We start from the raw sequence: 56,632 nt of genomic DNA on the forward strand, positions 1-56,632 counted from the left end.
TGGGCGCGGTGGCCAGCAAGGTGCTGGACTGGGCGGGCGAGCGGATCGACTTCGTCGACGGCGGGCTGACCTGGTACGGGATGGGCTACAAAACCCATCAGGGTGAACTTGACGACGGCCGCTTCGACACAGCGCGTGACGTCCTGTTCGGTACCGGCTCGGCGCTGTTCGTCCGCGCCGAGACCTTCCGCCGGCTGGGTGGGTTCGACGAGCGGTTCTTCATGTTCTACGAGGACGTCGACCTCGGCTGGCGGCTGAACCTGCGCGGCTGGCGGGTCCGCTACGAGCCCGCGTCGGTCGCCTACCACCGGCACCACCGCTCGATGGCCACTGTGGACTCCTCGCGTGAGACGTTCCTGTTGGAACGCAACGCTTTGGCCGCGCTGTACAAGAACGTCTCGGAAAAGACACTGGGCAAGGTGCTGCCCGCGGCACTGGCCCTGGCCGTCCGCCGCGGCACCGCCCGCGGCGAGCTGGACGCGACCCAGCTGGAGATCACCAAACGGCCCGAGGGCCAGGACCTGTCCGACCCGATCGCGTTCCCGCGCGTCACGGCGGCCGCGGTGTTCGCCATCGACCAGTTCGTCGAGATGCTGCCGTCCCTGCGGGAGTCGCGGGCGGTCGAGCAGGCGGCGCGGGTCCGTTCGGACGGCGACCTGCTGCCGTTGATGCGCGACGCCCTCGAACCGGCCTCGCCCGAGATGCCCTACCTGCGGGCCCACCAGACGTTGATCGAGACGCTCGGCCTCGACGAGCTGTATGCGTTGCGCCGCAACATCTTGGTCATCACATCGGACGCGGTGACCGAGCGGATGGCCGGGCCGGCGATCCGCGCCTGGAACATGGCCGACGTGTTGTCCGGCGAACACGACGTCCGGCTGGTCACGCTGAACCCGCACTCCGAGCCGCCGCCGTCCACGTTCGAGGCCCGCTACACCCACGAGACCAAGGTCGGGCCGGACGTCGAGTGGGCCGACATCGTGATCATGCAGGGGCATGTGCTCGAGCAGGTGCCGGCGCTCAAGACCGGTAGCAAGATCGTGGTGTGCGACATCTACGACCCGATGCACCTGGAGCAGCTCGAGCAGGGCCGCGACCTGACCGACGCGCGGCGCGCGCACGTGGTCGAGGTCGTCACCGAGGTGCTGAGCAACCAGTTGCTGCGCGGCGACTTCTTCCTGTGCGCCTCCGACCGGCAGCGGCACTTCTGGCTCGGCCACCTCGGCGCGATCGGCCGCCTCACGCCGACCCTGTACGACAGCGACCCGTCGGTGCGGTCGTTGCTGGCCATCGCCCCGTTCGGGCTGTCGGCGAAACCCCCACAGCGCACCGGTCCCGGGCCGCGCGAGTCGATCGACGGCATCGGCCCCGACGACAAGCTGATCATCTGGGCGGGCGGGATCTACAACTGGTTCGACCCGCTCACCCTGGTGCAGGCGGTCGATCGGTTGCGGCGCAGGCGGCCCGATGTGAAGCTGTTGTTCCTCGGCATGCGCCACCCGAACCCGGACGTCGGCGAGATGGACATGGCCGGCCGGACCAGGGCGCTCGCGCACCGGCTGGACCTCGTGGGCCGCAACGTGTTCTTCAACGAGACCTGGGTCCCCTACGAGCAGCGGCAGAACTGGCTACTGGATGCGGACTGCGGCGTGACCACGCACTATGAGCACGTGGAGACGACGTTCGCGTTCCGCACCAGGGTGCTGGACTACCTATGGGCGGGCCTGCCGATCGTGAGCACGGCCGGCGACTCGTTCGCCGACCTGGTCGAGCGCGAACGACTTGGCGAAGTCGTGCCCGCGGAGGATCCTGAAGCCTTGGCGGACGCGTTGGAGAATGTGCTGTACGACGCGGAGTTCAGCAAGGGCTGCCAGGACCGGATCGAGCTCGTCCGGGAGCGCTACACCTGGGACACGGTGCTGGCGCCGCTGGTGGAGTTCTGCCGGAACCCGAGACCGGCCGCGGACCGTCTCACCGGTACCGGCCCGCTGAGGTCGGCCCGGCCGCTGAGCGCGGTCGCGTCCGTACGCCGGGACATGGCGCTGGTGAAGGAGTATCTCAACGCCGGCGGACCCGCCGAACTGGCCCGCCGGGCCGGCGGGCGGCTCCGCAGGGTTTTGAGGCAAGGGAGGTAGACGTTGGCCAAGGGCAGGTTGCGGGTACTGCTGGACGGGACGCCGTTTCTGGGCGCCCGCACGGGAGTGGGCAGGTACACCGCTGCCCTGGCCGAGGAGCTCGCGTCCTTGCCCGAAGTCGACATGCGTGCCGTCGCGTTCACGTTGCGCGGCTGGCGCAAACTCCGCAAGGTCCTGCCGCACGGGGCGCGGGCGCGTGGAATGCCCGTCTCCGCCCGGTTGCTGCGCAAGTGCTGGCTGCGTGGGCCGTTCCCGCCCATCGAGCTGTTCGCCGGGTTCACCGATGTCGTGCACGGCACCAACTTCGTGCTGCCCGCGTCGCTGCGCGCGGCCGGTGTGCTGACCATCCACGATCTTGCTTTCCTTGACGCCCCTGAGGAACTGCCGCCGTCCGACCGTGAGCTGCCCGAACTGGTCAAGCGTTCGGCGCAGCGGGCCGCGATAGTGTGCACGCCCACCCAGGCCGTCGCGGACATGGTGTGCGAACGCCTTCATGTGCCCGCTGAGCGCGTGATGGTGACGCCGCTGGGTATCGACCCGGCTTGGTTCACCGCGCGCCCACCGGGTCCTCAGGTGCGCAAACGCCTTGGGCTGCCGGAGGAGTACCTGCTGTTCGTCGGTGCGGCCGGGCCACGCAAGCGTCTTGACTGGCTGCTGAAGGCGCACGAGGCCGCGCCGGACCTGCCGCCACTGGTTCTCGCCGGGCCAGGGCACACCGCGGTCTCCGGGCGGGTGCACCCGACCGGATATCTGTCCGATGTGGACCTTCGCAACGTCGTCGCCGGGGCTTCGGCGCTGGTCCTGCCCTCCCGCGACGAGGGCTTCGGGCTGCCCGTGCTCGAGGCGATGGCCTGTGACGTCCCGGTGATCTGCTCGGATGTGCCCGCGCTGCGCGAGGTGGCCGGCGGGCACGCCACCCTGGTCCCGTTCGGTGACCTGGAAGCCATGCGGCTGGCCCTCAGCGCCGCCCTCCAGGAACCCCCGACCCCAGCCATCCTCAGCGCCCGCCGCAGCCACGCCGGTGAGTACACGTGGCGGCGTTGCGCTGAGGCGACTGTGCAGGCCTACCGGCGCGCTATCGCGTGACCAGGTTGGCTTTGAAGGCCTCGGTCAACGCGGTTCGCCAGTCACGCAACGGTGTCAGCCCCGCGTCGACCCAGGCGGCCTGAGACAGCACGGAGTTGCGCGGCCGGGCGGCCGGGCGCGGGAACTCCTCGGTCGTACAAGGCCGCACGCGCCGCGGGTCCGCGCCGAGCTCCTCGAACACCGCGCGGGCGAAGCCGAACCAGGTGGTCTCGCCGCCGCCGGTGCAGTGCAGAACGCGTCCGGCCGGGCCGCGGCCGCTCACCACGAGCCCGGCGAGCTCCAGCAGACCTGTTGCCAGGTCGGCACTCCAGGTGGGCGAGCCGCGCTGGTCGTCCACAACGGACAGTTGGTCGCGCTCCCCCTCGAGCCGGCCGATGGTCTTGACGAAGTTGTTCCCGCTCTCGCCGTACACCCACTCGGTGCGGACCACCCAGGCCTCCGCACCGGACCGGAGCACCGCGTACTCCCCAGCGAGCTTTGTGGTGCCGTACACCGACTTTGGCGCGGGCACATCGTCCACTTCGTACGGACCGTCCTTCTCCCCGTCGAAGACGTAGTCCGTGGAGACATGGATGAGCGGCACCTGGCGGGACGAGCAGACCGCGGCCAGCACGCGAGGTCCGTCCCCGTTCACCGCGAAAGCCTTGTCCGGCGCGGACTCCGCCGCGTCGACGGCGGTGTAGGCGGCCGCGTTGATCACAACCGGCGGCAGGCCGCTCTCCTTTGCCGTGACCACCAGCCGATCCAGCGCGTCGACCACCGAACGGGCCTGCGTGACGTCGAGTTCCGACCGGTCCGGAGCGTGGACCACCGAGCCCTCCGGCGCGTGCCGGGCGAGGTCGTGCCCCAGCTGGCCGCCGCCACCCGGGACGAGCAGGGCGAGGCCGGTCATCGGTTCGTCGCCAAGGCGGCGCGCTGCTTCAACGGCTCCCACCACGCACGGTTCTCCCGGTACCACTCGACCGTGTTACGCAGCCCCTGATCGAACGCGACCCGCGGCGAGTAGCCGAGTTCCGAGTTGATCTTGGTGATGTCCACCGAATAGCGCCGGTCGTGGCCCTTGCGGTCCTCGACCGGTTGCACCATCGACTCGTCCGCGCCGGTCGCCTCCAGCAGCAGCGTGGTCAGCTCACGGTTGGTGAGCTCCGTGCCACCACCGATGTTGTAGATCTCGCCCGGGCGGCCGTTCGCGGCGACCAGTTGGATACCCGCACAGTGGTCGTCCACGTGCAGCCAGTCACGGATGTTCAGACCATCCCCGTACAGCGGGACCTTGTGGCCGTCGAGCAGGTTGGTGACGAACAGCGGGATGACCTTCTCCGGGAACTGGTACGGCCCGTAGTTGTTCGAACACCGGGTGATGCACACCGGCAGGCCGTAGGTCCGGAAGAACGACCGCGCGATCAGGTCGGACGAGGCCTTCGACGCCGAGTACGGCGAGTTCGGCAGCAGCGGGTGATCCTCCGGCCACGAACCGTCCTCGATCGAGCCGTACACCTCGTCGGTGGACACGTGCACGAACTTGCCGACCTCGGCGTCCAGCGCGGCCTGCAGCAGGTACTGGGTGCCCAGCACGTTGGTCAGCACGAAGTCCGCGGCACCGGTGATGGAACGGTCCACATGCGACTCGGCGGCGAAGTGCACGACCAGGTCGGTGCCCTTCATAAGGTCGCTGACCAGGGAGGGATCGCAGATGTCGCCCTGCACGAAGCGCAGCCGCTCGTCGTGCGCGACCGGCTCGAGGTTGGCCTCGTTGCCCGCGTAGGTCAGCTTGTCCAGCACGGTGACCTCGGCGTCCGCCAGTTCGGCGTACGCGCCGCCGATGACCTGCCGGACGAAGTGCGAGCCGATGAAACCCGCACCTCCGGTGACCAGTACCCGCATCCGTACGCCTCCCGCTGAGTGGTTGGTTCATCGCAGTCTTTCACGGGTCGCCTATGCGTTGACCCAACCCTTTGTCGCGCTCACGCGTATAACCGGTACAGCCGGACTTCAGTAATGTGGTGCGGACGGGGATTTCAACCACGGGAGGACGGGTTGAGCAGCGTACGGCTGGCCTGGTACCTGGCAAGGTGCCTGGTCGCGGTGGTGTCGGTGTTCGTGCTGAGCGCCACGGCGTACGCATGGGTCACGTACCGTAACGTCAACAGCGACGTGGTGACCACGGACGTGATCGCGCCGGAGGTCAAGAAGGCGGGCGTGAAGCCGCTCGACGGCGCCCAGGACATCCTCCTGGTGGGCATGGACAGCCGCACCGACGCCTACGGCAACCCGCTGCCCAAGGAGGTCATGAACATCCTGCACGGCGGCATCAACGACGGTGAGAAGAACACCGACACGATGATCCTCGTGCACATCCCCACCGACGGCAGGCGCGCGGTGGCGATCTCCTTCCCGCGCGACTCGCTGGTGGAGATCCAGAACGGGTTCGGCAAGCACAAGCTCAACTCCGCTTTCGTCTACCAGTACAACGACACGATGAAGCAGCAGGCCAAGGGCCTGTCGCAGCAGCAGCTGGAGGACAGGGCCAAGCAGGAGGGCCGCAAGAACCTGATCGCCACCATCGAGAAGCTGATCGGCGGGGCGGTCACCATCGACCGGTACGCCGAGGTGAACCTGCTCTCGTTCTACGAGATCACCAAGGCCATCGGCGGCGTCGAGGTGTGCCTGAACAAAGCGGTGGACGAGCCGAAGTCGGGCGCGAACTTCCCGGCGGGGACGCAGACCGTCGAGGGTGCGGCCGCGTTGTCGTTCGTGCGCCAGCGATACGAGCTGCCGAACGGCGATTTCGACCGCATTGTCCGGCAGCAGGTGTTCATCGGCGCGCTCGCGCACAAGGTGCTGTCCACCGGCGTGCTGACCGACCTGTCCAAGCTCAACGCGCTGACCGACGCGATCAAGAAGTCCGTGGTGCTCTCGACCGGCTGGGACGTCACGACGTTCGCCCAGCAGATGTCCGGGCTGTCCAGTGGCGCCATCGATTTCTACACGATCCCGACCCAGGGGCCGGCCAAGTTCGGCGGCGCGGACGTGATCAAGGTCGATCCCGAGCAGGTCAAGCAGTTCGTGGCCGGCCTGACCAAGGACGAACGCCCATCCAGTGGTTCGACCACGTCGCCGGCCCCGGCCACGACGTCCACCTCGCCCCCGCCGACCACGACTTCCCAGTCGCCCAACAAGATCACCGTGGACCTGCGGAACGCCTCGGCCGAGTCCGGGCTCGCCGCCGCCGTGCAGAACATCTTGCGCGGCAAGGGTTACCTTCCCGGCACGCTCGGTGACGCACCGGCCGCACCGGCGTCCACGGTGTTCTACAAGCCGGGCAGCGAGACCTCCGCGCAGCAGGTGGCGGCCGACCTCGGCGGCCAGTTCAAGCTCACCGCCGACTCGTCGTTGAAGGCGGGCCAGGTGCGGGCCGTGCTCGGCCGGGACTTCCCGGCCGCCATGGGCCGCAAGCTGTCCGGCGGGACGACGTCGTCGTCCGCTTCCTCTTCGGTCCCACCTTCGGGCGAAGTCTCCGCAAGCACCCCGGTGCAGCCGTCCTCCCCGCCGATCAACGCCAATGGCGTCACCTGCGTGAACTAGTAATGCGGAACCTGGATCAGCCGATCTGACGGCTGGCGGCTCCGGTTAGGCTCGTAGGCAGAGTTGGGGTGGGAGGAGTTCCGGTGGACGACGAGCCGGTCGCGCGTGGGCGCCGACGGCAGGGGCGGGTGGCGCGGACCGCGTGGATGACCGGTCGGGTCATCGTCGCGCTGCTGTCCGCGACCGCGCTGGCCGCTGTCGGGCTGACCCGCGACACCGTCGAGGAGGTCCGCGAGAAGACGCCCACCACCGATGTGCTTTCCGACGAGGTGCAGAAGACCGCCCCGCCTGCCGACGACGGCGCCAACGACATCCTGGTGGTCGGCAGCGACACCCGCACCGACGCGCAGGGCCGTCCGCTGCCCGCGTCGATTCTCAAGCAGCTGCGCACCGAAGCGGCCGACGGCGTCAACACCGACACGATCATCCTGTTGCGTATCCCCAAAGACGGCTCGAAGGGGTACGCCATCTCGATCCCCCGCGACACGTACGTGTCCATCCCGGGTTATCGCGACGACAAGATCAACGCGGCCTATGGCGCCACGAAGTACCTGAAGTCCCAGCAAATGGAGGCCGCGGGCGAGAAGGACCGCGAGCTGATCGAGCGGGAGTCGGACAAGGTCGGCCGGTCCAGCCTCGCGCAGGCGGTGCAGAACCTGACCGGTGTGCGGGTCGACCACTACGCCGAGGTGAACCTGTACGGGTTCTACCTGTTGACGGACGCGATCGGCGGCGTGACGGTGTGCCTGAACCACGCCACCAGCGACACCAACTCCGGCGCGAACTTCCGCAAGGGCGTGCAGAAGATCTCCGGCGGGGCCGCGCTTTCCTTTGTACGGCAACGAGATGGCCTGCCGCGCGGGGACCTCGACCGGATCGTGCGCCAGCAGGTGTTCCTGGGTTCGGCGATGCGCCAGGTGCTCACCGCGCAGACGCTGGCCGACGGGACGAAGCTCGCCAAGCTGACCGACGCGGTGTCCAAGTCCGTGATCGTCGACCCTGGCCTGGACATCCTCCAGCTGGCCAAGCACCTGAGCGAGCTGTCCTCGGGCGCGGTCGACTTCGTGACGATCCCGGTGGAGGCGGTGGGCGCGCGCAACGACCGCGGCCAGAGCATCATCACCGTGGACAACAACAAGGTGAAGTCCTATGTGGCCGGACTGCTCGGCAGGCAGCCGTCGAACTTCTCGGGCTCCGGCCCGTTGCGGCTGAACGGCGCCCAGCAGCAGCAACCGGCCACTGTAGACGGTGTGAGGTGTGTTGACTGATGTCGGTGACCGAGGCCCTGTTCCGTCCGTTGCTGGCCGGTGACCGGTCCCGTCCGCTGATCACGCACTACGACGACGCAGCGGGCACTCGTGTCGAGCTTTCGGTCGCCACTTTGGCGAACTGGGCCGCGAAGACCGCGAACTGGCTCACCGAGGAGTTCGACGTCGAGCCAGGCACGGATGTCGCCGTGTTGCTGCCCGCGCACTGGCAGACCGCCGGGATCCTGTTGGGCGCCTGGTGGTGCGGGGCTCATGTCACGACCGACACGACCTCGGCTGCTGTTGTTTTGACCACTGTGGACAATGCTTCGTCCGGCAACGCCGTGGTGTCGCTGGACCCGATGGGCATGGGGTTGCGGGGTGACCCGCCTGCCGGGACGCTGGACTACATCGCCGAGTCCCGCCTGTTCGGCGATGACTACTTGGTTCTTTCGGATGTTCCCGGCTCCACTCCGGCGTTGGCCGGGTTGACCGTGGATGACGTGGTGAAGTCCGCTCGCGCGCAGGCCCGTCCGGAGCGCGTGTTGTCCACTCTGGACTGGACGTTCCCGGAGGGCGTGGTCTCCGGACTGCTCGCCGTCCTGGCCGGGGGCGGCTCGCTCGTGCAGGTGTCCAATCCGGACGCCGCCAAGCTCCAGGCCCACCAGGACACCGAACGGGCGACCCAGGTCCTGCCCCAAGGAGGCTGACCATGCTCGGCAAGGCCATCGCGTTCGCCCCGTCCACCGACCTGGAGCGGTCCCGCACCTTCTACGAGGGCGTCCTGGGCCTGCACGTGGTCGAGATGACCCCGTTCGCCCTCGTCCTCGACGACATCCGCGTGACCAAAGTGGACACCCTCACACCCCAGCCGTTCACCATCCTGGGCTGGCCCGTCGACGACATCGACCAAGCCGTCGCCACACTCACCGCCCGCGGCGTGACCTTCCGCCGCTACGAAGGCATGGGCCAGACCGAATCCGGCATCTGGACCGCCCCCAGCGGCGCCCGCATCGCCTGGTTCCCCGACCCCGACGACAACACCCTCTCCCTCACCCAGTTCCAGCCCTCGTGAGTGGTTGTCCCGGTTCCAACCGGCTAGGTCAGTTGAGGGCGGGTGGGTTCAGGGCGACCCGGCGGAGGATGGCGCCGATGTCCGCGCCGGGGCAGTCCTCCAGGTAGGCGGCCACGACCTTGTTGAACCCGTAGAAGATGCCCAGCAGCAGGAAGTCCAGGCGTTCGGAGTACATGTCGGCCACGTCCGTGATCGCCTCGTACGTGGCGTCGAGGCTGTCGGCAGGCACCTCGGGCGGCGAGTCCAGGTCGAAGTCGGTGAAGGTCCGCCTGAGCAGCGAGTAGGCGGCGTACACCTCCGACATGTCGAGGTTGCCGTCCCGCCCGTTCGAGACGGCCTCGTGCCCCAAGGTCAGCATGCCGATCCCGGTCCGCCACATCTCGGCCTTGTCCACGGTCATGTCCCCAAGATCCCACCGAGACCACCGGGCCCTCCGGCGACACTCTGACCCGATCTGGCGACATGACAAAGGCCCCGGTGCGGTCCGCCGGGGCCCTGTCGTCGTTGTGTCAGCCCTTGAGCAGCGAGCGGGCCATGACCTGGCGCTGGATCTGGTTGGTGCCCTCGTAGATCTGGGTGATCTTGGCGTCGCGCATCATGCGCTCGACCGGGAAGTCACGGGTGTAACCAGCGCCGCCGAACAGCTGCACGGCGTCCGTGGTCACGGCCATGGCGACGTCCGAGGCGAAGCACTTTGCCGCAGCCGCAACGAAGCCAACGTCCGGCTCGCCGCGTTCGGCCTTGGCGGCGGCGACGTAGACCATGTGCCGGGCGGCTTCGACCTTCATCGCCATGTCGGCCAGCATGAACTGGACGCCCTGGAAGTCGGCGATGGCCTTGCCGAACTGCTTGCGCTCCTTGACGTAGTCGATCGCCGCGTCCAGCGCGCCCTGGGCGATGCCGACGGCCTGCGCGCCGATGGTCGGTCGGGTGTGGTCGAGGGTGCGCAGCGCGGTCTTCAGGCCGGTGCCCGGCTCGCCGATGATCCGGTCGGCCGGGATGGCGCAGTTCTCGAAGTAGATCTCGCGGGTCGGCGAGCCCTTGATGCCGTGCTTGCGCTCCTTCGGGCCGACCGAGAAGCCGGGGTCGTCGGCGTGCACGACGAACGCGGAGATGCCCTGGGACGGCTTGGCGGCGTCCGGGTTGGTCACGGCCATCACCGTGTACCAGGTGGACTCGCCCGCGTTGGTGATCCAGCACTTGGTGCCGTTGAGCACCCACTGGTCGCCCTCCAGGCGGGCGCGGGTGCGCATGGACGCCGTGTCCGACCCGGCCTCGCGCTCGGACAGCGCGTACGAGATGGACGCCTTGCCAGCCGCCAGCGTGGGCAGGACCTGCTTCTTGAGGTCCTCGGAGGCGGACAGGATGATCGGCATCGAGCCGAGCTTGTTCACCGCGGGGATCAGCGAGGACGACGCGCACACCCGCGCGACCTCCTCGATCACGATGCAGGTGGCCACCGCGTCGGCGCCCTCGCCGGAGTACTCCTCGGCGATGTGCGGCGCGAAGAAGCCGGACTTGATCAGCGCGTCCCTGGCCTCGACCGGGTAGCGCTCGTTCTCGTCACAGTCGGCGGCATACGGCGCGATCTCCTTCTCGGACATCGCGCGCACGGCCTCGCGCAGCGCGTCGTGCTCCTCCGGCAGCTGGTAGATGCCCGCGTTCACCCTGTTCCGCCTTCCGCGCGAAAACCTTGCGTATCGACCCGATGTTAGCGCGCGTTTACTATGGAGACCTTGTGTCCTGAGCCGCATTTCGATTTAGTGTCGAGCGATGAGCGCGACGTGGCCTCCCCAGCTTGGTAAGAAGCTCGACTACCCGGAGGTCGCGGCCGGCGCGATCCTCGCCGGGTCCGCGCGCCGCTACGGCGACCGCGTGGCGTTCCGGCACCACGACGAGGAGCTGACCTACGCGGATCTGTGGCAGCGGGCCTGCCAGTTCGCGAACGGCCTGATCAGCGAGGGGGTCCGGTCCGGCGACCGGGTCGCGCTGGTGATGCCGAACAACCTGGCGTTCCCGGTGGCCTACTACGGCCTGTTGCTGGCCGGGGCCACATTCGTGCCGGTGAACCCGCTGATGCCGCCCGAGGCGCTGAAGGCCCAGGTGGAGGACGCCGGGGCGGTGCGGGTGCTGACGGCGGCGGACGTCCAGCCGATCTGGGCCGGTCAGCCGGACACACCGCCGGTGGTGGAGATCGACATCTACAACGACCTGGCGCATCTCGCGTACACCGGCGGGACGACCGGGGTCTCCAAGGGCGTGCGGCTGCCGCACCGGAACGTCGTGGTCAACACGTTGCAGTTCGCCTGCTGGCAGACCGGCTCGGTGCCCGCGCTGGACGACGAGGGTGGCCTGATCCTCGACCAGGTGAGCGACCCGTCGGAGTTCCCCAGCCGGCTCGGGCAGGGGATCGCGATCAACCTCACCCCGTGGTTCCACGCCATGGGTACCATCGCCGGGTTGAACGTGCTGGTCATGGGCGGTGTCACGGCGACGCTGCACGACCGGTTCGACCCCGCCGCGTTCCTCGCCGACGCTGAGCGGCTCGGCATCACCTACCTGGGTGGCGCGCCCGCGTTGTTCGCGGGCCTGCTCGCGCACCCCGACATGCAGACCCGGGACCTGTCGACCGTGCTGTCGATCGGGTCGGGCGCGGCGCCCATGCCGCTGGAGATGAGCAAGGCGCTGCAGCGGCTGATGCCCAAGGCGGTGATCGGCGAGGGCTACGGCCTCACCGAGGTCACCATGGGCGCGTGCGCCGGACCGACCTGGGTGTCCGGCAAGCACAAGATCGGCTCGGTCGGGGTGCCGGTGTTCGACACCGAGATCAAGGTGGTCGAGCCAGGCAGCGAGGAGCCGCTGCCCGCCGGTGAACGCGGCGAGGTGTGCATCCGCGGCCCCCAGGTGATGGCCGGCTACCACAACCGCCCCGACGCCACCGCCGAGGTCCTGGTCGACGGCTGGCTGCACACCGGCGACATCGGCGTGATCGACGAGGACGGCTTCCTGTCCATAGTGGACCGGATCAAGGACATGCTGCTCTACAAGGGCTACAACGTCTACCCGCGCGAACTCGAGGAACTCCTCATCGCCCACCCAGACGTCGCCATGGCCGCCGTCGTAGGCCGCAAACAGACCGACGTCGGCGAACTCCCCGTCGCGTTCGTGATCCCCGCCAAACCGGACATCAACACAGACCAGCTGATGGCCGACATCAACGAAAAAGTGGCGCCCTACAAACGCCTCCGCGAAATCATCCTCACCGATCAGATCCCCGTCTCGGCGGCCGGGAAGATCCTCAAACGCGAACTCCGCGACCGCCTCTGACCCCAGGTGCCACCGACCGTGAAACGAACCGTCTTGGGTGGGTCGATAGTGTCGGCATGAGTCCGGTCAAAGTTGAGCTGCGCCTCCCCGGGTTGTCGATCGGAATCGATGACGTCCGCACGGTGTTCAAGCGCCGGGCCAAGGTGAGTGCTCCGTGCCTGATCATCAACCGGGCGAGCGGGTTGGCTCTCGACACCGCTTTCGGCAACGATCCCGGTGCCGCGCGACATCAAACCAGTGATGTGGGAAGTTCACCGCGAGCCGTGGCAGCGGTGGAGTTTGGAGGACAGCCCGGACGGCATCGGTTTTCTGATCAGGTCCGTGCACAGCCGCCGGTACCTGACGCTCAGCGAAGACGCGGAACGCAGATGGCAGCCGTGGTTCGACGAACGCAATGCCCAACTGTCCCAGCAATGGCTGCTCGCACCACCACATGGCCGTGGCAACACATCGCGCTGACCCCCAGCCCCTCCTCATGAGTGGTTGTACTGGTTCTAACCGGCGCAACCACTCACGAATCGGCGAGCTTTTTGAGGGCTGTGTCCTTGTCGAGGACCATGGTTTCGAGGGCGGCTTGGAATTCGGCCATTTTTGTCTGGAGGGCCGGGTTTGTGGCGGCGAGGATCCGGACGGCGAGGAGGCCGGCGTTGCGGGCGCCGCCGATGGACACGGTGGCGACGGGGACTCCGGCGGGCATCTGGACGATCGACAGCAGGGAGTCCATGCCGTCCAGGTACTTCAGCGGGACGGGGACGCCGATGACTGGAAGGACCGTTGCGGACGCGACCATTCCGGGGAGGTGGGCCGCGCCGCCCGCGCCCGCGATGATCACCTTGAGGCCGTTGGCCGCCGCGGACCGCGCGTAGTCCAGCATTCTTTGTGGCGTTCGGTGGGCCGAGTAGACGCCGACTTCGTAGCTGACGCCGAACTCCGTCAATGCCTCGGCCGCCGCCGACATCACGGGCCAGTCCGAGTCGCTGCCCATGATCACACCGACAGCCGCAGACCTGGTTGCAGGGTCAAGCGTCGGCACCGTCATTTACCGTCCTCCGTGGATGTCGTACCCGTCCGGCCACACGCCGGTGGAAAGCCAGTCGGCCGCGAGCCGTGCGCGGGCCCGGACAACAGACATGTCCGTGCCGAGCACCGTGACGTGCCCGATCTTGCGCCCGGGCCGTTCTTCCTTGCCGTAGTAATGCACATGCACGTCGCGGAACCGCGCGAACAGGTGGTGCAGCCGCTCGTCGGGGCCCATCGACGGGATGATCGACGCGCCGAGCACGTTCGCCATCACCACCGCGGGCGCGACCGGTTCCGTTGAGCCCAAAGGATAGTCGAGCACCGCGCGGAGGTGCTGCTCGAACTGCGAGGTCCGCGCGCCCTCGATGGTCCAGTGCCCGGAGTTGTGCGGCCGCATGGCGAGCTCGTTGACGACCAGACCCGATGGGGTCTCGAACAGTTCCACCGCAAGCAGTCCCACAACGCCCAAAGTGGACGCGACCCGCAACGCCAGATCCTGGGCCTCTTCCGCCAACGCGGGCGACAGGTTCGGTGCGGGCGCGAGCACCTCGACGCAGATCCCGTCCTGCTGAACGGTTTCCACCGCTGGCCAGGCCGCACCCTGCCCGAACGGTGACCGCGCGACTAGCGCTGCTAGCTCCCGTGTCATCGCTACGCGTTCCTCGACGAGCAACGGCGTTCCCGCGGCCAGCAGCTCCGGAACGAGGGACTCCGCGGCCGCCTCGGACGCGACCATCCACACGCCCCGCCCGTCGTACCCGCCGCGCGCCGCCTTGAGCACGCACGGCCAGCCGAACTTCGAGCCGAACCGCACTAGGTCGCCGACGGAGGTGACCGGCGCGAACTCCGGGATCGGCACCCCCATCTCCTGCAGCCGGGTGCGCATCACGAGCTTGTCCTGCGCGTGGATCAACGCCGACGGTCCAGGGTGGACAGTGAAGCCCTCTTCGACCAGCGTGCGCAGGTGCGCGGGCGGCACGTGCTCGTGGTCGAAGGTCATCACGTCACAGCTGGATGCGAAGGCACGCAACGCATCCAGGTCGGTGTGATGGCCGAGGCTGACGAACGGGGTGACGAGTGCGGCCGGCTCGGACGGCGAGATCGCCAGCACGCGCAACGACTGGCCGAGCGCGATGGCGGCCTGCTGGGTCATCCGGGACAGCTGGCCGCCGCCCACCATGCCGACGACGGGCAAGCCTGTGACTGGGTCCACGAGCAGGTCACCCTACCTGCGCCAACGAGCGGCGCGAGCGGGAGGACCGGACAAGCATGACGAGGCCCACAATCACCGGGAACAGCACGAACAGGTTCCCGGCCACCATCTGCGCGGGAGTCCAGGCGTATTCGCGGAACGAGCCGTGCGGGACCCACCGCAGCACCGGCACCGCGAACACCGCCACGGTGACCGGCAGCAGCCAGCGCGCGATCTTGTTCCCGCAGAGCGCCTCGGTGACCAGCACGGTGATCAACGGCACCGCCCACACCCAGTGGTGCACCCACGAGACCGGGCTGACCAGCAACGACAGGAACCCGATGATCAACAGACCATAGACCGGACGGTCGCGGTACCGGCGCACGAGCACGGCCGCGCCTGCCGCCAGCACCACCCCGATCAGGTATGCGACCGGCTGCGACCAGGGCGCCTGCTCGCTGAACCGGCGGACCATCCCGCCCAGTGACTGGTTCCACGACCAGTTCGTCGGCCCGATCCGGGACGAGTCGAACACGGTGTGCGTCCAGAACCGGTAGGCGGAGTGCGGCGTGAGCAGGAACATCAGCGCCTGGAGCCCGGCGAATGCGCCCACCGCCCGCAGCGCGTCCCGAGTCCGCCCGACCAGCAGGAAGTACGCGACGAAGATCAACGGTACGAGCTTGACCGCGGCTGCGACGCCGACGAGCACCCCGCCGAACCGCTTCACCACCAGCACATCCAGCACCACGAGCAGCATCAGCAGCAGGTTGACCTGTCCGTAGTCCATGTTCACCCGGACGGGTTCCAACAGCAGCATGGCACCGCCGAGAACCACCGCGCCCCACTCCGGCGTCAGCCACGAAGGCCGCCGGACCTTGGTCAGCACGATGTACACCACCGCGATCAGCGCCAACGCCGACAACGCGTTCAAGATGCCCCAAGCCACCTGCGACGGCACGACGACCAACGGCGTGAACAGCAGCGCGGCGAACGGCGTGTACGTGAACGGCAGCTGGGCATAGGCAGGCTCGAACGGCAGCGTGTCCGAGTCGTACAGCGGCAGGCCGTGCAGCAAGGTCGCCGCGCCAGCCTGGTAGACCGCCGTATCGCCGCCCGCGGGCGCGTTCTGGAAGTACGCGATCACGCCCTGGACGATGTAGGCCAACGCGATCAGCGCGAGCACGACCCGGCTCATGCGGCGACCTTCGCCCTGGTCAACGCCGGTCGCCAGGAATGCAGCGCCGCCCCGAGCAGCGTCACCGGGTAGATCAAGTACCCCCAACGGGTAGCGGGCATCAACAGCATCGCCACACCCAGGCCGACGCCGATGCGCAGCAGGATCTCAGCGGTCGTCTTCGGCGGCTTCACCAGCAGCCACCACAGGATCCCGATCGCCGCTACCGCCATCAGCACGAGCACGGCCACGTGCCCGACCGGCCCCGACTCCTCCAGCAGATGCCCGGGCAGCGGCGAACCGGCGGGCGAACGAACCTCAGCGAGGTTGGCCGGGAACCGGATCACGTTGTCCACAAAGGCTTTCCAGGAGACCGCCGCCGAAAGCCCGGTGAAGACCACACCACCGGCCAGAAAGGCGCCGACAAACCGCAGCAACCCCTTGGCGCCCTTGGCAAAACCGATAGCCACCGCCACTACAGCAGCGGCTGGCAAGGCAGTCAACTTCATGCTCGCCGCGAGAGCCAACACCAGTCCCGCCCACTCCGGATTCCGCCGGGTGGCCAGAACCGCCGACAGGATCAGCAAAGCGACCACGGGCATGTCGTTCCCGGCGACCGCTGTGGACAGCGTCGTGAAAGTGGTCAGCAGCACGAACTGCACCGGCCGGACGGTGAGTTGTGCTTGCGCTGTTTTCACTGTCAACGCTAGGACTGCCACCGTCACAACGAGAGCGACCACCCGGACGTCGGTGAGCATCGTCCGTCCAAAGAGGGCGTTCGGCAGGCCGAGGATGGCCATCGCGGGGCCGTACGGCGTGAAGTCGTCGACGTGCACCGGCCGCGTCAAAGCCGAAAGGTCCACATACGGGGAACCGGTGTGCAGCAACAGGTTCCCGGCCCGTTCGATCGCCCACACCTCCGGCTGAGCGGTCATCGAGCCGGCCGGCGAACCCCAGTCGCGGCCGGTCATCCGGATCGCCACGAGCACGATCATCGGCACCAAAGCGCCCAGCACCACCACGAGCCCGACCGGCACCCACCGCGAAGCCGGTCGCTTCAACAACAAGAACACCACCGTGTGCAGCGCCGCGAACCCATAGCCCACGACCGCGAAGTTCCCCCACACCCGGAACCCGTAGAACTCCGAGAAAACCGCGGTGTACGCCGCGTCCAGCCCGAACCCGGTGTAGAACGCGAGGTCCAGCCAGCGCGTCCTCACGTCGTCTGGCCTGCGGGGATCCTGGGTTCAGGGGGTTGGGCGCGGTCACGCATGCGGCGGCGCAGCACCCGGATGGCGATCGCGATGCCGGCGCCGACCGGGACGATCATGTACGCGCTGCCCGGGATGAACTCCCACCAGAACCAGTGCAGCTCCTTGCCGTTGCCGCCGCGCATGGCCAGCAGGATGCAGCTGACGAACACCGCGAACACGATCAGCGGCGAGACCGCGGCCCGCAGCACCGGCCAGAAGCCCTGCGGCAGCGGGTCGGGCATCCGCGCGATCAGCATGATCAGCAGCGGCACGACCCAGACGTAGTGGTGCGTCCAGGAGACCGGGCTGAAGAACAACCCGAAGAACGCGCTGACCATCAACGCGGCCACCGCACGCCCGTGCCGGTGGAACCGGCGGACCATCAGCGCCGCCGGGATGGCCACGACCGCGCCGATCAGCAGCGCGATCTTGGTGGAGCTGGGGTCCAGCAGGGTGATCCGGTTGATCAGGCCGTTGAGCGACTGGTTGCCGTTCCAGTAGACCGGGCCGATCCGCATCGGGTCGCCGACCACCGTCACGGTCCAGAAGTGCCAGGCATCCCGGGCGTTGATCAGGAACATCAGGCCCTGCAGCAGGACGAACGTGACGAAGCCCTTGACGGCCGCGGATCGCTTGCCGGTCAGCAGGAAGTGCGCCACGAAGATCAACGGCGTGAGCTTGATGGCCGCGGCGACGCCGACGAGCACCCCGCCCCACCTGCTGTTGCCCGCGGCGATGACCAGCACGTCGAGCACGACCAGCAGCATCAGCAGGATGTTGATCTGGCCGAGGAACAGCGTCCGCCAGACCGGTTCCATGCCGAGCATCAGGATGGAGAACCAGACGGTGGCCTTGCGCGGGTCGAGCCAGCCGGGCCGGTTGGGCACCTTCTCCAGGGTGATCCGGATGACCAGGCTGAGCGACAGCACCGAGGCGGCGCTGAGCACGCCCCAGGCGACCACGGTCGGCAGGATGGTCAGCGGCACGAACACCAGCGCCGCGAACGGCGTGTAGGTGAACGGCAACTGCGCCCACCACGGCTCCGCGCCGAGCGTCATGTTGTCGTAGAGCGGCTCGCCGGACAGCAGCGCCACACCGCCGGACCGGTAGACCGCCGAGTCCACACCCATCCGGCCGTGTGCGAACCACACGATGAAGCCGGTCAGGATGAACGCCAGCGGGACCGCGGAGACGACCCACATCGCCCGCCAGGAGCCGACAAACCAGACAACCGCCTGGGTCAACCGCCCTTCCGCCCGCACGGGCGCACCCCCGTTGCGCTCGTCACCATCGCTCACGCGGACAGCAAATCACGAGAACCACCCAAACGTGGCTTGAGGTCCCGGCTAACGCACACCGGGCGGGGCAAACCCGGACATACCGCCCGATTCAGCTACGACTGAGCGAGTCGATCAGCTCACAGGCCTGGCTGTGCGTGTCCGGCAGCCGGTAGAGGCGCAGATCGATCGGGCCGAGGGTGTGCAGCTGGGGATCCACGGACAGACGCTGGGCGAGCATCCGCTCAGCCTCGGCGACGCGAGTGGCCAGGTCCGGGTCCCGTTCGGTGAGCACGACGGCGACCGACGGGCCGAGCAGCGCCAGGCTCTCGCCGCCGTCGAAGACCTGTCTCAGCACGTCAGCGGCCAGGACCATGGCCATCAGCCGGGACCACCCGATCACCGCGGACAGGTCGATGGACACCGTGAGCAGGACGTGACCCACCGGGCGCTCATCGCGCGCGGCCTGCCGGTAGATCTCGCCAAGACGTGTGCGCAGGTAGGCGGACGTCGATAGTCCGGTCAGACTCTCCTTGACCTCACAACGGGCTATCTCGACAGTGGACACATCAGCCCAAGCGAGTGCGGTCATCCGGAGCAACCGGGCGGGCACCGCGTCCGGGTTGGCGGCCAGCAACCGGGGATCGGAGAGCACGGCATGCAGCGCGGCGACGTCCGTCAGGGTCTCGTCCAGGCCGGCGCCGGACAGCGCGCGGGCCCGGCCCAGCTCCGCGAGCGGGTCCGAGAGATCGGCCTTGACCAGGGCGGACGCGCACACCGCGTCGACCTCCGGCAGGGCCCAGTCGCTCGGGTAACGCCATCCCGCGGCGATGCTGGCCGTCCGCCACCGGGCGCGCAGCGACCGGAGAGCGGCCTCCGCACCATGGGGTGAACGTGAGCCCATTTCGCGAACCGCCACAGTTACCCGTTCCTCTCCGGCACCGATGAACCCGCTGACAAAGATCTGGAGTTGGAACGTCGTTGGGCCTCAGGTGTGACGCGATTCGGACCGACTTGTCATTCGAATGGTTGACGCGGTCACGGAGCGCTAAACCCGCAGGCGGCTCCGGATATGACTCCGTGATGTGGGTCAGTCACACTGACCCCGGCAACACGGGCATGGAGAGGGAGGCACGTGTCCACGGTTCCCGCTGAGGTGCACGGCCCGAGCGACGCCGAACTGATCGAGTCGGTCCGCCAGGGCACCGTGTCCGCGTATGGATCGCTGTACGAGCGACATGTCGGGGCCGCGTACAACCTTGCCCGCCAGCTGACCCGCAACCAGGCCGAGGCCGACGACCTGGTCTCCGAGGCGTTCGCGAAGGTGCTGGACACCCTGCGCGCCGGTCGTGGCCCGGACTCCGCGTTCCGCGCCTACCTGCTGACCGCGCTGCGGCACACCGCGTACGACAAGACCCGCAAGGACCGCAAGGTCGAGCTGTCCGACGACGTGACCACGATCGCGGGCGCCGAGACGGCGGTCCCGTTCTCCGACACGGCCGTCGCGGGCCTGGAGCGGTCGCTGGCCGCCCGGGCGTTCGCGCGCCTGCCGGAACGCTGGCAGGCGGTGCTCTGGCACACCGAGGTGGAGGGCCAGTCACCCGCCGAGGTCGCCCCCATCCTGGGACTTACCCCCAATGGTGTGAGCGCGCTCGCCTATCGGGCGAGGGAGGGCCTGCGCCAGGCCTACCTACAGGTGCATCTCGCCGAGAGCGACAACGACCGGTGCCGCGCGACCGCCGAACGCCTGGGCGCGTGGACCCGGGGTGGCCTGTCGAAGCGCGAGACCGCGCAGGTCGAGGCCCACCTGGACGAGTGCGCGCGGTGCCGCGCGCTGGCCGCTGAGCTCGCCGACGTCAACGGCGGCATGCGCGGGATCATCGCGCCGCTGGTCCTCGGCGCCGGCGCCCTTGGGTACCTGGCGACCACGGCGAAGGTCAGCACTGCGGCCGTCGTCGGTACCGCAGCCGCTGCCGGTGCTGGTGGTGGCGCCGCGGCTGGGGCCGCGTCGTCGATCCCTCGCCAGTTCATCGGCGTCGCCGTGTCCGCGACCGCGCTGGCCGCGGCGATCGCGATCGCGTTGACCGCGGGTACGTCCGAGCAGCAGATCCCGGCCGCGCAGCAGCCGCCGCCATCGCCGACGGCACCGGCCCGGACCCAGCCGAACAACCCGCCGCCGCCTCCGATCCCGCCGGTTCCGCCGCCACCGCAGTCACTGCCGAACCAGCCCGTCCCGCCGACCGGGCAGCCACCGGCCCAGACGCCGCCGGTTCAGGTGCCGACGCCGGGCGCGCCGCCGCCACCGGCTCCGCCGCAGCCCGCGCCGCCGAGCCTGAACGCGCCCTCACCCGGGCCGGTCACGCTGGTCCCGGGCACCACGAGCGAACTGCCGTTCACGGTCACCAACAACGGTGGCAGCGTGTCCGAGCCGGTCGTGGCCACGCTGAACCTGCCGCCGGGGATCAGTTCCGAGGGTCCGGCGCGGATGGCCGGGGCGCCGATCCTGCGGTTGAACGCGGCCGCCGCCGACGTGGCCTGCCCGGCCGGGTCCGGCACGGTGACCTGCAGCAGCGCGGGCGGCCTGCAGCCGGGTGAGTCGGTGAAGCTGGTGTTCCGGCTGCTCGCGACCGACGACAGCATCGGTGGCGAGATCACCGGTTCGGTGATGGCCGGTTCGATCGCCGCGGTCAAGGTGTCGGTGAAGGTGGACGTGCAGCCGCCGGTCCGCAAGGACGGCGTGTCGATCCTGGCGTCGCCGGACCCGATCGACCTCGGGGCGCCCGGTCTGCGCAAGGCGCCGTCGGTGTTCGCCCTCGCGCGCAACACCGGCGAGAGCACCAAACAGATCACCGTCACGTTCGACGAGACCGCGTACCTCGTGCAGTCGGTCCCGCACGCCTCCTGCACCACGACGGGCGCCACGACCAGCTGTGTGACCGACGATCCGGTGAAGCCCGGTGACCGGTTCTACCTGCGGGTCAAGCTGAAGGACTGGGACGAGGGCGGGGAGACGCGCGGGGACCGCCATGACCCGCCGCCGTGGCACACGCGGAAGGTACACGTCACGGCCACCCTCGGCACGGCGAGCGCGAGCACGACGGTGAACCTGCCGTGGTGGCGCTGGCCGTTGCCGCCCAAGGAGCCGAAACCGCCGACCACCACCACGAAGCCGACGCCTCCGACACAGACGGACCCCACCAAGCCGACGCAGACCACGGGGCCGACCAAGCCAACGGAGCCGACGAAGCCCACTTCGACGTCCTCGTCTGAGCCTCCCGCGGTGACCACGACGCCGACGACGCGGACGACGACCTCGGAGCGACCGCCGCCGGACCCGTGTGCTGGGATGAACGCGGTCGAACGCCTGCTGGCGGACCTCACGGGACAGTGTGGGACGGGTCCTGGCCCTCGGTAGTCAAAACATGATCAATTACGTAACGCCTACCCCACACGTCACTTTCTAAACTCTGATCGGAGCAGTCCCGGGGCAACCCGGTCACGGCCTGTGAAAATCTGATCAGTAGAGTCGGGTGCATGGCCTTTGTGCAGACCATCGTCCAGCGGCTCCCCGAGCCGGTGCGCAGGATCATGCTCAAGTACCGCGAGCTGCTCAGGTTCGCGGTGGTCGGTGCGGTCTGCTTCGTCGTCACCACGGCGGTCAACTACGCGCTGAAGCTCACCGTGCTGAACGCGCACCCGGTCACCGCGCTGGCCGTCGCGGTGATCATCGCCACCATCGTGTCCTACGTGCTCAACCGGGAGTGGTCGTTCCACACCCGCGGCGGGCGCGAGCGGCACCACGAGGCCGCCCTGTTCTTCCTGATCAGCGGGATCGGCGTGGGCCTGAACTCGTTGCCGCTGGCCATCTCCCGCTACATGCTCGAGCTGAAGGTCCCTTATGTGACTCTTGTCACACAGGAGATCGCGGACTTCTTCAGCGGCATGATCCTCGGCACCCTCCTGGCGATGGTGTTCCGCTGGTGGGCGTTCAAGAAGTGGGTGTTCCCCGAGGCGAACGCCCGCACCCGCGTCACCCGCACCCAGCGCCGCCTGCACGCCGTGCGCGACGAGGAGAACGAGCGCGCCGCGTAACCCCGTGTTGGTCTGCGGTTTTCCGTAGACTGCGGCAGTGACGTTTGTCGAGAGCGTGCTGGCTCAAGTGCCCGAGCCGCTCCGAGGCGTTCTCATCAGACACCGGGAGCTGTTGAAGTTCCTGATCGTCGGCGGGACCACGTTCGTCATCGACAACGGCCTGTGGTTCCTCATGAAACTCACGGTGCTGGAGAGCAAACCGGTCACCGCCAAGGCCATCGCGGTGCTGATGGCCACAATCGCCTCGTACGTGCTGAACCGCGAGTGGTCCTTCCGCACCCGAGGAGGCCGCGAACGCCACCACGAGGCCGCGCTGTACTTCCTGGTGAGCGGCGGCGGGATCATCATCAACCTCGTACCGCTGTGGATCTCCCGCTACGTCCTGGACCTCAAGGTCCCCAACGTCGACCGCTGGGCCCAGGAGACGGCGGACTTCGTCGCGGGCTCCATCATCGGCACACTGCTGTTCATGGTGTTCCGCTTCTGGGGCTTCCGCCGCTGGGTCTTCCCCGAAGCCAACGCCCGCCCCCGCATCGTCCCCGCCCCCACCCCCGACGACTGATAGCGAACGCGCGTCCCTGTGGAGGGGATCAGCGCGGCGACCGCTCAGCGCGTTCGGTAGGCCAACGAACCCCCCGAACCTCATCCGCCCGAGGCACCGGCAAAAAGATCGTGAACGTAGCCGGCCTCGGAGCAGAAAGCTCCAGCCGCCCACCGTCAGAGTCGACGAGCGCACGAGCCAGGGCGAGCCCCACTCCGGTCGACCCCCCACCAGAAACCCCGCGATCGAAGATGTGCGCCACGAGGTCATCGGGCACACCGGAACCACTGTCCGTGACCTCAATCGCCACCGTGGCTTCACCGCCTCGAGCGGAAACCGACACGGTCCCGGCCCCGTGCCGCAACGCATTGTCGAGCAGCACCCCGATGGCCTCACTCAACCGGGTACGAGTCGCCCGCGCCAGGGGCTTGTCGTGGACCCGCACCCGCAGCGCACGTCCCTTGGCGCGCAACGGATCCCGCCACTCCCCAACGATCTTCGGCAGCTCCGCGGCCAAATCCAACGGCTCGGCGTCCGTGGACCGGGCCTCACGCGCGGCGGCCAACAGCTCGTCGAGCACGTCACCCAGCCGCTCAGCCTGCTCCAGAGCCGCCCCCGCGTCGACGGCGCTCTCCTCATCGACGGCCATGTGTTTCAACGACTCCAGCCGCAACTGCAAGGCCGTGAGCCGACTCCGCAACTGGTGCGAGACGTCACCCACGAGCTCACGTTCGCGCTGAACGAGTTCGGCGAGAGCCCCCGCGGAGGTATCCAAAGCGTGCGCCACCCGATCGAGTTCGGGCACGCCGTACCGCTGCGGGTCCGGCTTGAAGTCACCCGCACCCAGCCGCGCCGCTCTGTCCGCCACGTGACCCAGGGGTTTGGCGAGGCGGTTCGCCGTCACGATCGCCACGCCGCTGGCCACGGCGATCGTCAGCACAATGACCAGCACCACCAGCCCCGCTACTTGGGTCTGGCGGGCTCGGGTCGGGGCGGCGGGGATCTGGACGACGACCGTGACACCGTTGAGGATCTGGATCTGCTCCGCCAGGGCGTCCGATCCGGGGTCCGGGCCGAGTGTCTGAACTGGACGGTCCGGCTGGGTCACCACGAGGCGGCCGTTCTCGGGCACGACGGGTTGCACCGCGGCCAGGTTCAGCGGCCGCTGCGCGAGGGTGTCCTCGTCCAGGCGCAGGCCGATCCGCTGGACCGTGCCCTTCAGGCCGTCCCGCGTCACGGTCTCGACCAGCTGCAACGCGGTGTACCCGAGCGGGATGCCCAGCGCGCACGTGGTCACCGCGACCGCGAGCAGGATCGCCAGCAGAATCCGCCTGCGCATGTCCCGTCAGTCCGAGTTGAACCGGAAGCCGACGCCACGCACCGTGGCGATCCGGCGTTCGGTCGCCCGCGGGCCGACCTCGCCGAGCTTGCGGCGCAGCCAGGACATGTGCATGTCCAGGGTCTTGCTCGTCTTGCGCTCCGGCCCGTCGTCCCACACCTCGGCGAGGATCTCCTCGCGGGTGACGACCTGCCCGGCCCGCTGGATGAGCACGCGCAGCAGCTCGAACTCCTTGTTGGCCAGGGTGATCTCCTGACCGTCCACGGTCACCACCCGCGCGGCGAGGTCCATCTTGACGCCGTTCACCTCGACCGCGCCCGGTGCCTGGCGGCGCATCAGCGCCCGGATCCTGGCCAGCAGCTCGGCCAGCCGGAACGGCTTGGCCACGTAGTCGTCCGCGCCGGCGTCCAGGCCGACCACGAAGTCGACCTCGTCCGCGCGCGCGGTCAGCATCAGCACCGGCAGCCCGCGCCCGGACGAGCGCAACCGCCGGCAGACCTCCAGCCCGTCCATCCCGGGGAGGCCCAGGTCCAGCACGAGCAGGTCGGCCCGACCCGCGTCGGCGAACTCCAACGCACTCAGCCCGTCGGTGACGACCTCTACGGCGTAACCCTCACGCTGCAGAGCGCGTGACAACGGGTCTGCGATCGCCGAGTCGTCCTCGGCCAGCAGCACCACACTCACGGTCACCACTCTAAGCGTGACAACATCAGGCCCGTGTCATCTGCCGACCTCGACTTCGCGTTGCGCCTCGCCGACACGGCCGACGCCATCACCATCGACCGGTTCCGCGCCCAGGACCTCCGGGTGACCCGCAAACCGGACCGCACCCCCGTCACCGACGCCGACACCACCGTCGAAGAAGCCATCCGCGCCCAGCTCCAGGCCACTTTCCCGGCCGATGCCGTGCTGGGTGAGGAAGGTGGTGGCGCACTCGGCCCCGGCCGGACGTGGATCATCGACCCGATCGACGGGACCAAGAACTTCCTGCGCGGCATGCCCGCGTGGGGCACCCTGATCGCCCTGGTGGACGCCGGAAAACCGGTGGTCGGCGTGGTCAGCGCCCCGGCGCTGGACCGCCGCTGGTGGGCGGCCGCGGGTCAAGGCGCGTACACCAACGGCGGCCGCCGGCTGCGGGTGTCCGGTGTGGACACATTGTCGGATGCGTATATCAGCACAACAGACCTGGGCTCGTGGGTGAAGTACCACTCCCGTGAGGCCTACCTGAACCTCGTCGACGCCTGCTGGGAGAGCCGGGCGTTCGGCGACTTCTGGCAGCACTGCCTCGTGGCCGAGGGCGTCATGGACATCGCCGCCGAACCGATCGTCAACCCGTGGGACGTGGCCCCGCTCCAGGTCATCATCGAGGAGGCCGGGGGCACCTTCACCGACTTCAAGGGCAACGCCACCTTCGACGGCGCCACCGCCCTGTCCACCAACGGAAACATCCACGCCGCTGCTCTGGAGCACCTGAAGCGCTAGGCCGAACCGGTCAAAACCGGGCATGAGCCCGGACACACCCCTAGAACCACGACGTTTGTTGTACTACTATCGTAGTGGATCTAGAGGAGGACGTCATGGCACAAGTGATCGTCGTGGGCGCCGGGCCCACCGGATTGGCACTGGCCAGCGAGCTGGCCCTGAACGGGATCGACTGCAAGGTGCTGGAGAAGCGGCCGCCGTCGCAGTCCAGCATCACCCGGGCGTTCGGCGTGAACGCCCGGACCCTGGAACTGCTGGACGCGCGCGGCCTCGCGGACACCCTCGTCCCGCTCGGCACCAAGATCCCCGCCGCGGCACCGAATGTGGGCGTGACGCTCAGCTTCGCGGGTATCGACAGCCGCTTCCAGTACATGCTCATCGTGCCGCAGAACGGCACCGAGGCCGTGCTGCGCCGGCGCTGCGAGGACCTCGGCGTGCAGATCGTCCGGGAAGCCGAAGTCGTTGGCTTGGACCAAGATGAGCACGAGGTGCAGCTGCACCTGAAGAACGGCTCGGTCGAGACCGCGTCCTATGTGGTCGCTTGCGACGGCGCGCACAGCAAGGTGCGCGAGATTCTCGGCACGCAGTTCGTCGGCGAGCAGTACGAGGTTCAGCTGTTGCTGGCCGACGTGAAGATGGACCACCCGCCGACCGAGTTCATGTTCGGCAAGAGCAACGAGAACGGCATCCAGATCTTCATCCCGTTCGGCGACGGCTACCACCGTTCGATCGCCTGGCGGCACAACGTGAACACGTCCGACGCACCGGTCACTGTGGACGAGGTGCGCGAAACGATCAAGGAGATCACCAGGGCGGACTTCGGTCTCAGCGACATGCGCTGGGGCACGAGGTTCGTGAGCGAACGCCGTCAGGCCGCGCATTACCGCGAGGGCAGGGTTTTCCTGGCCGGCGACGCCGCGCACGTGCACTCGCCGGTGGGCGCGCAGGGCATGAACACCGGGATCAGCGACGCGATGAACCTCGGCTGGAAGCTCGCCGCCGCGGTCAAGGGCACGGCGCCGAGCTGGCTGCTCGACACGTACGAGACCGAGCGGCACCCGGTCGGCGAGGCGGTGCTGAAGAACACCGACCGGCTGTTCAAGATCTCCGCCCTGAAGTCCGGACCGGCCCGCAAGATGGCGCAGATCCTCATGAAGACCGCGTTCAAGTTCGAGATCTTCCGCAGGATGCCTCGCGAGTTCCTCACCGGGCTGGGCTTCTCGTACTCGCCGCGCGGCGACAACAAGATCGACGGCAAACGGGCGTCGGACGTGCACGTGGATGGCGTCCGGCTCGCGGAAGCCGCGCGGGACGGCAGGTTCGTCCTCGTCGACACGACGAACGACCAGAACGCCGCGGCCATCGCGCGAGCCGAGTGCGGCGACCGCGTCACCGTCCTCTCCGGACGGTTCGACGACGAGTATCGCACTGCGGCGCCGGTAATGCTCGTCCGGCCGGACGGTTACGTCGCCTGGGCTTCCGAGGACGGCGCTGACGCGGGCGCGGCACTGGCCGGCTGGTGGGGGTCGAACCTCGTTTCGGTGTCGTAGAACACCAGCTCCAACATGCGTTCCACGAACACAGGATCCGGCGCGGCCGGTGGCATCGTCAGGTTGTCGAAGAGCATTCCCGTCAACACCTGTGACAGCAGCCGCGCCCGGTCCGGGGTCGCCGGAACCCCAGCGGACAGCAGAAACTCAGTAGCGCCTTGGATCGCGGCCGCGTGGATCTCCGCCAGCATCGGCCGCAGCGAGGGTTCCCGGTTGCCCGCCAGGAAAAGTTCGAACCGGGCGAGGTTACGCACCCGCGCGACCTCGTCCTGACCGGCCACCATCCGCGACAGCAGCTTCGCCACGTCCGCCCGGCCGCTCAGACCGGACCGGACTGTCCCGATATAGCCCCAATGCAGCTCGGCGACCCGCTCGGCGGCCGCCTCCAGCAACGCGAGGCGGGTCCGGAAGAAGTTGGATGTCGTGCCGGTCGGCAGATCCGCACGGACGTCGACCGCCCGATGGGTGAGCCCGCCGGCCCCGTTCTCGGCGATCAGCGTGATGGCGGTGTCGGCGATCAGCGCCCGCCGCTCCGGGTTGGCCGGCATGGTGTTTCTCCTCGAGCCGCCTTGCCACTACCCTCGTAGTGTATCAGTCCGGCTTGATCACACCCACCGCTCCGCGCGCGACCTGGGCCCAGGTCAACCTGCCGAACAGGTAGTGACAAGCGACCTGCTCGTTGGTGAACCTGGCCCAGTCGTACCGGTTTCCCTGCTCGCGCCAGAACACCTCCCAGCCCAGCAGGCCGTTCTCGTCCGGCGTCTCCGCGCGGAAGAGGCACCAGGTGTTGTCCGCCTCGGTGCCCACCGAGACGAGCTCGGCCGGGATGCCCACGGCGTCCAGCCAGCCGACGATCGACTCAGCCTTCATCGACGATCTCCTCTGTCAGGTAGCCGAACGCGACCAGGTCGGCGGCCGGGTACACGGTCCGGTACCGGACACCGCCGCCGGACTGGGCGAACCAGGCGGCCGAAAACCCTTTCCACACCGGCAAAGCACGCGCGACCCGGTAACGGCGGTACCCGGCGCGCAGGTGTGACGGCGGCAGCGAGCGGCGGCTGAACGCGGTCGACTCGGCGGCGAACACGCGGCCCTCCTCGGTGCCGAACCGGTCGATGATCGTGCCCGGCGGCAGGATCTCCGCCTCGCCCGGCGCGATCCCGCCTTCCGGGTACAGCTCCGCGGGCGGCCAGGCGTACTCGATGTCCAAAGTGTCCCGTCCGCTGCCCGCACGCACGACGAACCGCCGGTCCCAATCCCGCTCGTGCTGGCCGCCCAACGGGTCGTAGCCCACGGCCAGGCCGTCGACGATCGCGTCCTCTTCGGGCTCGACCGGGCGCGCGGTTCCCCGGACGGCCTCGATCAGGCCGGACGAGGGGTGGTCGTGCGGCTCGAACCGCATGCCGGGCGCGTAGTCGTACTCCTGGCTGGGCGGGGGAAGCTGGCGGGCGGGCCGGTCGCGCGCCACCGGCATGTGGCCGAGGGGGAACATCCGGACCAGCCAGATCGCCAGAATCGTTTCCTGGTCCTGTTTGGGTGCCTGGGTGTGCGAGACTACCGCGGCTGGTTGCGGACTTGGTTGCTGCTGCACGGGTTGCTGCTGGCGCGGAGCATCCGGCACGAACGTCGGTGACTGTCCACGCTGGACCGGCGCCGGGCCGGGCTGAGCCGAGACGGGCTGCGCCGCAACAGGAGCCGCAGCGACTGGCGGAGGTGCTGCAGGCGCAGGTCCACCGGTGATGATGGGCGCGGCGGGCGCACCTCCGCCGCCACCACCAACCACAGGAGCGCCTGGCACACCAGGACTGACCGGCGCGACCGGAGCCTGGGCCGCGGGCGGCGGCGCGTCCAGCACCGCGGGCGCGGCCGAGGCGACGTGCACGCTTTGGTCGTGGACAACGGGAATGCCCGACGGCGGGGTCGGAGCATCATGCGGCAGAACGAAATCGTGCGAACCGGGGATGGCGATCGGCCCAGTGGACGGCTCAAGTCCACCGGCGGCCGGAGGCAGAACGTCGCCCGGCAGGTGATGCCCACCGGGCCCGCCGACGTTCCCCGGGCCGACCTGCCCAGGAGGGGCCTGGATCGGGCCGTGACCGTGGTCCCCGGGCCCGGTTACGGTGTCCTGCACGACGTCCGTGGCCGCGTGAACGGTGTGACCGGTGTCCCGCACCAGGTTCACGGCTCCCTGGCTCGTGTCCTGCACCAGGTTCGCGCCCCCGTGAACCACGTGCCCGGCTCCTTGCCCCGTGTCCTGCACGAGGTTCGTGGCGGCGTGGCCGGTGTTCTGCACGAGGTTCCCGGCGCCTAGGGTCACCCCGGAAACGGTGTCCTTCAAGAAGTTGTGCCCGTGTCCCTGCGCGCCCGGGTTCGGGTCCACGAGGGGCTGCGCGGTGTCCATCACGACACCGGTCGCGGGCTGAACCGCGGACACCAACGTGTGGTGGACGTTGGCGACATTCGCGGCCGTGCCCTTGATCGCGGTGTCCAGTCCCAGTAACGCGGTGGGGTGCCCGGCCGCGGCGGCGTGCTCGGCGACGTCCTTGTTCTTGGCCAACGGCACCAGGTTGCGCACGATCGCCAGCTTCGCCTCGCCGACCTGGTTGGCGGCGTGGTCGAGCTTGTCCGCCGCGTCCGTGCAGCCCTTGACGACCGACGTCAGGTGCCCGGTGTCCGGCTTGACGTTGTTGCCCCAGTGTGACCGGGCCGCGTCGGCGCCCGCGCCCTGTGTTGTGTGCAAGGCGGCTTGGGCGGAGGTGTCCGCGTCGCCGATCAGGGTGGTCAGTTTCTTGCCGGTGTCCCGCCACGCCTGGGCGGCCTCGCGCATTTTGTCCTCGTCCGCCGCCGGCCACTTCACGCCGGTCTGCGCGGCCACGTCGGCCAGCTCGGGAGGAAGCTCGATGCCCATGTCAGACCTTGTCGATGCGGTTGCGGGCATTGGCGTCGACATCGCGGTAGGCGGCGGCCATCTCGGTCAGCCGGGTCCGCATGTCGTCGAGGTGGCCGGACACGGCGTCCAGCCCGGTCCGGGTCCGGCCGGACGGTCCGGAGTAGACGGCCGCGAAGCTCTGGCCGACCTCGTCGTCACCCCAGGGCGTGCCGAGGGCGTCGAGGGTCCGGTTGAGCTCGCCGGACAGCTTGCCCGCGCGTTCGACCATCGGCGCGAAGTCGGCCGCGTGCTTGGCCAGCCGTTCGTGATCGGACTCGAAACCGGTCACGGCTGCCTCCCCGGCCGGTCCATCCAGCTCAGGTCCTCGTAGCTCTCGTCGTCGAACCGCTGCACCGGCGGCGCCAGCTCGGCGGCGGTGAGGTCGGCGCGGCCCGCGAGCAAGGCGGCCGGGTCGGTCTGCACCGGCAGCAACGGGCTCACGGTCCGGTTGGCCGTCTCGGCCGCCTTGGCCGACGCCGACGCGACCGTCCGCACGATCGACTTGGCCAGGTCCGACGGGCTCACCCGGACATAGGCGGCGTCCGCGATGACCAGGTCGAGTAAGGCCCCGCCCGGGCCGACGGTCGCCTTGACCAGGCCGTCCGGGCTGGTCACCGACTCACGGATGGCGGAGAGCGACTGCTGCATGCCCGCGAGCTGGTCGCGGCTGCGCCGGTAGTCGGCGAGGAGCTCGTCCACCTGCGCCTGATGGTCGGAAGCCACGGCCACCTCCGGATCAACGTAAAGCTCGTCTCAGGCGTCAGACGCCGCCGGACGCGCCCCGGTTCCCGTGGCCGGGAAAGATCTCAGCCGACGGTCTTGCGCACCAGGGCCCGGCGCGTGCCACGGCGATCCACCACCGTGAAGCCCGCGTCGGTGAACATCGACAGGGTGCCGTGGTACAGCTCGCCCGAACTCGTCTTCACGCCGTTGGTGTCGACCGGGTACGCCTCCAGGATCCAGGCGCCGTGCCGGACCGCATACCGGACAGCTTCATCGAGCAGCCTACGGGCGACACCGCCGCGGCGCGCGGAACGATGGATGTAAAAACAGGTGACGGACCAGATTCCGGAGAGGTCCTCGTCCGGGTCGGCCGGTTTGGCGATCGGCGAACGTTCCAGGCGGTGGTACACCGACCGGGGCGCGACGGCCACCCACCCGATCGCCTCCTGGCCGTCCATCGCCAGCAGCCCGACCGGTTCGCCCGCGACCGCGAGATCGACGGCGTCCTGGCGGTTGACCTCGCCGGAGTCGCGCTTGTACTCGGGGCTGGTCTTGCGGAACCACATGCACCAGCAGCCGGCCACGGCCCCGTTGGGACCGAACAGCTTCTCGAAGGCCGGCCAGGTCCGCTCGGACAGTTCGACGACCTTGATCGTCATCCCCGCAGCGCCTGGACCACACGCGACGGGCTCGGCCGGCCCAGCTGAGCGGCCATCCACGCGCTCGTGCCGGCCAGCTTGTCCAGGTTCACGCCGTGGTCCAGCCCCAGGCCGTCAAGCATCCACACCAGATCCTCGGTCGCCAGGTTGCCGGTGGCCGACTCGGCGTACGGGCACCCGCCGAGGCCGCCGGCGGACGAGTCGACAGTGGACACTCCACAGCGGAGCGCGGCCATCGTGTTGGACAGCGCCTGCCCATACGTGTCATGGAAGTGCACGGCCAGCACAGCCGGATCGCCGAACCCGGCGATGAGCGCCTCGACCTGACCGGGGGTGGCCACACCGATCGTGTCGCCAAGGGAGAGCTGCGAGCAGCCGAGGTCCAGCAGCCGGCGCCCGACCGCGATCACCTGCTCGGCCGGAACCGGTCCCTCCCAAGGATCCCCGTAACACATCGAGAGATACCCGCGTACTCGCAAGCCTTCCGCGCGCGCCCGGGTGACCACCGGCTCGAACATCTCGAACTGCGAGTCGAGTGTCCGGTTGAGGTTGCGGTTGGCGAACGTCTCGGTGGCGCTGGCGAACACCGCGATGTGGTCCATCCCGGCTTCGAGCGCCCGGTCCAGGCCACGCTCGTTGGGCACCAGCACGGGATAGCTCACACCGTCCCGTCTGGACAGTCCGTCGACCAGCTCCGCGGCGTCCGCGAGCTGCGGAACCCACTTGGGGTGCACGAAACTGGTCGCCTCGATCACCCGCAGGCCCGCGTCCGCCAGCCGGTCGATGAACTCCAGCTTGACCGCCAGGTCCACGACCGACTTCTCGTTCTGCAGCCCGTCGCGGGGGCCGACCTCCCAGATGGTGATCCGCTGCGGGAGATCGGCCGCCGACGCGACGGTGTCGGGCAGGCCCGCGGCGACCATCTAGCGGCCGCCCTGCTGCGGGGGCTGCTGGTAGCGCTCGCCTGCCTTGAAGTCGTCGTCCGGGTTGTCGTTGATCTCCCGGTACAGCAACGAGTGCACGCGCTCCACCTGCGGGATGTCGTCGAACTCCAGCGGCTCGTCGGACGCCGACTCGATGATCAGCGTGCCGCAGCCCACGATCCGGTCGATCAGGCCGTGCTCGAACCGCACGCTGTTGATCCGGGACAGCGGGATGTCGATCCCGGTCCGGTTGATCAGCCCCTCACGGGCCATCACCCGATCGGTGGTCACGATGAAGTGGGTGGTGCGCCACCGCACGAACGGGACCAGGAACAGCCACACGATCAGGATCAACGCCACCGCGCCGATCGCGATGAACGCGACTGTGCTCCAGGACAGGTCCTGCGCCAGGATCGCCAGCCAGATGCCCACACCGAGGGTGAGCACCAGGACGATGTACGGCAGCAGGAGCATCTTCCAGTGCGGGTGCTTGTGGATCACGACGCGCTCGCCGTCGCTGAGCAGGTCGTCTGGATAGGCCACGGTGTTCCTCCGGTCAGCGCCGATGACGGCCATACCGTACCCGCGCGGACCCCTTCAAGGGCGTGGGACCGGCAATTCTTACTAGGACGTTGCCCGGAGGTGCACCACGTCGCCGGCGGGCACGGAGTGGTCGAGACCTTCGGCGTCGCGGACCACGAGCGTGCCGTCGCCTTCGAGGTACCGGGCGGTGCCCTGCAGCTCGGTCTGGCCGGCCAGTTCCACCCGGACGTGCTGGCCGAGGGTCACGCAGTGTTTCCGGTACTCCTCGTGCAGGCCGCTGGCGAACGGGTCGCCGTTGTGCTCCCGCCAAGGCTCCTCCAGCCGGGCCAGCTCGGTGAGCAGGCGGGCGGTGAGCTCGGTGTCGTCGAGCAAGGAGGCGCCCTCGTCGGCCAGTGAGGTGGCCTCCAGACCGCCCGGGCCCAGCGGGACGTCACCCAATGGCTGGACGTTCAGCCCCATGCCGAGGACCACCCCACGGGCGGTGGTCGACGCGAGAACCCCCGCGCCTTTGCGCTGGTGGGGGCCGAGCAGGAGGTCGTTCGGCCACTTCAGACCCGCCTCGACGCCCACGCTCTGCGCGACCTTGACCAGGGCGACCCCGGCCAGCATGGTGAGCCACTGCACACGGGACAGCGGCACCGCCAGCAGGTAGTGGACACTCAGGTAGATCCCGCCACTCGGCGACACCCATGACCGGCCTTGACGGCCCTGGCCCGCGGTCTGTTCCGAGGCGACGAGCACGAACCGGTCCGGCACGTCGTCTCTGGCGACCAGGTCGGCGTTGGTCGAACCCGTGCTGGCCACCACCTCGACACCCGAGTAGGTACTGGCCATCCGGCGCTGTAGCTCAACTGCGTCCACCAGTAAAGACTAGTCGTGTGGTGACATTAGCTACGTGAATCAGCCGCGCTTAGGCGTGGCTGGCTACGCTCCCTGGCCATGAGCAGTGCCACGACGCCGATCGGGCCCGTCCCTGAGGGCGAGCCGGACATCCACACCACCGCCGGGAAGCTCGCCGACCTCTACCGCCGCAACGACGAGGCAGTGCACGCCGGGTCCGCGCGGGCGGTGGAGAAGCAGCACGCCAAGGGCAAGATGACCGCCCGCGAGCGGATCGACCAGCTGCTGGACGCGGGTTCGTTCGTCGAGCTGGACGAGCTGTCGCGGCACCGGTCGACCAACTTCGGCCTGGAGAAGAACAGGCCGTACGGCGACGGTGTGGTGACCGGGTACGGCACCATCGACGGCCGCCCGGTCTGCGTGTTCAGCCAGGACGTCACGGTGTTCGGCGGCGCGCTGGGCGAGGTGTACGGCGAGAAGATCGTCAAGGTGATGGACCTGGCCATCAAGACCGGCCGGCCGATCATCGGCATCAACGAGGGCGGCGGTGCCCGGATCCAGGAGGGCGTGGTCTCGCTGGGGCTGTACGGCGAGATCTTCATGCGCAACGTGCGCGCGTCCGGCGTGATCCCGCAGATCTCGCTGATCATGGGCGCGAACGCGGGCGGGCACGTGTACTCGCCTGCTTTGACGGACTTCATCGTGATGGTCGACCAGACCTCGCAGATGTTCATCACCGGCCCGGACGTGGTGAAGACGGTGACCGGCGAGGAGGTCACGTTCGAGGAGCTGGGCGGCGCGCGGACGCACAACACCAAGTCCGGCAACGCGCACTACCTCGCCGCCGACGAGGACGACGCGATCTCCTACGTGAAGGACCTGCTGTCGTACCTGCCGTCCAACAACCTGTCCGACGCGCCGATCTTCGACGTCGAGGAGTCCGGTTCGGTGGCCGAGTCGCTGACCGACAGCGACACCGAGCTGGACACGTTGATCCCGGACTCGCCGAACCAGCCGTACGACATGCACGAGGTCATCACCCGCGTGCTCGACGACGGCGAGTTCCTCGAAGTGCACCCGCTTTTCGCGCCGAACGTGCTCGTCGGGTTCGGCCGCGTCGAAGGGCACAGCGTTGGTGTGGTGGCCAACCAGCCGACCCAGTTCGCGGGCTGCCTGGACATCGACGCCTCCGAGAAGGCCGCGCGGTTCGTGCGCACCTGCGACGCGTTCAACATCCCCGTGCTGACCTTCGTGGACGTGCCCGGGTTCCTGCCCGGCACCGACCAGGAGTGGAACGGCATCATCCGCCGTGGCGCCAAGCTGATCTACGCGTACGCCGAGGCCACCGTGCCCAAGGTCACCGTGATCACGCGCAAGGCGTTCGGTGGCGCGTACGACGTCATGGGGTCCAAGCACCTCGGCGCGGACATGAACCTCGCCTGGCCCACCGCGCAGATCGCCGTGATGGGCGCCCAGGGCGCGGCGAACATCGTGCACCGCAAGACCCTCGCCAAGGCCGCCGAGGAGGGCCAGGACGTCGAGGCCCTGCGCGCCTCCCTCGTCCAGGAGTACGAGGACACCCTGCTCAACCCGTACGCGGCGGCCGAACGCGGCTACGTCGACAGCGTGATCCCGCCCTCCTACACCCGCGGCTACGTCGCCCGAGCCCTGCGCATGCTCCGCGACAAGCGCGAAACCCTGCCCCCCAAGAAGCACGGCAACATCCCGCTGTGAGGAGCAACCGATGAGCGACCGTCCTCTGCTGCGGATCGTCCGGGGCACTCCGGACGACGTGGAACTCGCCGCGCTCACCGCCGTCATCGCCGCGCTGCCCGGCGAGGCCGGGACACCCGCTGAGAAGCCGAAATCCGCCTGGGCCGACCCGTCCCGGCGGATGCGGACCCCGCTCGCCCACGGCCCCGGCGCGTGGCGAGCCTCCGGAATGCCTCGTTAACTGGCAAACAGTTCAAACCTTCGGGTCTGATCGGCGGCCACGATGTGACCTAGCGTGCTGGATATGTCACGTCGTGGTCTGCTTTTCGCTGGACTGGTGGGGTTGTTGTCGGGGGTGGTGGCCGTTCCGGTGGCCGCCGCCGACCCGGCGTACGTCCTGAAGGACGGGGTCACGCAGCCGGTCTTCTCGTTCGCCGACGCGATCCGCGAGACGGTGTGGGTGGACATCGGGCTGGACCTGGACAACAACGGGGTTGGCGACCGGGTCGCGGCGGACATCATCCGCCCGGCGACCGCGGCGAAGGTCCCGGTGATCATCGACGCGAGCCCGTACTACCAGAGCGCGGGCCGCGGCAACGAGAGCGAGATCAAGTCGTACGACAGCGCCGGCACACCGGTGAAGTTCCCGCTGTTCTACGACAACTACTTCGTGCCACGCGGGTACGCGGTGACACTCATCGACTTCAGCGGCAGCAACAGGTCCACGGGCTGCATGGACACCGGTGGCCGCTCGGAGATCGCGTCCGGCAAGGCGGTCATCGACTGGCTCAACGGGCGCGCCACCGGATACTCGGCCGCGAGCGGCGGAACGACCGTGGCGGCCTCGTGGTCGACCGGTGCGGCCGCGATGATCGGGAAGTCCTGGGACGGCAGCATCACCCAAGGCGTTGCGGCGACTGGGGTCGACGGCCTGAAGACGATCGTGCCGATCTCCGCGATCAGCTCCTGGTACGACTGGTTCCGTTCGGATGGCGTGTCCCTCAACGGGTTCGGCACGCCGACGAGCCTCGCCTCCGGGTTCGAGAACGCCAACGCCCGCTCGCGGTGCGCGGCGGTGCGCAACGAGATGACCGCGGGCGCGACCTCGAACGGCGACTTCACCCCGATGTGGGCGCAACGCGACTTCGTCCAGAACGCCGGCCAGGTCAAGGCCGCGGTGTTCTCCGTGAACGGCGCGTTCGACCTCAACGTGAAGCCGATCAACTGGGGTCAGTGGCTCGCCGCCCTGCCCGCGTCGGTGCCGCGCAAGCTGTGGCTGTCGCAGACCGGGCACGTCGACCCGTTCGACTTCCGCCGCGCCACTTGGGTTCCGACCCTGAACAAGTGGTTCGACCGCTGGCTGCTCGGCATCCAGAACGGGATCGAGAACGAGCCCGCGGTGTCGGTCGAACGCTCCCCGGACGTCTGGACCGACACCCAGACCTGGCCGCCGTCAGGCACCCAGCTGCAGACCGTCTACCCCAACGCGGGCTCGGTCGCCGGCGTCGGAACACTCACCTCGTTGCCGGGCACCGGTTCCGCGGCCTTCACCGACAACGGTTCCGCCACCCCCAGCAACGTGATCACCTCGCCGAACGCGACTTCCTCACGCCGGATCATCTACAGCACCAACACCCTCACCAGCGACCTGCGGATCGCGGGCATCAGCAAGATCACGGTCACCGCGAGCCCGTCGACCGCGACGGCTCACCTCTCGGCGTTCCTCGTCGACTACGGGCCGGCAACCATCCGGAGCACGACCGGTGAGGGAATCCGAACCCTCACAACGGAATCCTGCTGGGGCGAAGACCGCCCGGGTGACGACGCCTGCTACAAGAACACGGTGCCCACGGTGTCCAATGTGGATGCTCACGTCTTCTCGCGGGGCTGGGCCGACCTGGCCAACTTCAGCTCGCTGAGCACACCCAGGACCCTCACGCCGGGCACGAAGTACACGATGACGTTCCGCCTGTCCACAACGGACCACATCGTGCCCAAGGGTCACCGCCTGGCGATCGTCATCGCGGGCACGGACAGCACGATGATCCCTGCCCCGGCACAGCTTCCGCGGCTGACGGTCGACCTGGCCCGGACAGCTCTGCAGATCCCGGCGGTCGGCACCCCGGCGCAGGAGGCCACCACCGCACCGATCCCGGCCCCGGCCAACCTCGAACCGGACACCTACCCGGCCAGCCTCGACAACCGCAACTGACAACCCCCTCGTGAGTGGTTTTGCTCGTTCTGACAAGCAAAACCACTCACGAGCCTGAGCATCAGCCGAACATCCCGACCTCGTACGAGCCCGCGGGCGTACGGGCGATGACGTTCAACCGGTTGTAGGCGTTGATGATCGCGATCGCGGAGATCAGCGCGCCGATCTGCTCGTCGTCGTAGTGCTTGCGCACCTCGGCCCATGTGTCGTCGCTGACGCCGCCCTTGTCCGCCAGCCGGGTCCCCTCCTCGGTCAGCGCGAGCGCGGCCCGTTCGGCCTCGCTGAACACGGTGGCCTCTCGCCAGGCCGCGATCATGTTCAGCCGCACGGCGGTCTCACCGGCCGCGGCGGCTTCCTTGGTGTGCATGTCAAGGCAGAAGCCACATCCGTTGATCTGGCTGGCCCGGATCTCGACGAGGTGCTCGGTCGAGGCCGGCAGCGAAGACTTGTGCACCAGCTGGCCGACGCCGCCGAGCTTGGCGGCGACCTTGCCCGCGACCTCGTTGCCGAACAGATCGATACGCGTTTCCATGGCGCTGTCCTTACTGAAGGAGACGTATACAAAGACGACCTGGCGGGCGTCCCGGATGTGACGTCTCGTGACGCCCGTCACTTCGCACGCCTCGGGCCAACCTCACGAGGGTGGGCGGTTACCCTCCCGGCGTGCAGTTCGTACTCGCCTCAGCGTCCCCGGCCCGGCTCACCGTGCTCCGGCAGGCCGGGGTCGACCCGGTCGTCCGGGTGTCCGGCGTGGACGAGGACGCGATCACCGCGTCGCTGCCCGGCGCGAGCCACCAGGACCTGGTCACCGCGCTCGCCGAGGCCAAGGCCGAGGCCGTGGTGGACGGGGTCGCGGCGGAGTTCCCGGACAGCGTGATCGTCGCCTGCGACTCGATGCTGTCGCTCAACGGCGACATCCTCGGCAAGCCGGGCACCCCCGAGCGCGCCCGTCAGCGCTGGGCCGACATGGGCGGCAACTCCGGCGACCTGCTCACCGGGCACGCCGTGATCCGGATCAGCGGCGGGCAGATCAGCGGTTCGGTGGCCGGGTGGGAGAGCACGGTCGTCCGGTTCGACAAGCCGACCGAGGAGGAGCTCGAGGCCTACATCGCCACCGGCGAGCCGCTGAGCGTGGCCGGGGCGTTCACCATCGACGGCCGCGGCGGCTGGTTCGTGGAGAGCATCGACGGCAACGCCTCCAGCGTGATCGGCATCAGCCTGCCGCTCACCCGGCGCCTGCTCGCCGAGGTCGGCGTGCGGATCAACGACATCTGGTGACTACGTACAGGCCTTGAGCTGGGTCTTGGTCACCTTCGGGTTCGGCCAGCCGGCGATCTGCTCGAGCTTGCCGACCGTGCGTGTACAGCCCAGCTCACTGCCGTCGAGCTGATAAACCCGCAGGTAGAAGCCCTGCTGGGCGGCGACAAGCTCGGGCCCGCCGTCCCCGGTGACCTCCTGCAGGGCCAGGTACCCGGCGTCGGACAGGTAGGACCGCTCGGTCAGGTTCCACTTCTCCGACCGGCCGACCACGATCTCGCCGATGGTGCCGCCGCTGGGCAGGTCGCCCTTGACCAGGCAGGCCGACAACGACCCGGACATGCACTGCAGGGACTTGCCGGTCAACGCGGCGCCGCGGTCGGTGATGGTCACCTCGATCACCCGGTCGGGGCCGATCCGCAGCCGCCCGGACTTGGCGCCCTGGTCGGCTACCAGCTCGATTTTGGTGTTTCCCACAGTTGCCGCCGCCAGCACGGCGCAGGGCTCGACGCGGCAGTCGGTCGGTGTGGCCGGGGCGGTCGGCGGCGGTGGGGTCTGGGCGGCCGGCACGTCCCGGTTTCGCAGGTAGAGGGCCACGCCGACGGCGCCGCCCGCGACAAGCAGCGCGAGCACGACGGTGATGATCACCGCCCGCGAGTTGCCCACGGCCACCTCCCCGCACCCGTACTAGCGGGAGACTACTGGTTCGGTCGTGAACCGAGCGTGGCCTTGCTCGCACTTCCACGGGTAGATCAGGTCATAGACTGCCGGAAAGCATGGGGTAGCTCGCACAAGGAGGACAGGGCGTGCCTGAGTCGGCCATCACCGGGGATCTGGCAACGCTGCACAAAGTGCTCATCGCCAACCGCGGCGAGATCGCGGTGCGGGTCATCCGCGCCTGCAAGGACGCGGGGCTGACGAGCGTGGCCGTGTACGCGGACCCGGATCGCGACGCACCGTTCGTCCGGCTGGCCGACGAGGCGTTCGCGCTGGGCGGCAGCACCCCGGGCGAGTCCTACCTGTCCGTGGACAAGCTGCTCGACGTGGCCGCCCGCTCGGGTGCCGACGCGGTGCACCCCGGCTACGGCTTCCTGTCCGAGAACGCCGAGTTCGCCCAGGCCGTGATCGACGCCGGGCTGATCTGGATCGGCCCGGGCCCGCAGGCCATCCGCGACCTCGGCGACAAGGTCACCGCGCGGCACATCGCCATGCGCGCCGGCGCCCCGCTCGTGCCCGGCACCAAGGACCCGGTCAGCGGCCCGGACGAGATCATCGCGTTCGCCAAGGAGCACGGCCTGCCGGTGGCGATCAAGGCCGCGTTCGGCGGCGGCGGCCGTGGCCTGAAAGTGGCCCGCACGCTGGAGGAGATCCCGGAACTGTTCGACTCGGCGGTGCGCGAGGCGGTGACCGCGTTCGGCCGCGGCGAGTGCTTCGTCGAGCGCTACCTGGACAAGCCGCGGCACGTCGAGGCGCAGGTGCTGGCGGACAAGCACGGCAACGTGATCGTGGTCGGCACGCGCGACTGCTCGCTGCAGCGCCGCCACCAGAAGCTGGTCGAGGAGGCGCCCGCGCCGTTCCTCACCGACGAGCAGCGCAAGACCATCCACACCTCGGCCCGCGCGATCTGCAAGGAGGCCGGCTACGCCGGTGCGGGCACGGTCGAGTACCTGGTCGGCCAGGACGGCGTGATCTCGTTCCTCGAGGTCAACACCCGGCTGCAGGTGGAGCACCCGGTCAGCGAGGAGACCACCGGCATCGACCTGGTCCGGGAGATGTTCCGGATCGCCGACGGCCAGCCGCTGCGCTGGACCGAGGACCCGGAGCCGCGCGGTCACTCGATCGAGTTCCGGATCAACGGCGAGGACGCCGGCCGCAACTTCCTGCCCGCGCCCGGCACGGTCACCACGTGGGTGCCGCCGGACGGCCCGGGCGTGCGCGTCGACTCGGGTGTCGAGTCCGGCACGGTCATCGGCGGCCAGTTCGACTCGCTGCTGGCCAAGGTGATCGTCAGCGGTGAGAACCGCGAGGAGGCGCTGCGCCGGTCCCGCCGGGCGCTGGACGAGTTGGTGGTCGAGGGCATGGCCACGGTCGTGCCGTTCCACCAGGCGATCGTGCGCGACCCGGCGTTCGTGGAGTCGTTCACCGTGCACACCCGGTGGATCGAGACCGAGTTCGAGAACAAGATCGAGCCGTTCACCGGCGGCGCCGAGGCCGCCGACGAGCCGGAGCCCCGGCAGACCGTCGTTGTCGAGGTCGGCGGCCGCCGCCTCGAGGTCTCCCTGCCCGGTGACCTGGCCATCTCGGCCGGCGGCGGCGCGGCCAAGAGTGCCGCCAAGCCGCGCAAACGAGGCGGCGGCAAGAGCGCGGCGGCGGTCTCCGGCGACGCGGTCACCGCGCCCATGCAGGGCACCATCGTCAAGATCGCGGTCGAGGACGGCCAGCAGGTCGAGGCCGGTGAGCTGCTCGTGGTCCTGGAGGCCATGAAGATGGAGAACCCGGTGACCGCGCACAAGGCGGGCACCATCACCGGCCTCGCGGTGAGCAGTGGGGAAACGGTCACGCAAGGTAGCGTTCTGTGCGAGATCAAGGACTGACTCTCCCTACAATCGAGGTATGGCAGGAAGTGACGGCAACGTCCGGATCGGCACAACCGAGCGTGAACGTGCGGTCCAGGCCCTGGCCGAGCACTTGGCGGAGGGCCGCCTCGACATCACCGAGTACGACCAGCGCGCCGCGCTGGCGGCCGCGGCCAAGACGCGGGGCGAGCTCGCGGCGATCTTCGACGACCTGCCCGAGCCCAACCCGATGCGCGAACCCGTCGTCGCCGCGCCGCGCGTCCCGGTGCCGGCCGCGGCGCCGGATCCGCTGATCCGCCAGGAGAAACGCACCCGCAGCACGGCGATCGTGGTCGGGTTCGTGGTGTTCGCCGTGGCCGCGATCGTGACCGTGACGGCGATCCTGGGCGAGTGGTGGGCGCTGATCCCGGCGCTGTTGATCGTCGCGGTGCTGGCCATGGTCTCCTAGGATTTCGGCATGGGGGACGCCCGGTTCATGAACGTCCGGATCGGCGATGCCGAACGCACCGAGTCGATCGAGCTGCTGACCCGGCACTTCAACGCCGGCCGGCTCACGCCCGCGGAACACGAGGAACGGCGGGAGAAGGCCAAGATCGCCATCATCCGGTCGGAGATCGAGGTGCTGTTCGACGACCTGCCAGCCCCGCATCCGGACATGAGCGCCGCCCTGCCCCCGGTCGTCTCCGAAGCTGAGCAGGCAGCCGCCCGCAAGACCCCGATGAGCGAGTTCTGGTCCATCCTGGCCGGGCTGCTGATCCTGTTCGGCATCCCGGCGGTGATCGTGCTCGGGACAACGCTGGGGCTCTGGTGGTTGTTCGGCCCGCTGGCCGTCGGCGTGATCCTGGCCTTCGTGCTGGAGGAGGCCTCGATGAAGCCGAAACGACTCCAGGACTGATGTCACGGGTCGTCTCAGCTTCGCCGCCGTACGATTGAGGGGTGAGCGAGCCGCATCCGTCGGAGATCCGCATCGGGGACGCCGAGCGTGAACAAGCCCTGCAGGCGCTGGGCGAGCACATGAGTGCGGGCCGCCTCGACATCGACGAGTACGGCGAGCGCACCGCGCAGGTGGCGACCTCCAAGACCCGCGGTGAGCTGCTCGGACTGTTCCGCGACCTGCCCGATCCCAAGCCGGTGTTCGGCGCCGCGCCCAAGCCGGCCGCCGCGCCGGTCCGGCCCGCGCGCCCGCCCGCGCCGCCGCCGGACCCGGAGCTGAGCCCGGCCGCGCAACGCTGGCAGCAACGGCCGTTGATCCAGCGGCTCTACCCGGCGCTGGTGCCGTTGTCGGTCATGTTCTCGTTGTTCTTCTTCTTCGCGGTGGCCCGGGTCTGGCCGGTGTTCCTGTTACCGGTGGCGATCGGGATCATCGGCGGGAGCATCTTCGGCGACGACTGGAACCGCGACCGGCGCGCGTGGGAACGCGAGCAGCGGGACCGGCGGCGCCGCCGCGAACGCGGTCAGTGGTGACGGATCCGGCCCTCGTTCAGTTCCAGGTTCCGGTGGGCGCTTCTGGTCAGCGCCGGGTCATGTGTGGCGATCAGGCAAGCGCTGCCCTCGGCGACGCTTCCTTGACCTCGCCGCCGTTGAACAGCATGGGCGAGGCGACGTTCTCCTCCAGGGTCAGCTCGTCCAGGAGGCCGAAACTCTGTGGCAGCACGGCCATCGTGGACCACGGCGGGATCGCGCCCTCGGGTTCGCCGTCGATGATCACCGAACCCGCGTCGGGCTCGTCGAACCCGGCCAGCAACGCGCTCTTGCCCGATCCGGAGCGGCCCACGAGCGTCACCAACTCGCCCGCGCGCAGCTCGAGGCCGCATGGTCTCGATGACCAGTTCCGCGGACGCACTGTCCAATTGGGACGTTGGCTCGTCGGCCAGTACGATCTTGGCTCCCGCGGCGAGCGCGGTCAGGAATGCCAGCCTTTGTTGCTGCCCACCGGAAAGGGCGCTGATCGCCCAGTTCGCGGTGCCCGGCAGGCCGAGGCGGTCGAGCAGGCCGATGTCCGGTTCGCCCGCGCCCGCCAGTTGGGCCGCGGCGCGGAGGTTGTCCCGGACGTCGAGGTAGGCGAACAGGTTGCCCACGGGACTCTGGCAGACCAGGTGGACGCTTCGCCTGAGCGCCCGGCGTTTGCGTTCGCTGAGGTCTCCGGTTTCTTTGCCGCGCAGACAGACCGCGCCTTCGGTGGGCCGCTCGACCATGCCGAGGATGCGCAGCAGGGTGGACTTGCCCGAACCGGCCAGTACGGTCAGTCCGTCCTGCGGGATGTCAGCGAAATGCCTTTGACCGCGGTGACTTCGCCCGATGGCGTGCGGCAGCGGTGCACGCCATCGGTCAAGGAGTAGGCGAGATCAGGCACGCAGCAACTCCTTCACCTTCGCGCGACGCGCCGAACGGACCGCGTAGAGCGCCACGAGGACCACCCCGAGCACCGCGACCCCGGCCGTGCTCAGGCCGACGATCTGCAGGCTTGCCGGTTGCGGCAACGGGCTCAGCAACGGGAATGGGTCAAGTCGTTGCGTGGCAAGCCTAAGAATGAGCCAGCCACCGGCGATACCCACAATCGTCGCTATACCGGCGAGAATGGCGAGCTCGACCAGATGGGTCGCCAGCAATGCCCTGGAACGCAAGCCCATCCGTGCCAGCAACGCGTGCGCCACCGCCGTCGAACGCCGTCTCGTTTCCCCACAAACGCCAGCACAAGTCCCGTCACCCGACCGACGACGATGGTCACCGGACTGCTCAATGCCGCTCGCGGGGCACTCCTCCAGGGCAGCCGCACACCGCGACCACAACCGAAAACCTCAGCTCGCGAACCCACCAACCCCAACCCACCCAAACCCCCTCCCGCACCACCACAACTCCCCATGGCACAACCTCGCCGCCCACCAGCGCCTCCGAATGCGGCCTCAGTCGCAACCCCGCCACGACCGCGCGCCGACCCACCCGAAGGCCGCCCCCTGTCCCAGCCACTACGGACTGCGGGCCGACCCACCCCACCCGAACGCGGCCTCAGTCGCAGCCCCACTACAGACCGCAGGCCACCCATCCCCGCCCGAAGGCGGCCGCTGTCGCACCCCACTGCAGACTGCGTACCGACCCACCCCGTCCGAACGCGGCCCCTGTCGCACCCCACCACAGACCACGTGCCAGCCCACCCCACCCGAACGCGGCCTCAGACGCACCCCCGCTACAAACCGCGGGCCAACCCACCCCGGCTCACCGCGCCGTCCCGCCCAGCCTGATGGCCGCTCTCCACTCCAGATCAGATCACCCACCCACCTCAAGCCCGATCACGCATTCCAGCGTCGGGCCCGACCCACCAGGCATTCCGGGCCGGACCTGGTTGCGGCGCCTGCTCGATTTCGTGCGGGGTGGCGGCGCACATAAGCTCTCCGGCGGGGCAGGTCGCAGACCTGTCCCCTTGTTCCTGCCCGTGCGCCGCAGGGGTCCCCGCACAAAATCGAGCAGGCGCCGCAACCGCTCAACCGAGCCATAAGCGGCCCCCACAAACGGCACCCATGAGCCCCCACCCCTGCCACCCCAAACGGCACCGCCTCGCCTACTCATGATCGGCACCCTCACCCCACCCACCTATGAGCGGCACCCACAGGCGGCACCACAAGCCTCCGCGCCAGCCGCACCCACCCACAAGTGGCACCCACCAACTTCCGCGCCAGCCTCCACCCACCCAGCAGAGCCCCTCAGCCCTCCTTCGAAGCCAGCAAGTAAGCCCGCGGCCGCGTCTCGGTCTCATCCGGCTCCCGCAACAACTTCGCGTACAGCGCCAACCCCGCGGCCTCCAGAAGCGAAATCACCTGATCGGGCGACCGGAAGTAGTAGTGCAGCGACACCTCCCCACCAAATGCCTCGGTCAGGTGCATCTCGTTCCCCTCCCCGGCCTGGAAAGCCAGCAGCACCTTCCCCCCGGGCGCCAGCACCCGGTGGAACTCCGCGAACACCTGCGGCAGCAACTCCGTGGGAATGTGGATGGTCGAGTAGTAGGCGACGATCCCGCCCAGCGTGCCGTCCGGGATGTCCAGCGCCAGCATGGATCCCACCTCGAACCGCAGCTCCGGGTGGGTCTGCCGGGCGACGGCGATCATCTCGGTCGACAGGTCGATGCCGTAGGCGGTGCGGCCCAACCCGTTGAGGTACGCGGTCAGCTCGCCGGGACCGCAGCCGATGTCGGCGATCATGCCCGTGGTGTCCTCGGCGAACGCGGTGAGCGCGCCCCGGTCGAAGGGCTTGCCGCCGAGCTCGTCCTTGCACAGCTGGGCGTAGTGGTTCGCGACGGTGTTGTACGAGGTCCGCGTCGTGCTGATGAAGTCGGGTTCGATCACGGACGGCAACCTATCGCCCCAGGAACCTTCCGGCCGGAATTGTCGGTGGGTGGGTCTAGCGTTGTCGGTGTGGAACCCATCGAGATCAACGCGGGCACGTACTACCTGCGCGCGTTGCGGGCGGACGGCCAGATCGACGACCGGCCGGCGATCGTGGCCGCGTTCGCCGATCCGGAGATGCGCCGATGGGTGGACGACTACCGGATCGAGGACCTGGCGGACGCGGACGCGTACGTGCAGCGGCGGGACGCGCAGTGGGCGGACGGGGTGCGGTGTTCGTGGGCTGTGGCAGAGCCGACGACCGGCGCGCTGCTCGGCGAGGTCGACTTACGCGGGCTCGACGAGGGCCCCGAGGGGGCGCAGGCGGCGTGCTGGACGCATCCGGAGCACCGGGGCCGCGGGGTGGCGGCCACGGCGCTGGCGGCGGCGATGCGGTTCGGTTTCGGCTTCCTGGGCCTGACCAAGATCGGCTACCAGCACCTGGCGGACAACGTGGGTTCCCGCCGGGTGGCGGAGAAGTGCGGGTTCAAGTTGTCCGGCGAGACGGTGGAGCACCGCGACGGGGCGGAGGTCCGGTTACTCCATTGGGTCGCCGTCAACTGACCGGATGTCCACCGATCCGGGGACATCTTGGTGACGAATGAACCGATAGTCGTTTCCGAGCGTCAAAGCCGGATACGGTGTTCAGGCGAACAGGCTCGCTTGGGAGGGCGGCGTGGCAAACGAGGGTCTCCAGTTCGATCCCGCGGTGGTGCCCAGACTGCGCACGGTGTTCACGGATGCGCTGGCCAAGGTCGACGAACAGATCAAGCTCGCGGACGCCGAGCTGCACGGGCAGCCGTGGGCGGGTGATCCGGTCAGCGAGTACGCCGGGCAGCAGCTGTCCGGCAGCGCGGACGAGGCGCTGACGGCGCTGCGGTCGTACCGCGAGGCGCTGGACACGGTGGTGGGCAAGCTGACCAAGGCAGGCACCGACTACCGCGAGTCCGACCAGGACAACAACGTGTCCATGAGCCGCAAGGGCGAGGGGTGACATGACCCGCGAGGACCTGGACGTGACGCGCTGGCGTGGGTTCAGCCACGCCGAGCTGTACCGGCTGTTACACAGCGGCCCGGGGGCCGCCGCGGCCGCGGTACCGGCCGGCCGCTGGGCTCAGCTCGCCGGCACGTTGCACGATGTCAGCCATGACCTGGCGCAGGCGATCGGCCAGGCACGGTCGCTGTGGGCGGGCGACGCGGCGAACGCGGCGTTCGCGCAGCTGACCGGCGCCTCCGACTGGGCCGGACCGGCCGCGGACAAGTCGGCGCGGATGCAGTCGAGCGTGGAGCAGCAGGCCGACCACCTCGGCCGGGCGCGCGCGGCCATGCCCGCGCCGGGTTCGCCGCCGACGCCGCAGCCGGATCCCCTGGTGGCGCCGGTGGTGCAACTGCTCGGCATGCAGTCCGACCACGAGCCGATCGAACGCGCGTCCACGGAAGCGGCGCGTAAGGCGTTCGAGGTCATGCAGGCCTACCAGGACGACACAACGTCCACAACGGACTCTTTGGTGACGTTCACGGAAACCGTTGACACCGAGGGATATCACCACGGTCGACGGCGCAACCAGGTGAGTGTGCAGGAGTTCGTCGAGCACCAGGTGACATCTCCATCCTCGGCCTCGGCCTCGTTCACGCCGCACTCGTGGGTGGAGGGTGGCCGCTGGTCGCATGCCGGTGGATCGACTTCGCAGGCGAGCGCCGGGTTCGTCCCGCCCGCACCGCCGGAGGTCGAGGTGTACCGGGCGGCGCCGTTGCAGGCCGGGTCGATGGCCGGGCTGGAGGTCAACCCGATCGTCGCGAGCCCGCAACGAGACACGTCGTCGTCCTCGCGCCGGTCGTCGTCCTCAGCCGGCGCCGGGAGGCTGTCCGGTTCGCTGGATCTTCCGCCTGGCGCGGCCCCACCGCCGCCGACGCATTCGGCGGCCGCGATGTCTCCTGCCGCCGCACCGGTTTCCGGTGGTTCGGCCGACCGGGTCGCGCCGCGCCGGGTGGATCCGCTGCTGTCCGGGTTCACCGAGGACGCGGCCGAGCCGGTACGTCAGGCCGCGCGGCGCCGCCGGGACGAGGACGAGAAGATCACGGAGAGTGTCGAGGGTGCGGGGTCCGAGGTTCCCCCACCCGTGATCGGGAACGGGCCGTATCGTCAGTGACGATGTTCGACACAGGACTTGACGACGCCGGGCTGGGCGAGCCGGTCACGTTGACCGCGCTGGAGTTCGACGTGCTCTGGGAGCACCTGGATCTCGGTGACATGCCGTTGATCCTGAAGGTGCCTTCGCCGGGCAAGACGAACACCGAGCGTGCGATGCTCGTGCAGTCGGCGTGGGAGTCGCTTTCCGCCAAGGGGCTGGGGCGGTCGGTGGACATCGATCCGCAGCTGGCGCAGGCGCTTCGGGTGATCTCACGGCCGGAGCGGGAGATCGACGGCCGGTTGTGGCTCGGGCACAGCGTCCGCGTGCTGGCCGCGGCGACCGAGGAGTCCGGCGTGCTGGCGGTGCAGGAGGGCGACAAGCTCGTCGTCCGCGCCGCCGACGGCCTCGGCCTGCCCCGCCACGCCCTTTCCGTGCTGCCACCCGCACCTGCCGGTCCCGGTCACTCGGTCACGTTGCCCAGCAAGGATTTCGAGGCCGCGGCCCGCGAAGCCACTGCCCCCAAGGACTTCGAGGCCGCTTTGCGGCGCCGCGGTGTGCGTGAGGCCGACGCCGAAGCCCTCCGGGAGATGATCGGCAACATCATCAACCAGGGCCAGTTCGGCGCCGCATCCCGCGACAAGTGGGGCCGCCGCATTCGCACCCCCCGAGTCATCAGTTTCTTCGACACCGACGCGGGCCGCTACCTCCAGGTCCGCAAAGACTCAACCCCCACCACACCCTGGACGACAATTAGCCCCGCCAACACCCGGCGAATGCTCCAGCAACTAACCGAACTCCACACCGAACTCCCCGAAACCCCCTAACCACAAGGTCCCACCGCGCCCGACCTCCAGCCACCACACGGCTCGCACCAGACGCATGGGCTTCGCCGGGCGCGTGGCCCGGACGATCACAGGTCCAAACGTGGCCAGGGCACGGCTCAGCCCAGGATCAATGTTTCGCCCGCGGAGCTTTTAGCCCTTGGGGCTCGCGCAGGCCGGGCGATCACCGGGTTCTCGCAGAGGTAGAGCGTTCTCAACAGCTTGGGCTTGTTGCACTGGCGGTGGGAGCAGCAACCAGACGCGCGGTTCGGCTCGAGACCACAACCGCGGCGGAGCTCGGGGCTCGGTGTGTTCAGCTCGAGTCATTGGGGTCGCAGGGAATGGGCCTGTCCAGCTCGAGTCATGGAACTCGCGCGGACTGGGTCGCGGCTCGGTTTGACATGGGTCCCAACGAAAAGCGACCCCGCTTTTGCCCTTCCACGCTTCAGACCCGCTTGGTGTCTCGCTTCCATCCGCGTGCCGCACGCTCGTCCCGGCCATCTTTCACATTCCTTGTGGAGGGCCTTCTGCGCATGGGTTGCGTGGTGTGGAGGCATGAAAGCCAGGCCTTCATGGGTAGAAGGCCTGGCTTGGCTGGGTTTCGGTTAGCTGACCGGTTCTACGATCTTGGATCGGGCTTCTGGGGCGGCGGAGCGCAGGGCGTCCGCGGCTTGGTCGTCGGGCTGGGTCTGGGAGTCGCGTTCGGCGTTGACGCGGGCGGTGTAGACCTCGATCTCGCGTTTGGTGGTAGCAGCGTCCCAGCCGAGGATCTCGCCCATGAGGCCGGCGACTTGCTCTGCGGTGTCGACGCCTCGGTGGGCGTATTCGATGGAGATCCTGGTGCGGCGGGCGAGGACGTCCTCGAGGTGGAGGGCGCCTTCGTGGCTCGTCGCGTAGACGACCTCAACCTGGAGGTAGTCGGGGGCCGCGGTGAGGGGTTTGAGCAACTCGGGGCGGTTGGCGGCCAGTGCCAGCAGCTCGTGGACCAGTGAGCCGTAGCGGTTCAACAGGTGCCGCACGCGGTAGGGGTGCACGCCTGCCTTGGCGGCCAGCTGGTCCGCCTGGTTCACCAGGGCGTGGTAGCCGTCCGCGCCCATGAGCGGGACCTTGTCCGTAATGGACGGTTGGATCCGGCCGGGCAGGTCGACGGAGGCCGCGTCCACCGCGTCGGCGGCCATGACTCGGTAGGTCGTGTACTTGCCGCCCGCGATGGCGACCAGGCCCGGCGAGACCCGGGCGACGGCGTGCTCACGGGACAGCTTGGAGGTCTCCTCGCTCTCGCCCGCGAGCAACGGCCGCAGACCCGCGTAGACGCCCTCGATGTCATCGTGGGTCAGCGGTGTCGCCAGCACGGTGTTGACGTGTTCGAGGATGTAGTCGATGTCCGCCTTGGTGGCCGCCGGATGCGCGAGATCCAGGTTCCAGTCGGTGTCGGTTGTCCCGACGATCCAATGACTACCCCAGGGAATCACGAACAGCACGGACTTCTCGGTCCGCAGAATCAGGCCGGACTCCGAGACGATCCGGTCGCGCGGCACCACGATGTGCACGCCTTTGCTTGCGCGCACGCGGAAACGGCCGCGGCTGCCGGATAGCCGCTGCAGCTCGTCGGTCCACACTCCGGTGGAGTTGACCACCGCGTTCGCCTTGATCTCGGTCTCCCGGCCGTCCTCCACGTCCCGCACGCGCACGCCCGAGATCCGGTCGGCCTCCCGCACGAAGCCGATGACCTGGGTGGAGATCCGGACCACCGCGCCGTAGTGCGCCGCGGTCCGCGCGACGGTCATGGTGTGCCGCGCGTCGTCCGCCTGGGCGTCGAAGTACCGGATGCCGCCGATCAGCGCGTCCCGCTTCAACGCGGGCACCATGCGCAAGGCGCCCGCTCTGGTCAGATGCTTCTGGCCGGGCACCGACCGCGCGCCGCCCATGGTGTCGTACAGGAACAGCCCGGCGGCGGTGTACGGCCGCTCCCAGATCCGGCGGGTCAGCGGGTACAGGAACGAAACCGGTTTCACCAGGTGCGGAGCGATCCGGGTGAGCATGAGCTCCCGTTCCCGCAACGCCTCCCGGACCAGTCCGAACTCGAGTTGTTCCAGATAGCGCAACCCGCCATGGAACAGTTTGGACGAACGGCTGGACGTCCCGGACGCGAGATCGCGTGCCTCCACCAGCGCGACGCGCAGGCCACGGGTGGCCGCGTCGAGCGCGGTTCCGGCGCCGACCACGCCGCCACCGATCACGACGAGGTCGAACGTCTCCTCGCCGAGCCGGCGCCACGAGTCCTCGCGCTCGGCCGGGCCGAGGCGGCCGGGGACGGTCACCGGGTCGACGGTGGGCTTTCGGCTGGCCACGGAACCCCTCCTACCCGAGTCGGCTACTCCTGACAGCCCCACGCTACCGCCATCCGCCCACAATCGCGCCCGGCGGACACGTGAGAAGGATTGCGTCGTTCAGATCATGGACAACGGCCGTTAGAGCGCACTAACGTCGCTGCTCACCGAGGGTTTGGCAGCGTTGCCCATTCGGGGCCGCGCCGTCTGCCCTGGTCCGGTTGACCGAAGCTGGAGGTGGCGATGAGCGCGGGCGAGATAATCCTCTGGGAAGTGATGGGCACCGCGGCCCTGATCCTGCTGGGCAACGGTGTGGTGGCCAACCACGTGCTGCGCGACACGCTCGGCAGCGGGTCGGGGTTCCTGTTCATCAACATCGGCTGGGGTTTCGCGGTCTTCACCGGTGCGAGCATCGCGGCACCGAGCGGGGCGCACCTCAACCCCGCGGTGACGCTGGGGCTTGCGGTCTCCGGGAAGACGCACTGGGCCGATGTGCCGATCTACTTCGTCGGCGAGATGCTCGGCGCCATGCTCGGCGCCCTGCTGTGTTACCTGACCTACAAGCTGCAGTTCGACACCAACCCCGACAACGAGAACACCCGGGGCATCTTCTGCACCGGGCCGACCGTGCGCAATCCACTGTGGAACACGGTCACCGAGGTGATCGGCACGTTCGTGCTGGTGGCCTGGATCCTGCTGAGCCCCGCCGTGAAGATGGGCACCGACGGCGTGCCGCAGTTCGGCAACTCCGCGCTCGGCTACGCGGGTGTCGCCTTCGTGGTGCTGGTCATCGGTACCTCCCTCGGCGGTCCCACCGGGTACGCCATCAACCCGGCGCGTGACCTGGGCCCACGCATCGTCTACGCACTCCTGCCGATTCGCGGCAAGGGCAGCGCGGAATGGGGCTACTCGTGGGTGCCCGTCGTCGGTCCGCTGGTCGGCGCCGTGCTGGCCGGCCTGCTCTATCTCGCTCTGCCCGTCTAGGAAAGGAAGCTCACGATGGCCCAGTACGTGGCCGCGATCGACCAGGGCACCACATCCACCCGGTGCATGATCTTCAGCCATGACGGCCGGGTTGTCTCGGTGGACCAGAAGGAACACGAGCAGATCTTCCCGAAGGCGGGCTGGGTCGAGCACGACCCGGAGGAGGTCTGGCGCAACACCCGCGAGGTGGCGGCAGGCGCGGTGGCCAAGGCGGATCTGTCTATTTCGGACATCGCCGCTGTCGGCATCACCAACCAGCGGGAGACCGCGGTGGTCTGGGACAGGTCCACCGGCAAGCCGGTCTACAACGCGATCGTCTGGCAGGACACGCGGACCGACCGGATCGTCGACCAGCTCGGCGCGCTCGGCGGCGGGCAGGAGCGCTATCGCGAGCGGGTCGGGCTGCCGCTGGCGACCTACTTCTCCGGCCCGAAGATCCGCTGGATCCTGGACAATGTGGACGGTGCCAGGCAGAAGGCCGAGAACGGCGACCTGCTGTTCGGCAACATGGACACCTGGGTGCTGTGGAACATGACCGGTGGCCCGGACGGCGGCGTGCACGTCACCGATCCGACCAACGCGTCCCGCACCATGCTGATGGACCTGGACAAGCTGCAGTGGGACGCCGACATCGCCGGTGAGATGGGCATCCCGGCGTCCATGCTGCCGGAGATCCGCTCCTCCTCGGAGGTCTACGGCAACGTCCGCGAGCGGGGCGCACTGGCCGGCGTGCCGATCTCGGGCATCCTCGGCGACCAGCAGGCGGCCACCTTCGGCCAGGCCTGCCTGTCTCCGGGAGAGGCCAAGAACACCTACGGCACCGGCAACTTCGTGCTGCTCAACACCGGCACGGAGAAGGTGATGAGCCAGAACGGCCTGCTCACCACCGTCTGCTACAAGATCGGCTCGAACGACACGGTGTACGCGCTGGAAGGATCCATCGCGGTCACCGGGTCGCTGGTGCAGTGGATCCGCGACAACCTCGGCATGATCACCACCGCCGCCGAGATCGAGGACCACGCACGGACGGTCGAGGACAACGGCGGTTGCTACTTCGTGCCCGCGTTCTCCGGTCTGTTCGCTCCTTACTGGCGTTCCGACGCGCGCGGCGCGATCGTCGGCCTGACCCGGTTCGTCAACAAGGGCCACCTGGCGCGGGCCGTGCTGGAGGCCACGGCCTTCCAGTCGCGCGAGGTGATCGACGCGATGAACGCGGACTCCGGCGTGCCGTTGACCGCGTTGAAGGTCGACGGCGGCATGGTCGCCAACGAGCTGCTCATGCAGTTCCAGGCGGACATCCTGAACGTGCCGGTGATCCGGCCGGTCGTCGCCGAGACGACCGCACTGGGCGCCGCGTACGCCGCCGGCCTGGCCGTCGGGTACTGGTCCGGTGAGGACGACATCCGCAACAACTGGGCCCAGGACAAGCAGTGGGAGCCGTCGCTGGACGAGGCCAGCCGGGACTCCTTGTACCGCAACTGGAAGAAGGCCGTGACCAAGACCTTCGACTGGGTGGACAAGGACTGACGTCCGGTCACCAGCCGCCTGCTTCCGTTTCACCGCAACGGAGGCAGGCGGTTTCGCTACTGCCATACCCATGTCGAATACAACTCCGCGTCCCACGGCGCGTGCCCGGCGGGCCAGGCGCGGTCGTAGGTGTGGTGGATCTTGAACGCCATGCCGGTACCCCGCGCGATGTACTGGTCTCGTTCGAGGGACAGCGAGAAGTCGTGACCGTTGTCGTCGTACCACCGCTCGTGCTGGCGGATGCAGGTACGGGCGCCGAGGTAGCTGTTGCTGCAGGGCGCGGGCGGGTACCAGACCTGCTCGTGCTTGAAGTGCACGACAGCTCCGTTGGCCCCGACGGTGATCGTGCCTAACGCCGTGAGGCAGTAGGCCGTCGCCGGGATCGTCCACCTCGCATAGTGCTGGCGGCCGCCGTTGGACGGAATTGCCTTGGTGCTCAGGCAGTTCTCCTCGCCGATGTACTCCTCGGTGACGGTCTGCCGGTTGAACGTGCCGTACTTGTGGTCGAAGTAGCCGTCGACCAGGACCCAGCCGCCGTCGTTGACGAAGTGCTCGCCGCCACTGGGCGGCCAGGCGCCCGGATCGCCCCACTGGATCTCGAACTCGTTGGGCGCCAACGGGATCCACGCCCACTGACTGGCCGCCGCGCCGCCCGACCACACCTGCCCGGCGTTCTTTCCGAGCATCATCGTGTAGTCGGCGTAGGTCTGCGGCGCCGCCGAAGCGGGCGCGGCCGTGGCGACGAGCAGCGCCACCACGGCGGTGAGCATGCGGATCATGGGTCCCCTTGGTACGTGACGGTGGTCCGGGACTCCTCCCACGTCCCGGACCCAAGCAGCAACCACGTTAGCGGGTACCCCCGACAATTCCGGACCGAACCGCGAATCCGCTGGTCAGACCAGTTTGGCGAAGACGATGACGTTGTCCTTGTAGCTGTGCGCGGACCGGTCGAACTCGCCGCCACAGGTGATCACCCGCAACTCGGGCCCATCGGTGTCGCCGTACACCTCGTCGGTCGGAAAGTCCTTTTTGGACACCTTCGCCACGTTGTAGACGACGAACTTCAGCGTCTTGCCGTCCTTGCGGGTGACCAGGATGTCGTCGCCGGCGGCCATCTCCTTGAGCCGGTAGAAGATCCCCGGCTTGTGGTCGCCGTCGACGTGGCCGAGGATCACCGCGGGCCCGACCTCCCCCGGGGCCGGTGCCTTGTCGTACCAGCCCGCCTGCATCGGCTGGCTGACCGGCGGGACCTGGACGGTCTTGTCCTCGTTGAGTCCCAACGGGATCAACGAGGACTTCGCGCCGATCCTCGGCAGTGACACCTCGGATGGTAGCGCGGTCGTTCCTGTTTCCGCCGCGTCCCCCTGCTGTTGCGGCGCAACGGAAACGGGGGCCAGTTGCGGTGCCGGATGCTCTGCCGAGCATCCCCCCATCACCACAGCCAGCGCGACAACCGCGCTACCAAGCCATTTCCTCATCGGTTCTGCCTCCATTGCCGGTGGAACGCCAGCACGGCCGCACCGAAGAAAGTATTCTTTCGCATGGGAGTCGCTCCCCCTGACGAATTAGCCCCCCGCTGTTTCTCACTTGTAAAGACGCCTATCCGCCGGACAGGTTGCCCGGACCAGCAAGAACAATTGCCGGGCAACCCGCGACGCCCCCACACGTCTTTCGCGCTCAGCCCTGCTTGCGCAGGCGGCGGAACGCGACCACGCCCGCGCCACCGGTGGCCAGCAGTGCCGCGCCACCGAGGGCGTAGACACCGGCGCCGGGAGCACCAGAGCCGGCCGCCTGAGCGACGACGTCGCCCCCACCGGTTTCGGCAGCGCCCTTCGGCTTCTCCGCGACCTGCGCCGGCTTCACCGCGGGGGTCGTCGGCTTGGTCACGGTGGCCTTGGCAGGCGGCTGCACGGTGCCCTCGCCGGCGGAGACGATGGAGAACTGCCTCTGGACCGTGGCGGTCCCGCACTTCAAGGTGGCCTTGTGGGTGCCCGGCTTGGCGTCCTTCCCGGACTTGACGTTCACCATGAAGATCCGGTGGCCGTCCTGCGGTTCCGGCGCCGTGAAGTCGACCGGCGCGAACACGTCCGACTCGATCCGCAGCTTGCCGATCTTCACGTCGTAGCACTCGCCTTGCAGGTGGATGGTGTCACCGGCCCGGATCGAGGTGTTGGCGTTGGCGTCGGTGACCGACAGGACTCCCGTGCTCCCCGCGTTCGCCACACCACCGGCGAGGAAAATACCGGCGATACCGAGAGCGGCCGCACCAGGGAAAGTGTTCTTACGCATTGGAGATTCCCCCAGCTTTCTGTGTTTGCCCCGTTTTGCTTTCTCACCGGTAAAGACGCCTTGACCCGGTGCGGGTTGCCGGGAAAATAAAAAGAATTCCCGGGCAACCCGCCGCGGCGCCAGGCGTCTTTTCGCCTCCTGCGGGCAAAAGAAAACCGCGGAGCAACCAGCGGGACCGCGGAGCGTCCGCTACAGCTCGTGCCACCCGCCGGTAAATGTCACCCGAGCGAGTGACGCGGGCGGAAAGTGTTGCGGCACTTGCTCTTTGAGCAGGTACCAGGCCAGCTCGTGCACCGCCGGGTTGTGGCCGATCAGCAACAGCGAGGTCACGTCGTCGTCGGCCTGCCAGACCAGCTCGCGCAGGATGTCCGCGTTGGCCTGGTAGATCGCGGGGTCGAAGTCCACCTTCGGCTGAACCGGGAG

The 56,632-nt window shown here is 68.8% G+C and carries 57 protein-coding genes and 2 pseudogenes (2 of these 59 cut by a window edge); 27 read left to right on the top strand and 32 right to left on the bottom strand.

Annotated features, from left to right (window positions below; all coding sequences use genetic code 11):
• Both AB0J95_RS44320 and AB0J95_RS44325 read left to right on the top strand, forming a co-directional pair.
• Positions 1-2,135, top strand: the 3' portion of a protein-coding gene (locus AB0J95_RS44320; RefSeq protein ID WP_364771748.1) for a glycosyltransferase. 397 nt of this gene lie to the left of the window's left edge; 2,135 of the gene's 2,532 nt are visible here — the last part of the coding sequence; the start codon falls outside the window, past its left edge; it ends in the stop codon at positions 2,133-2,135.
• A 3-nt stretch (positions 2,136-2,138) separates the two neighbouring features.
• Positions 2,139-3,221, top strand: coding sequence for a glycosyltransferase family 1 protein (locus tag AB0J95_RS44325; RefSeq protein ID WP_364771750.1), 1,083 nt, complete (start codon positions 2,139-2,141; stop codon positions 3,219-3,221).
• Here AB0J95_RS44325 and rfbD read toward each other — a convergent pair.
• Together rfbD and rfbB are read right to left on the bottom strand one after the other, a co-directional pair.
• Entirely contained in the window at positions 3,211-4,113 is a 903-nt protein-coding gene (gene rfbD / locus AB0J95_RS44330; RefSeq protein ID WP_364771752.1) for a dTDP-4-dehydrorhamnose reductase, read from the bottom strand. The genes AB0J95_RS44325 and rfbD overlap by 11 nt on opposite strands.
• Positions 4,110-5,105 carry a dTDP-glucose 4,6-dehydratase gene (rfbB, locus tag AB0J95_RS44335; protein ID WP_364771754.1) on the bottom strand — a complete coding sequence of 332 codons (996 nt, stop codon included), beginning with the start codon at positions 5,103-5,105 and terminating at the stop codon, positions 4,110-4,112. The genes rfbD and rfbB overlap by 4 nt, the downstream gene beginning before the upstream one ends.
• 153 nt (positions 5,106-5,258) lie before the next feature.
• Between rfbB and AB0J95_RS44340 the strand changes: the two genes are divergently transcribed.
• From AB0J95_RS44340 to AB0J95_RS44355, 4 genes are all read left to right on the top strand, one after another.
• Positions 5,259-6,806, top strand: coding sequence for an LCP family protein (locus AB0J95_RS44340; RefSeq protein WP_364771756.1), 1,548 nt, complete (start codon positions 5,259-5,261; stop codon positions 6,804-6,806).
• Between the two features lie 83 nt (positions 6,807-6,889).
• Positions 6,890-8,074, top strand: coding sequence for an LCP family protein (locus tag AB0J95_RS44345; RefSeq protein ID WP_364771758.1), 1,185 nt, complete (start codon positions 6,890-6,892; stop codon positions 8,072-8,074).
• Positions 8,074-8,763: a TIGR03089 family protein gene (locus tag AB0J95_RS44350; protein ID WP_364771760.1), complete on the top strand. Its 690-nt coding sequence runs from the start codon at positions 8,074-8,076 to the stop codon at positions 8,761-8,763. The genes AB0J95_RS44345 and AB0J95_RS44350 overlap by 1 nt, the downstream gene beginning before the upstream one ends.
• A 2-nt stretch (positions 8,764-8,765) precedes the next feature.
• The gene (locus tag AB0J95_RS44355; RefSeq protein WP_364771762.1) at positions 8,766-9,128 is read left to right on the top strand and encodes a VOC family protein; all 363 of its coding nucleotides are present in this window, start codon (positions 8,766-8,768) and stop codon (positions 9,126-9,128) included.
• A 28-nt stretch (positions 9,129-9,156) separates the two neighbouring features.
• Here AB0J95_RS44355 and AB0J95_RS44360 read toward each other — a convergent pair whose 3' ends face one another.
• The gene (locus AB0J95_RS44360) at positions 9,157-9,528 is read right to left on the bottom strand and encodes a hypothetical protein (protein ID WP_364771764.1); all 372 of its coding nucleotides are present in this window, start codon (positions 9,526-9,528) and stop codon (positions 9,157-9,159) included.
• A gap of 109 nt (positions 9,529-9,637) precedes the next feature.
• Positions 9,638-10,795 carry an acyl-CoA dehydrogenase family protein gene (locus AB0J95_RS44365; protein WP_364771766.1) on the bottom strand — a complete coding sequence of 386 codons (1,158 nt, stop codon included), beginning with the start codon at positions 10,793-10,795 and terminating at the stop codon, positions 9,638-9,640.
• Positions 10,796-10,901: 106 nt separating this feature from the next.
• Between AB0J95_RS44365 and AB0J95_RS44370 the strand changes: the two genes are divergently transcribed.
• Both AB0J95_RS44370 and AB0J95_RS44375 read left to right on the top strand, forming a co-directional pair.
• Positions 10,902-12,455, top strand: a complete 1,554-nt coding sequence (locus tag AB0J95_RS44370; protein WP_364771768.1) for an AMP-binding protein — start codon at positions 10,902-10,904, stop codon at positions 12,453-12,455.
• 240 nt (positions 12,456-12,695) lie between these two features.
• Positions 12,696-12,914, top strand: coding sequence for a hypothetical protein (locus AB0J95_RS44375; RefSeq protein ID WP_364771770.1), 219 nt, complete (start codon positions 12,696-12,698; stop codon positions 12,912-12,914).
• Between the two features lie 52 nt (positions 12,915-12,966).
• Here AB0J95_RS44375 and purE read toward each other — a convergent pair whose 3' ends face one another.
• From purE to AB0J95_RS44405, 6 genes are all read right to left on the bottom strand, one after another.
• Positions 12,967-13,440: a 5-(carboxyamino)imidazole ribonucleotide mutase gene (gene purE, locus AB0J95_RS44380; RefSeq protein WP_364771772.1), complete on the bottom strand. Its 474-nt coding sequence runs from the start codon at positions 13,438-13,440 to the stop codon at positions 12,967-12,969.
• Positions 13,441-13,494: 54 nt separating this feature from the next.
• On the bottom strand, positions 13,495-14,688 hold the full coding sequence (locus AB0J95_RS44385; protein ID WP_364771774.1) for a 5-(carboxyamino)imidazole ribonucleotide synthase: 1,194 nt from the start codon (positions 14,686-14,688) through the stop codon (positions 13,495-13,497).
• Between the two features lie 7 nt (positions 14,689-14,695).
• Entirely contained in the window at positions 14,696-15,862 is a 1,167-nt protein-coding gene (locus tag AB0J95_RS44390) for a glycosyltransferase 87 family protein (RefSeq protein WP_364771775.1), read from the bottom strand.
• Positions 15,859-17,061 (bottom strand): glycosyltransferase 87 family protein, encoded by a 1,203-nt coding sequence (locus AB0J95_RS44395; protein ID WP_364771777.1) that lies wholly within the window; start codon positions 17,059-17,061, stop codon positions 15,859-15,861. Before AB0J95_RS44395 ends, AB0J95_RS44390 begins: the two co-directional genes overlap by 4 nt.
• Positions 17,058-18,392, bottom strand: coding sequence for a glycosyltransferase 87 family protein (locus tag AB0J95_RS44400; RefSeq protein ID WP_364771779.1), 1,335 nt, complete (start codon positions 18,390-18,392; stop codon positions 17,058-17,060). Before AB0J95_RS44400 ends, AB0J95_RS44395 begins: the two co-directional genes overlap by 4 nt.
• A gap of 91 nt (positions 18,393-18,483) precedes the next feature.
• Positions 18,484-19,275 carry a GGDEF domain-containing protein gene (locus tag AB0J95_RS44405; protein WP_364771781.1) on the bottom strand — a complete coding sequence of 264 codons (792 nt, stop codon included), beginning with the start codon at positions 19,273-19,275 and terminating at the stop codon, positions 18,484-18,486.
• 231 nt (positions 19,276-19,506) lie between these two features.
• Here AB0J95_RS44405 and AB0J95_RS44410 point away from each other — a divergent pair, with 231 nt between their 5' ends.
• The 3 genes from AB0J95_RS44410 (at position 19,507) to AB0J95_RS44420 (ending at position 23,025) form a co-directional block, all read left to right on the top strand.
• Positions 19,507-21,786 (top strand): sigma-70 family RNA polymerase sigma factor, encoded by a 2,280-nt coding sequence (locus AB0J95_RS44410; RefSeq protein WP_364771783.1) that lies wholly within the window; start codon positions 19,507-19,509, stop codon positions 21,784-21,786.
• Between the two features lie 119 nt (positions 21,787-21,905).
• Positions 21,906-22,463 (top strand): GtrA family protein, encoded by a 558-nt coding sequence (locus tag AB0J95_RS44415; RefSeq protein ID WP_364771785.1) that lies wholly within the window; start codon positions 21,906-21,908, stop codon positions 22,461-22,463.
• A gap of 37 nt (positions 22,464-22,500) precedes the next feature.
• On the top strand, positions 22,501-23,025 hold the full coding sequence (locus AB0J95_RS44420; RefSeq protein WP_364771787.1) for a GtrA family protein: 525 nt from the start codon (positions 22,501-22,503) through the stop codon (positions 23,023-23,025).
• Positions 23,026-23,053: 28 nt separating this feature from the next.
• Here AB0J95_RS44420 and AB0J95_RS44425 read toward each other — a convergent pair whose 3' ends face one another.
• Both AB0J95_RS44425 and AB0J95_RS44430 read right to left on the bottom strand, forming a co-directional pair.
• Positions 23,054-24,343, bottom strand: coding sequence for an ATP-binding protein (locus AB0J95_RS44425; protein ID WP_364771789.1), 1,290 nt, complete (start codon positions 24,341-24,343; stop codon positions 23,054-23,056).
• Positions 24,344-24,349: 6 nt separating this feature from the next.
• On the bottom strand, positions 24,350-25,027 hold the full coding sequence (locus AB0J95_RS44430) for a response regulator transcription factor (RefSeq protein WP_364771975.1): 678 nt from the start codon (positions 25,025-25,027) through the stop codon (positions 24,350-24,352).
• 33 nt (positions 25,028-25,060) lie between these two features.
• Between AB0J95_RS44430 and hisN the strand changes: the two genes are divergently transcribed.
• Complete coding sequence (gene hisN, locus AB0J95_RS44435) at positions 25,061-25,825, top strand: histidinol-phosphatase (RefSeq protein ID WP_364771791.1); 765 nt, start codon at positions 25,061-25,063, stop codon at positions 25,823-25,825.
• A 95-nt stretch (positions 25,826-25,920) separates the two neighbouring features.
• Complete coding sequence (locus tag AB0J95_RS44440) at positions 25,921-27,375, top strand: FAD-dependent monooxygenase (RefSeq protein ID WP_364771793.1); 1,455 nt, start codon at positions 25,921-25,923, stop codon at positions 27,373-27,375.
• On the opposite strand, the gene AB0J95_RS44445 is transcribed toward AB0J95_RS44440, so the two are convergent.
• From AB0J95_RS44445 to AB0J95_RS44485, 9 genes are all read right to left on the bottom strand, one after another.
• On the bottom strand, positions 27,288-27,923 hold the full coding sequence (locus AB0J95_RS44445) for a hypothetical protein (protein WP_364771795.1): 636 nt from the start codon (positions 27,921-27,923) through the stop codon (positions 27,288-27,290). The genes AB0J95_RS44440 and AB0J95_RS44445 overlap by 88 nt on opposite strands.
• Positions 27,924-27,966: 43 nt before the next feature.
• The gene (locus tag AB0J95_RS44450; RefSeq protein ID WP_364771797.1) at positions 27,967-28,245 is read right to left on the bottom strand and encodes a hypothetical protein; all 279 of its coding nucleotides are present in this window, start codon (positions 28,243-28,245) and stop codon (positions 27,967-27,969) included.
• Positions 28,235-30,283: a TNT domain-containing protein gene (locus AB0J95_RS44455; RefSeq protein ID WP_364771799.1), complete on the bottom strand. Its 2,049-nt coding sequence runs from the start codon at positions 30,281-30,283 to the stop codon at positions 28,235-28,237. The genes AB0J95_RS44450 and AB0J95_RS44455 overlap by 11 nt, the downstream gene beginning before the upstream one ends.
• 1 nt (position 30,284) lies before the next feature.
• Positions 30,285-30,593, bottom strand: coding sequence for a hypothetical protein (locus AB0J95_RS44460; protein WP_364771801.1), 309 nt, complete (start codon positions 30,591-30,593; stop codon positions 30,285-30,287).
• A complete protein-coding gene (locus tag AB0J95_RS44465) occupies positions 30,590-31,027 on the bottom strand; it encodes a YbaB/EbfC family nucleoid-associated protein (protein ID WP_364771803.1) in 438 nt (145 codons plus the stop codon). Before AB0J95_RS44465 ends, AB0J95_RS44460 begins: the two co-directional genes overlap by 4 nt.
• A gap of 83 nt (positions 31,028-31,110) precedes the next feature.
• Positions 31,111-31,686: a GNAT family N-acetyltransferase gene (locus AB0J95_RS44470; protein ID WP_364771805.1), complete on the bottom strand. Its 576-nt coding sequence runs from the start codon at positions 31,684-31,686 to the stop codon at positions 31,111-31,113.
• Positions 31,683-32,609, bottom strand: a complete 927-nt coding sequence (locus tag AB0J95_RS44475; RefSeq protein ID WP_364771807.1) for a hydroxymethylglutaryl-CoA lyase — start codon at positions 32,607-32,609, stop codon at positions 31,683-31,685. The genes AB0J95_RS44470 and AB0J95_RS44475 overlap by 4 nt, the downstream gene beginning before the upstream one ends.
• Positions 32,610-33,152 carry a PH domain-containing protein gene (locus tag AB0J95_RS44480; protein WP_364771809.1) on the bottom strand — a complete coding sequence of 181 codons (543 nt, stop codon included), beginning with the start codon at positions 33,150-33,152 and terminating at the stop codon, positions 32,610-32,612.
• An 81-nt stretch (positions 33,153-33,233) separates the two neighbouring features.
• Positions 33,234-34,013, bottom strand: coding sequence for a biotin--[acetyl-CoA-carboxylase] ligase (locus AB0J95_RS44485; RefSeq protein ID WP_364771811.1), 780 nt, complete (start codon positions 34,011-34,013; stop codon positions 33,234-33,236).
• Positions 34,014-34,091: 78 nt separating this feature from the next.
• On the opposite strand from AB0J95_RS44485, the gene AB0J95_RS44490 reads away from it, so the two are divergent.
• The 3 genes from AB0J95_RS44490 (at position 34,092) to AB0J95_RS44500 (ending at position 37,917) form a co-directional block, all read left to right on the top strand.
• On the top strand, positions 34,092-35,726 hold the full coding sequence (locus AB0J95_RS44490; protein WP_364771813.1) for an acyl-CoA carboxylase subunit beta: 1,635 nt from the start codon (positions 34,092-34,094) through the stop codon (positions 35,724-35,726).
• 10 nt (positions 35,727-35,736) lie between these two features.
• Positions 35,737-35,946: an acyl-CoA carboxylase subunit epsilon gene (locus tag AB0J95_RS44495; RefSeq protein ID WP_364771815.1), complete on the top strand. Its 210-nt coding sequence runs from the start codon at positions 35,737-35,739 to the stop codon at positions 35,944-35,946.
• A gap of 63 nt (positions 35,947-36,009) precedes the next feature.
• Positions 36,010-37,917, top strand: coding sequence for a Xaa-Pro dipeptidyl-peptidase (locus AB0J95_RS44500; RefSeq protein ID WP_364771817.1), 1,908 nt, complete (start codon positions 36,010-36,012; stop codon positions 37,915-37,917).
• Between the two features lie 61 nt (positions 37,918-37,978).
• Here the strand turns inward: AB0J95_RS44500 and AB0J95_RS44505 are convergent, their stop codons facing one another.
• On the bottom strand, positions 37,979-38,449 hold the full coding sequence (locus AB0J95_RS44505; RefSeq protein ID WP_364771819.1) for a carboxymuconolactone decarboxylase family protein: 471 nt from the start codon (positions 38,447-38,449) through the stop codon (positions 37,979-37,981).
• A gap of 131 nt (positions 38,450-38,580) precedes the next feature.
• Between AB0J95_RS44505 and AB0J95_RS44510 the strand changes: the two genes are divergently transcribed.
• Positions 38,581-39,195, top strand: a complete 615-nt coding sequence (locus AB0J95_RS44510) for a nucleoside triphosphate pyrophosphatase (protein ID WP_364771821.1) — start codon at positions 38,581-38,583, stop codon at positions 39,193-39,195.
• Here the strand turns inward: AB0J95_RS44510 and AB0J95_RS44515 are convergent, their stop codons facing one another.
• Complete coding sequence (locus tag AB0J95_RS44515) at positions 39,196-39,840, bottom strand: hypothetical protein (RefSeq protein ID WP_364771823.1); 645 nt, start codon at positions 39,838-39,840, stop codon at positions 39,196-39,198.
• Between the two features lie 140 nt (positions 39,841-39,980).
• Between AB0J95_RS44515 and AB0J95_RS44520 the strand changes: the two genes are divergently transcribed.
• From AB0J95_RS44520 to AB0J95_RS44535, 4 genes are read left to right on the top strand one after another with little or no spacing between them, the layout of a single operon-like run.
• Positions 39,981-41,768: an acetyl/propionyl/methylcrotonyl-CoA carboxylase subunit alpha gene (locus AB0J95_RS44520; protein WP_364771825.1), complete on the top strand. Its 1,788-nt coding sequence runs from the start codon at positions 39,981-39,983 to the stop codon at positions 41,766-41,768.
• A gap of 19 nt (positions 41,769-41,787) precedes the next feature.
• On the top strand, positions 41,788-42,198 hold the full coding sequence (locus AB0J95_RS44525) for a DUF1707 domain-containing protein (RefSeq protein ID WP_364771827.1): 411 nt from the start codon (positions 41,788-41,790) through the stop codon (positions 42,196-42,198).
• A 9-nt stretch (positions 42,199-42,207) separates the two neighbouring features.
• Positions 42,208-42,645, top strand: a complete 438-nt coding sequence (locus AB0J95_RS44530; RefSeq protein WP_364771829.1) for a DUF1707 domain-containing protein — start codon at positions 42,208-42,210, stop codon at positions 42,643-42,645.
• Positions 42,646-42,686: 41 nt separating this feature from the next.
• Positions 42,687-43,214: a DUF1707 domain-containing protein gene (locus AB0J95_RS44535; RefSeq protein ID WP_364771831.1), complete on the top strand. Its 528-nt coding sequence runs from the start codon at positions 42,687-42,689 to the stop codon at positions 43,212-43,214.
• Positions 43,215-43,338: 124 nt separating this feature from the next.
• Here AB0J95_RS44535 and AB0J95_RS44540 read toward each other — a convergent pair.
• The 4 genes and pseudogenes from AB0J95_RS44540 to AB0J95_RS44555 all read right to left on the bottom strand — a co-directional run.
• Positions 43,339-43,560, bottom strand: a pseudogene (locus AB0J95_RS44540) (ATP-binding cassette domain-containing protein); the annotation flags it as partial.
• 103 nt (positions 43,561-43,663) lie between these two features.
• Positions 43,664-43,945, bottom strand: a pseudogene (locus tag AB0J95_RS44545) (ATP-binding cassette domain-containing protein); the annotation flags it as partial.
• Positions 43,946-44,095: 150 nt separating this feature from the next.
• Positions 44,096-44,404 carry an FtsX-like permease family protein gene (locus tag AB0J95_RS44550; protein WP_364771833.1) on the bottom strand — a complete coding sequence of 103 codons (309 nt, stop codon included), beginning with the start codon at positions 44,402-44,404 and terminating at the stop codon, positions 44,096-44,098.
• 1,044 nt (positions 44,405-45,448) lie between these two features.
• Positions 45,449-46,087 (bottom strand): methyltransferase domain-containing protein, encoded by a 639-nt coding sequence (locus AB0J95_RS44555; protein WP_364771835.1) that lies wholly within the window; start codon positions 46,085-46,087, stop codon positions 45,449-45,451.
• 69 nt (positions 46,088-46,156) lie between these two features.
• Between AB0J95_RS44555 and AB0J95_RS44560 the strand changes: the two genes are divergently transcribed.
• From AB0J95_RS44560 to AB0J95_RS44575, 4 genes are all read left to right on the top strand, one after another.
• On the top strand, positions 46,157-46,690 hold the full coding sequence (locus AB0J95_RS44560) for a GNAT family N-acetyltransferase (protein WP_364771837.1): 534 nt from the start codon (positions 46,157-46,159) through the stop codon (positions 46,688-46,690).
• A gap of 112 nt (positions 46,691-46,802) precedes the next feature.
• A complete protein-coding gene (locus AB0J95_RS44565) occupies positions 46,803-47,120 on the top strand; it encodes a transcriptional regulator (protein ID WP_364771839.1) in 318 nt (105 codons plus the stop codon).
• A gap of 1 nt (position 47,121) precedes the next feature.
• Positions 47,122-48,276: a hypothetical protein gene (locus tag AB0J95_RS44570; protein WP_364771841.1), complete on the top strand. Its 1,155-nt coding sequence runs from the start codon at positions 47,122-47,124 to the stop codon at positions 48,274-48,276.
• A gap of 2 nt (positions 48,277-48,278) precedes the next feature.
• Positions 48,279-49,082 (top strand): ESX secretion-associated protein EspG, encoded by an 804-nt coding sequence (locus tag AB0J95_RS44575; RefSeq protein ID WP_364771843.1) that lies wholly within the window; start codon positions 48,279-48,281, stop codon positions 49,080-49,082.
• 602 nt (positions 49,083-49,684) lie between these two features.
• Here the strand turns inward: AB0J95_RS44575 and glpD are convergent.
• Complete coding sequence (gene glpD, locus AB0J95_RS44580; protein ID WP_364771845.1) at positions 49,685-51,430, bottom strand: glycerol-3-phosphate dehydrogenase; 1,746 nt, start codon at positions 51,428-51,430, stop codon at positions 49,685-49,687.
• 222 nt (positions 51,431-51,652) lie between these two features.
• On the opposite strand from glpD, the gene AB0J95_RS44585 reads away from it, so the two are divergent.
• Together AB0J95_RS44585 and glpK are read left to right on the top strand one after the other, a co-directional pair.
• Positions 51,653-52,393, top strand: a complete 741-nt coding sequence (locus AB0J95_RS44585; RefSeq protein WP_364771847.1) for an MIP/aquaporin family protein — start codon at positions 51,653-51,655, stop codon at positions 52,391-52,393.
• 15 nt (positions 52,394-52,408) lie between these two features.
• On the top strand, positions 52,409-53,920 hold the full coding sequence (gene glpK / locus AB0J95_RS44590; protein ID WP_364771849.1) for a glycerol kinase GlpK: 1,512 nt from the start codon (positions 52,409-52,411) through the stop codon (positions 53,918-53,920).
• 56 nt (positions 53,921-53,976) lie between these two features.
• On the opposite strand, the gene AB0J95_RS44595 is transcribed toward glpK, so the two are convergent.
• The 4 genes from AB0J95_RS44595 to AB0J95_RS44610 all read right to left on the bottom strand — a co-directional run.
• Positions 53,977-54,699 (bottom strand): hypothetical protein, encoded by a 723-nt coding sequence (locus AB0J95_RS44595; RefSeq protein ID WP_364771850.1) that lies wholly within the window; start codon positions 54,697-54,699, stop codon positions 53,977-53,979.
• Positions 54,700-54,813: 114 nt separating this feature from the next.
• Positions 54,814-55,413, bottom strand: coding sequence for a class F sortase (locus tag AB0J95_RS44600; RefSeq protein ID WP_364771851.1), 600 nt, complete (start codon positions 55,411-55,413; stop codon positions 54,814-54,816).
• Between the two features lie 184 nt (positions 55,414-55,597).
• Positions 55,598-56,209 (bottom strand): hypothetical protein, encoded by a 612-nt coding sequence (locus tag AB0J95_RS44605; protein WP_364771853.1) that lies wholly within the window; start codon positions 56,207-56,209, stop codon positions 55,598-55,600.
• A gap of 189 nt (positions 56,210-56,398) precedes the next feature.
• Positions 56,399-56,632, bottom strand: the 3' portion of a protein-coding gene (locus tag AB0J95_RS44610) for a histidine phosphatase family protein (RefSeq protein WP_364771855.1). It continues 204 nt past the right edge of the window; only the last 234 of its 438 coding nucleotides appear in the window; the start codon falls outside the window, past its right edge; its stop codon occupies positions 56,399-56,401.

The organism is Actinocrispum sp. NPDC049592 (genome assembly GCF_040675465.1).
Taxonomy (GTDB): domain Bacteria; phylum Actinomycetota; class Actinomycetes; order Mycobacteriales; family Pseudonocardiaceae; genus Kibdelosporangium.

Coding starts and splice junctions, on each gene's coding strand:
- rfbD (WP_364771752.1), bottom strand. CDS start 4,113: ATGACCGGCCTCGCCCTGCTCGTCCCGGGTGGCGGCGGCCAGCTGGGG.
- rfbB (WP_364771754.1), bottom strand. CDS start 5,105: ATGCGGGTACTGGTCACCGGAGGTGCGGGTTTCATCGGCTCGCACTTC.
- AB0J95_RS44350 (WP_364771760.1), top strand. CDS start 8,074: ATGTCGGTGACCGAGGCCCTGTTCCGTCCGTTGCTGGCCGGTGACCGG.
- AB0J95_RS44355 (WP_364771762.1), top strand. CDS start 8,766: ATGCTCGGCAAGGCCATCGCGTTCGCCCCGTCCACCGACCTGGAGCGG.
- AB0J95_RS44360 (WP_364771764.1), bottom strand. CDS start 9,528: ATGACCGTGGACAAGGCCGAGATGTGGCGGACCGGGATCGGCATGCTG.
- AB0J95_RS44370 (WP_364771768.1), top strand. CDS start 10,902: ATGAGCGCGACGTGGCCTCCCCAGCTTGGTAAGAAGCTCGACTACCCG.
- AB0J95_RS44375 (WP_364771770.1), top strand. CDS start 12,696: ATGTGGGAAGTTCACCGCGAGCCGTGGCAGCGGTGGAGTTTGGAGGAC.
- purE (WP_364771772.1), bottom strand. CDS start 13,440: ATGGGCAGCGACTCGGACTGGCCCGTGATGTCGGCGGCGGCCGAGGCA.
- AB0J95_RS44390 (WP_364771775.1), bottom strand. CDS start 15,862: ATGAGCCGGGTCGTGCTCGCGCTGATCGCGTTGGCCTACATCGTCCAG.
- AB0J95_RS44405 (WP_364771781.1), bottom strand. CDS start 19,275: ATGGGCTCACGTTCACCCCATGGTGCGGAGGCCGCTCTCCGGTCGCTG.
- AB0J95_RS44415 (WP_364771785.1), top strand. CDS start 21,906: ATGGCCTTTGTGCAGACCATCGTCCAGCGGCTCCCCGAGCCGGTGCGC.
- AB0J95_RS44425 (WP_364771789.1), bottom strand. CDS start 24,343: ATGCGCAGGCGGATTCTGCTGGCGATCCTGCTCGCGGTCGCGGTGACC.
- AB0J95_RS44440 (WP_364771793.1), top strand. CDS start 25,921: ATGGCACAAGTGATCGTCGTGGGCGCCGGGCCCACCGGATTGGCACTG.
- AB0J95_RS44445 (WP_364771795.1), bottom strand. CDS start 27,923: ATGCCGGCCAACCCGGAGCGGCGGGCGCTGATCGCCGACACCGCCATC.
- AB0J95_RS44450 (WP_364771797.1), bottom strand. CDS start 28,245: ATGAAGGCTGAGTCGATCGTCGGCTGGCTGGACGCCGTGGGCATCCCG.
- AB0J95_RS44455 (WP_364771799.1), bottom strand. CDS start 30,283: ATGGGCATCGAGCTTCCTCCCGAGCTGGCCGACGTGGCCGCGCAGACC.
- AB0J95_RS44470 (WP_364771805.1), bottom strand. CDS start 31,686: ATGACGATCAAGGTCGTCGAACTGTCCGAGCGGACCTGGCCGGCCTTC.
- AB0J95_RS44475 (WP_364771807.1), bottom strand. CDS start 32,609: ATGGTCGCCGCGGGCCTGCCCGACACCGTCGCGTCGGCGGCCGATCTC.
- AB0J95_RS44490 (WP_364771813.1), top strand. CDS start 34,092: ATGAGCAGTGCCACGACGCCGATCGGGCCCGTCCCTGAGGGCGAGCCG.
- AB0J95_RS44495 (WP_364771815.1), top strand. CDS start 35,737: ATGAGCGACCGTCCTCTGCTGCGGATCGTCCGGGGCACTCCGGACGAC.
- AB0J95_RS44500 (WP_364771817.1), top strand. CDS start 36,010: ATGTCACGTCGTGGTCTGCTTTTCGCTGGACTGGTGGGGTTGTTGTCG.
- AB0J95_RS44505 (WP_364771819.1), bottom strand. CDS start 38,449: ATGGAAACGCGTATCGATCTGTTCGGCAACGAGGTCGCGGGCAAGGTC.
- AB0J95_RS44525 (WP_364771827.1), top strand. CDS start 41,788: ATGGCAGGAAGTGACGGCAACGTCCGGATCGGCACAACCGAGCGTGAA.
- AB0J95_RS44530 (WP_364771829.1), top strand. CDS start 42,208: ATGGGGGACGCCCGGTTCATGAACGTCCGGATCGGCGATGCCGAACGC.
- AB0J95_RS44570 (WP_364771841.1), top strand. CDS start 47,122: ATGACCCGCGAGGACCTGGACGTGACGCGCTGGCGTGGGTTCAGCCAC.
- AB0J95_RS44575 (WP_364771843.1), top strand. CDS start 48,279: ATGTTCGACACAGGACTTGACGACGCCGGGCTGGGCGAGCCGGTCACG.
- AB0J95_RS44585 (WP_364771847.1), top strand. CDS start 51,653: ATGAGCGCGGGCGAGATAATCCTCTGGGAAGTGATGGGCACCGCGGCC.
- glpK (WP_364771849.1), top strand. CDS start 52,409: ATGGCCCAGTACGTGGCCGCGATCGACCAGGGCACCACATCCACCCGG.
- AB0J95_RS44595 (WP_364771850.1), bottom strand. CDS start 54,699: ATGATCCGCATGCTCACCGCCGTGGTGGCGCTGCTCGTCGCCACGGCC.
- AB0J95_RS44600 (WP_364771851.1), bottom strand. CDS start 55,413: ATGGAGGCAGAACCGATGAGGAAATGGCTTGGTAGCGCGGTTGTCGCG.
- AB0J95_RS44605 (WP_364771853.1), bottom strand. CDS start 56,209: ATGCGTAAGAACACTTTCCCTGGTGCGGCCGCTCTCGGTATCGCCGGT.